This window comes from Chryseobacterium sp. BGARF1, from assembly GCF_001677955.1.
Classification (GTDB): Bacteria; Bacteroidota; Bacteroidia; order Flavobacteriales; family Weeksellaceae; genus Chryseobacterium.
This window is the reverse complement of record NZ_LELA01000022.1, coordinates 1-48,819: the sequence shown is the minus strand read 5'-3', so window position 1 is coordinate 48,819 and position 48,819 is coordinate 1. Positions and strand designations below refer to the sequence as shown.

Below are 48,819 nucleotides of genomic sequence, written 5' to 3'. Positions count from 1 at the left end.
ATAGTTGATAGTTGATAGTTGATAGTTGATAGTTGATAGTTGATAGTTGATAGTTGATAGTTGATAGTTGATAGTTGATAGTTGATAGAAATTACATTTTAATTAACTATAATGCAAATAGTTACTACAATAATTTTAAATTTTTTACACAATTTTAAAAATAATATTCTATAATAATGATTAAGAAATTAATTTTTGCCATGAGTTTTCTGATGGCAATTGCTGTTTTCGGGCAGAAAAAAGATGATACTCAATCCGTAACAGATGCGGCAGAAAAACTCAGATCAGCCATGATCAATGGTGAAAAATCAGCGCTAGAATCATTGATTGTACCGGAATTGACTTACGGACATTCGGGAGGGCATATTGATGATGCCAAAGAATTTGTAGAAAAATTAGTCAGCAAAAAATCTGATTTTTTAACCATTAATATTACTAATCAAAACGTCAGTATCGTTGGAAATACAGCAATTGTTCGACACCATTTTTATGCTACGACGGCTGATCTCGGAAAAGCTCCGGGAGATGTGACTTTGGATATTTTACTGGTTTGGACGAAAATTAAAAAAGACTGGAAATTGCTGGCGAGACAGGCTGTGAAATCGGAGAAAAAAAGTAAATAATTTAAAATTACAGTATCCGCGGACAAAAATATTATGATGCAGATAAAGCAGAAGTAGAAATTTATATTTCAGTTTTTGAATAAAAATACTAGAAGAAAGTGACATTAGAAAATCTACAAAAAGTAACATTAGAAAGTCAAGGCTTACTACACCCATCGCCATTCGGAAAAGGAAAAAAGGCGGTGCTCAATGCGTTGGAACATCTTGGCTACTTGCAAATAGACACTTTATCTATCGTTGAACGTGCGCATCATCACACGCTTTGGACAAGAATTCCAGATTATAAAACGGAACATTTAGATGAACTTGTAAAAGAACGTAAAGTTTTTGAATATTGGTTTCATGCTGCTTCATACCTTCCGATGCGCGATTTTCGTTTCTCTTTGCCACAAATGTTGGACGTAAAACAAAATGAAAAACATTATTACAATGCGGAGCCTAAAGTGATGCAATATGTGCTAGATACCATTCGTGCAGAAGGGCCGAAAAAAGCAAGAGATTTTGAAAATGAATCTAAGAAACCGGGCAGTTGGTGGAATTGGAAACCTACAAAAATTGCTTTGGAACGACTTTTTTTACAAGGAGATTTAATGATTTCGGAGCGTAAAGGAATGCAAAAAACGTACGACATTTCGGAAAGAGTTTTGCCTAAAGATATTGATTTGACTGTGCCAAGTCCTTTTGAATTTGCTGATTATTTAGTAAAAACATATCTGCGAGCTTACGGATTTACAACCGTCAAACAAATCACACATCTTAAAACAGGAGAAGCAATAAGAAAAAATGTAAATGAAGTTTTGCATTCAATGCTTGACCAAGGAACAATACAAAAAATAGAAATTCAAGGTTATCCCACTATTTTTATCCAAACTGACTTAATCGAAAAGGAGATTAAAAAAAGTGACTTAAATAGTAGAATTTTATCACCGTTTGACAATTCTATCATTCATCGTGAACGCATTAAGCATTTTTTCAACTTCGATTATCGGATAGAATGCTATACTCCAAAAGAGAAAAGACAATATGGTTATTTCTGTTTACCCATCTTATTTGGTAACCAGTTGATAGGCAGAGTAGATTGCAAAGCTCATAGAAAAGAAAAACAATTGGAAATCATTCATCTTTATATAGAAAATCAAAATTTCGATATTGAATCGTGGGCAAAAGGTTTTATAGAATCTATAAAACACTTCGCAACTTTTAACGGTTGTGAATCTATTCAACTCAACCAAGTAAGCCCATCAAACTTAATAAACAGACTAAAACAAGAAATGTAAATATTACAAAGCAGATAAATGCTTATTTCGGAACATTTCAGTAAATTTTAGTCAAATTCAATATGTAACAAAAAAAACGGACTAAAGCCTGTTCCTATTGATAAAATTATTCTATTTCATTTTTTTCTGAATTGTAAAACTTCCAGTCATAACAAATTAAAAAAAATATTATTAAAATGGGTCTCGACTTAACACTTTTTGCAATTTCAAACAAAGCTAAATTTATTCTTGAAAAAGCTAAAGTAAATGAAGATTATGCAAATGATTTTGATAAAATTCAAGACATAGACAAACTGAAATTACATCTTAGAATGATTCAGTCAAATCCAGACGGAACTCCAGAAAATGTTTTAAAAGAATTAATTGAGGACTCAAAGGTTGTTGTATCACATTATCCAGACAACAAAATCGATAAGTTTCGGTTTTATAGCCAAACTCGTGGATATGAAACCTTAAACTATCTTTTAATTAAATTTTTAAAATCGAAAAATATTAATTTTGATAATACTAAAGTATTTTTTGGAGGAACTGATATTATAAACAATTCTCAATATCTACGTTTCCAATATTTCGATAATTTTAAAACCTTAGAAATCTCTGATTTATTACAACCTATAGATTTTTCAGACATTGTAGAGTTTTACGACTATGATAAAATGAAAAATTTAGTTTATAAATTGATAAAGCCAGAAAACCTAACCGATTTAAAAGACGAGTTTGAAGAATTAAAAGCATTTTTTAACGAAGCAAAACTATTGAATGCATTTGTTGTGATTAAAATAAGCTAAAATATATTTCTATGTACTTAGCTTGATTTAAAATTTGTTCTGAATATTGGTTTTGGCTAAAGTCTCTGAATTGGTTACAAAAAAAACGGACTAAAGCCCGTTCTATTCTATTTCGTTTTTTACTGAATTGTAAAACTTCAAACATCCCACCTCCTGCTTCCAGCTTAAAAACTACTTTACTCTAAATTTCTGCAGATCTTCAGGCTTATCACAGCAAACCTGCTCCATCACTTGCCTGAACTGCATTTTAAGCATTTCAATAATATGGTCACCACCTTTATCACCTAAAGCTCCAACGGCGTACATAAAAGTTCTTCCCATAAAGGTAAATTCTGCGCCACAACTCAAAGCTCGGGCAACATCAGGACCGGTTCTTACGCCGCTGTCCATCATTATTTTGATTTGACCTTTGTATTTTTCACTGATATCTTTCACTACAGCAATCGTAGATTCTCCTGCATCAAGCTGCCTTCCTCCGTGATTTGAAATAATCATTCCGTCGAATCCTAAACGAACTGCTTCTGCAGCATCTTCGTCAGAAGCCACCCCTTTAATGACTAATTTTCCTTTCCATTTATCGCGAATAGCTTTTATTCTGTCTGAATTTAATCTACCGGAAAATGTAGAATTCATGAACTGACCAAGTTGTTTCACGCCCATATTTTTATCCATGTATTTTTCCATGGTTTTAAAACTTGGAACTCCGTGTTTAAGTATTTCCAAACACCATTCTGGTTTTGCCAAAGCCTGGGAAACGTTTCTGAAATTCAATTGAGGAGGCATTGCCAAACCATTCCTGATTTCTTTCGCTCTGTATCCAAAAGTCGGAACGTCTGCCAAAACAACCAAAACATCGTAACCTGAAGCTTCGCAACGGTCTAGAATATCGTCACGCAACCACTCTTCTCTCGGATGGTATAATTGATACCAGGCTTTTCCTTCTGTTAATTCAGAAATTCTTTCAAGACTGCTTGTCGTTACCGTACTTAATATGAAAGGAATATTATGTTTAAAGGCTGCTTTCGCTAAAATTTCCGGTGCATTGGGCCACATCAATCCTTGCAAACCAACAGGAGAAATTCCGAAAGGTGCAGAATATTTTACGCCAAACAATTCAGTTTCCATATTGGCTTCCGCATAATTATTGTTCAGATATTGCGGGCGAAGCAAAACTTCTCTCAATTCGCTTGTATTTCTGTCTCGGTTGATGTTTTCGTTACATCCGCCATCGAGATATTCGAAAGCGAAACGGGGCATTCTTTTTTTTGCTTTTTCGATTAACAATTCGAGTGATGCATATCTTGTATCAAATGGAAACGCCATAATCAGTTGTTAGTTGTTGATATTTGGTTGTTGGCTTTAGGTTTGTCATCAACTGACAACGATCAACCAACAACAAAATTTAATAATTTAAAATTAACGGTTGAAGCACTTTCATCTGATAATGCTGCTGTAAAAAAGTTTCGTCTATTTTTTTGTTTGAAATCACCATTGATGCTCCCAAAGCCGATCCCAACGGAGAGTGTGTAGACATCACATTGTAATGCTGAAAATGATGAGACATCAGTTTCATAAAAACATCATTGTCTGTAAAACCGCCGTCAATATAAATATTTTTGATCTCTGAATTTCCGATGGCATTTGTAATCGTATGAATCTGCAGATCCATCAATTCAATCATCAGTTGGTGATACGCTTCTTCAAAGGTAGCAAATGAATTTAAATCTGTTGCTGTAATCATTTTTCGTTTTAAAATGATCCCTTCAAAACGAAAATAGATGGCTTTGTGTTTCATCAAACGAAGGTATAGATCCTGATCAAATTTCACTTCTCTGTGGAAACCATATTCTTTTCCGTAATAAGCACACAGTTTTTCGACCTGGATCTTGTATTCATTTCCCATAAAGAAACGTGATGCTTTCACACGTTTTCCGTCAATCCGCATATAATTCAGGCAGTTGTTTTCGATGTCTTCATCGGTCAAGCTTTCATCGTTAAATGGATTTAAAGAAATACTCCAGGTTCCCGTAGAAAGCAATAAAAACGGTTCTTTTTTACTTAAAATATAAGGTAAAAGTGCTGATGAACTGTCGTGAATTCCGACACCGATTTTAATTTTTTTATTTCTGTAAGAAGTGTTGATACTTGCAGAAGTTGGAACGATTGGAGGCAATAAAGCATCAATTTCTTCTTCGTAAACCCAATCGTGATAATCTGCTTTGTCGTAATCCCAAAGATTCGTGTGACAACCGATTGACGTGAATTCTGAAACACAAATTCCAGTAAATAAATACGATAAATATTGTGGTAAATGTAAACTGTAACGGATTTTTTTGAATATTTCCGGGTGTTTATATTTCAACCAAAACAATTGCAATCCTGAATTCAGCATTCCCGCTTGAGGTGAAGCTGTTTCACGGGCAATTTTTAATTTTCCGCCGTGTTTTTCGTAGAATAAATCAAGAATATCCTGATCCATCGGTTTGGTATAGTTGTACAAAGGCGTAAGAACATTTCCTTTCTGATCCAAATGCACAAAACTCGCTCCGTAAGTGGAAAAATTAATGGCTTTTACTTCAAAATTTTCATCATCCAAAATAGCATTAAAGTTTTCTTTGATCCAATTTTGCAATGCCGGAAGGTCTTCTGTGGGATAACCGTCTTCGTCTGTCGTGAGCGGTAATTCTGTATATTCCCGAACGACCTCTTTGTAATTTTTATCAAATAAAAAGAATTTTTTATTGGTCTTTCCAATATCAAATACGATGGTTACCTTTTTCTTGGACATTCTTATGATGAATTATTTTTTTATTATTGTCATTGCGAGGAACGAAGCAATCTTTTCAACGCAAAGTCCGCAAAGATTTCTTTTAAAATACTTTACCTATTTTCGTTCGCAAAGGCGTTTCACTCAGCAAAGATCTCGAAGATTTTAAATCTTGTAAGAGTTTTTTAATTAAATCATTAAGGAGTGTTTAGACAGCAAGAAAATACTTAACAATCTAAACACTTTTACCTTAACGAAACTATATAAGGATACATATAATTAAACTCTCAATTGCACTTGAAAGTTGAAATTATCAATTTTAAAACAGGTTTTATAATCCTGTTGCTTTTACATTTAAACCTCTTTCGGAAATCAATTGCTCTCTTACTTTTAGGTTTCTGTAGGTTGCTATTGGGTCTAATGCGGCACCTGTCTGTAATCTCGCCGCTCTTAATAACGGACGAACATCTGTTCTGTAGGCATTCTGCAAAATATCTTGCGCCAAAACAACATCATTATTTTGTTGTGCTTCTTTCAGTGCTTTTTGATCAACTAAAAGTGCCTGTGCATAAGCAATTAAGATAGCTTCTAAAGACTGCAATAAGTCTTCCAAAGGATCTTTGATGTTATGGCTTGCATCGATCATCCAAGCCGGATAAGGATTGTTGGGATTGTTTTCCATTCCGTACACCAATTCATTGAAAATCAAGAACAAAGCATAAGGTTTAATAGAACCAACCGTTAAATCATCATCTCCATATTTGCTGTCATTAAAGTGGAAACCTCCTAATTTCCCTTTATACATCAAGGTTGCAACGATTTGCTCAATATTTGAATTCGGTAAATGATGACCAAGATCTACCAAAGTATAGGCTCCGTCTCCACAAGCATTTGCAAGCATAAACGACGTTCCCCAATCCTGAATGGTCGTTGAATAAAAATTCGGTTCATATGGTTTGTATTCGATGAACAATTTCCAGTCTTCCGGTAGATCTGAATAGATTTCTTTTAAACTTTGTTCAGTCTTAGCCAAAGCCGTCTGGAAATTCAATTGTCCCGGAAAACTTGCTCCGTCTGCCAACCAAACGGTTAAACTTTTTGAATCTAATTCTTTTCCAATTCTGATTACTTCTTTATTGTGTTCTACGGCATACGCTCTTGAATCTTCATTTACGGCATTTAAAGAACCAAATTTGTAAGATTGCTTTGCTCCCGGCTGATCTTGAAATGTGTTTGAATTCATTGCATCGAAGATTAATCCGTGAGATATTGCTTTTTCTTTGATTGCTTTCACATCAGTCGGAATATCCCAAGGAATATGAAGAGAAATAGCGCCTGCAGAATGCGTTAAAGCGTGAATTAACCCTACATCATCTAATTTCTGTTCTAAAGAAGATGGTTCGCCACCGTAAGAAAATCTTCCGAAACGGGTTCCGCCTGCACCTAAAGCCCAACTCGGAATTGCCACCTGGAATTCGGCAATTTTGTTGACAATATCTGAAACATTTGCTCCTGATCTTGCTAATTTATCTGATAAATAAGCGTAGTCTGAATTGAAATTTTCGACTTCGTTTTTATTATATTGTTCAATGATATCTTTTCCTATGATCATAGTTTATTTTTTAATTAGCCTTGTCAAGGTTTAAAACCTTGACAAGGTTGAATTGAATGCTTAAAATTACTATTAAATATTAATCCTGCCCCTGCAGGGCTCCGCTACGTTTTCGAATTTCACTCATCATAGGGCTTCACCCTATGCTATTTTATGTCACCCTTTCAGGGTTTTATCTTAATTCAAACTTTTTCTACTTGATACCCCTCATTGCAGCCCGACTTGAACGGAGCTCTTTTTGTGAGGAGGTACGACGAGCAAAAAAGCGGGAGTGGAAGGCGGATCAAGCTGCCCAAATAAATTGAAGTTAAAAACTGACAACTAAAAACCGACAACCAAAAATATTATCTCGGGAAAGCATTTGCCATTCCGCCATCTACATTGATGATATTTCCTGTGGTCTTATCTAAAATGGCTACACAAGCGAAAACTCCGTTGGCAATATCTTCCGGAAGAATAATTTCATTTAATAAGTTTCTCTTTGCGTAGAAAGCAGGCAACTCTTCAACGGTAATTCCGTTTGCTTTTGCACGACCTTCTGCCCAAGAACCTTCCCAAATCTTGCTTCCAACAATAACCCCGTCTGGATTTACAACATTTACTCTGATTTTATCAGCCGCCAATTCTGCTGCCAATAATCTCGTCATGTGTTGTTGCGCTGCTTTTGCAGTTCCGTAAGCTACATTGTTTGGTCCCGCAACTAAACCATTTTTACTTGCAATATTGACGATATCACCACCTAAATTTTGTTTTTTCAATATTTCAGCACCGCTTTTAGCTATCATAAACTGACCTTTTACCAAAACATTTTCCAGTAATTCCCAATCTTTTGTAGTCGTGTCTTCCAAAGATTTAGAAATCGCCAAACCTGCAGAATGTACAATAATATCTACTCCGCCGAATGCTAAAACGGCTTCTTTGAAAGCATTTGCAATTGCTTCTTCGCTTGTCACATCACAAGGAACGGCAACCGCTTGGTCTTTGCTGTATTTTGAAGTTACCTCTTCTACCGCCTCCTGATTAAGGTCTGTGAAAACAACCACTGCACCTTCAGCAACCATTTTATCAGCAATTGCCTGTCCGATTCCACCTCCTGCTCCGGTTACGATTGCCACTTTTCTTGAAAGAGGTTTTTCTTTAGGCATTCTTTGCAATTTAGCTTCTTCCAACAACCAATATTCGATGTCGAAAGCTTCTTGTCTTGGTAAAGAAGTATATTCTGAAATAGCTTCTGCACCACGCATTACATTGATCGCGTTTACATAAAATTCGTTGGCAACACGAGTCGTCTGCTTATCTTTTGAGAAACTGAACATCCCTACTCCCGGATAAATGATGATCACCGGATTCGGGTCACGCATTGCAGGGCTGTTTGGGTGCTTACACGTTTCGTAATATTCTTTGTATTCTTGTCTGTATTGTTCGAAAAGTGGATTTAATTTATCTAAAATAGCTTTAGAATCGCTTAAATCTTCATTTTTATCTAAAGTCAACACCAAAGGTTGAATTTTTGTTCTTAAAAAGTGATCCGGGCAAGAAGTTCCAAGCGGAGCTAATCTTTCCAAATCATTACTGTTGATGAATTCTAATACCACATCGCTGTCGGTAAAATGACCCACCATTCTGTTTTCAGAAGAAGCTAAACCTCTTAATAAAGGCATCAATTGAGCAGCTTTGTTTTTACGTTCGTCAGCTGGTAAAGATTCTACTTTTTGGCCTCCGAAAACCTGCCCGTTCTCTTCATTTTTTTTAGCGATATATTCAGAAGCGGTTTCAATTACTTCCAAGCTATTCATATAACATTCGTAAGAAGTATCGCCCCAAGTGAATAATCCGTGGCTTCCTAAAACGATTCCTCTAATCCCAGGATTGTCAGCAAGACATTTTTCAAGCTGCAAACCTAGATCGAAACCAGGTCTTTGCCAAGGAACCCATCCCATTGTGTCGCCCCAAATTTCTTTGGTAATTTTTTCGCTATCTTTTGCTGCTGCAACTGCAATTAGTGCATCCGGGTGAAGGTGATCGATGTGTTTAAATGGAAGTAAACCGTGAAGCGGGGTATCAATAGAGGGTGCTTTGCTGTCCAAATCGAAAATACAGTGATCGAATAAGCCAACCATTCTGTCTTCGTCTGCTAAACCTTCGTAAACATTTTTAAGATTTCTCAGTCTTTCGGTATATAATCCGGCAATCCCTTTTCTTGTCAACGTTCCGATGTCACCACCTGAACCTTTTACCCACATTACCTCAACCTGTTCGTTAGTAAGCGGATCTTTTTCGATGGTTTTGCAACTTGTATTACCACCACCATAGTTGGTAATTCTAAGGTCTGCTCCTAATATGTTTGAACGGTATAAAAATAAAGCAACCTGATCGTCTCCCAAAGAAGCTGCTTTGCTTTCATCCCATAAATAATCTACGTATTTGAATGTTTTTACGTTTTCCATTTGTTTTCTTTTTGTTTTCTGAATTTTAACCCAAATTTAGACTGTAGTATTTTTTACAGCATCCCGTACTATACTGCTGAATCGATTATTTAAAGATAAATTAACACTGATATTTATCACGTTTCGATTCAGCTGTACAGTCATTTCATTAAGGTTAAGAATAAATTAATATTTGATCGGTGAATAGTTTTTAAATTAATACCCAGGAAGTTGAGTAAGATTCGGATTATCGACCAGCGGATGACCAGCAGAAGCTGCCGCAAACGGAAGCAATTCTGTTTTATTAGGTACAAATCCGTAGAAAAGACCGTCTCCACCACCTTCGATCCAGTTTGGATAGGTTCCTCCATTTTCTGCTGAACCCGTTGGTTTTGTATAAATAATATTACCAACCTGAAGTTGATTGAAACCTGCTGTAAATCCTACTGCTTTTCTAGCGTTACCATTAAATGTACTTGTATAAGCCTGGAACATATTGGCAGGATACCATTTGTCGTCAGCTGTTGACGTTTGTCCGTTGGCTAATGCTATAGCCTTTAGAGTCGTTTGATACGCCGCATAACCAGCCGAACTGGTAGGAACTGCCTGAACTTGTGCAATCTGTGCAGGATTTGTTAAATCAATATAAGTAATCGCCAAGAACGGATCTCCGTAAACCTGTGCATTCTTATGATATTTGTAAAGACGGTAAACCGGTGTTGACGCAAACTGGCCAGTACGGTTTGATAGATTTTTCATTGCCGTTTTTGTTGCATCAATTTCACTAGCGATACGATTCATTCTAATTAGATCTGTACGAAGCATAAATTCATCTGAAAATTCCCATTTACGCTCCTGAACAAGCGCTGATTCAAAAGCTTGCTGACCACCTGGAATTGGTAATGACCCGATTCCAGCACGGTTTCTTACTTGTTGTAATGCTGCAATTCCTGCGGCTGTAGGTCCTGAATTTAAATAATTCTGTGTTTCTGCGTACATCAATAAAACATCAGCATATCTGATAATAGGAATATTCAAGTTACGTGAATCTGCAGCTTGTGGCTCTACACACCAAGAGATTCTGAATTTGCCCGGCATAATACAAGAATAAGTAGTTCCTACATCTACCCAAGTATCTGATGCAGCACCTCCATTTAAGAAATAAATACTGTAAGAAGTAGTCGCAACATCTCTGCGTTTATCTGTTGCATTAAAAGAAAGATAATAACTTGGAAGTATAAACTGTAAAGCTTTACGAGAACCATAAGTACCTCCTCGTGAACCCGGATGTGCATACACTCCAAATGCTGAATTGGTATTTGGACCATAGGAAGCAATATGCCAAAGCATTTCCTGATTTACCGCTGAAAAATTTCTTCTGTCGAAATTAAACCACAAAGCTTCAAAACCACTTTTTCCGCCTTGAGCCTGAACTAAACTGTTGGTACCTCCATTAATTACGGCAGCAGCAGCAGTATCTGCAATTTGATATAATTGTTGTATTCTTGTGTTATCAGGTCTACGAGACATCGTACCCGCAGCGCCTGTATTGAGATCCCAACGAAGAGAATATCCTGCTGCATACAAAGCGATTTTTGCTAAAAGTGCATTGGTTGACTGCTTGTTTAATCTTTCCGGCGTTCCGTTAGAAGCAGGCATATTATTTATAGATTCTTGTATATCTGCAATTACTTTATCATAAATCACGTCACGAGAAGCACGTTTAGGATAAAGCGTATTAGGGTCATTAGGATCTGCCTCTTCTAAAGGTATCCAAATTGCCGGTACGTCACCATAAACTCTAATCAAATTATAATAACAAAATGCACGAATAGCCTTTGCTTCTGCCAATAATGCATCACGCTTTTGGCTTGCGGGCATATCTGGTAATCTATCGATGGCGATATTGGTTCTTTCTATTACCGCATACATGGCAGAATAGATTCCTGTAACGGTATTCGGTGTTTTTGAATCGTACTGAAAATTACAGATATTGTATTTAGAATTATTGGTTGATCCGTCTTCCGCAGAATGAGTAACCGTGTCACCAGCTCCCAATTGATAAAACATTTCGGTAGGAACAAGACCTCTATATAACCCTTGAACAAAAGCATCTGCAGTTTCTATATTGGTAAATACAGATTCTGTATCTGATGAATTATAAGCAGGTTGATTTAAAAAATCGTCACTACACGAATTGATGCTTAAACCAGCGATCAAAATAGTTGGAACGATGATTAATTTCTTTAAAACACCGCGATTAGTAAATATATTTTTCATGACTGAAACATTTAAATATTAAAAAGTAAGATTGATCCCTAAAACATAACTTCTAGATCTTGGGAATGAAGAATTGTCATAACCAGGCGTAACAGCAACACCGCTTGCCGCAGAGACTTCCGGGTCAAATCCTGAATACCCCGTAATGGTTGCTAAATTATTAACAGTTGCATAGATACGTGCATTTGATAATTTAATATGGCTTAAAAATTCTTTAGAAAAAGAATAACCTAATGTTACCATAGATATTCTTAAATATGAACCGTCTTCTACATAATATGACGAAGGATAAGTGATATAGCTAGAATTGGTAGTCCCCAAACTCCAAAGACTAGAATCTTCATTAGGATTAAGCTCTTTTAATCTTACTAAACTTGTTGCAGCTTGTCCTGTATTTGGATCAATCACATGATAATAGTTGTCACCGAATTCTGAAGGTACATTCTGGAACATTGCATACGGACTCATACTGTGCTTGGTAGCATTGTAAACATCACCACCCACGCTGAATTTTAAAAATACCGCAAGATCGAACCCTTTATAAGAAAAATTATTACTGATTCCCCCAATAAAATCAGGAGTCCCATTTCCAATTTTCACCAGTTTTCTTGTAAACTGATCACCTGCCTCATTATCAGCAGCAAATTTAATATCACCCGGTTTTGGAGTTCCTGAAGCTGGTTTTACTACTCCTGGTTTTAGGGTTAATGTTCCGTTTCCAGCTTGTGTAAAGTCATCAGTGGTATAAATTCCCTGATATACATATCCATACATATCTCCTAATTCTTCTCCAACGGTAGCATAATAGGTTACCATACCTGATCTGTTACCTCCTACACTAAAGTTTCTGAAATTTCTTCCCTCGTCCAGAGACAAAACTTTAGACTTATTAAAACCTATATTGGCATCGGTAGACCATCTGAAGTTTTCAGTTTTTAAATTGATAGAGTTTAAAGTAAATTCCATACCGGTATTTTTCATAGAACCGACATTCACAAACTTACTTTTATATCCTGTAGACGCTGGAAGTACAGTTTCTAATAACATTCCGCTTACGTTGTTATTGTACCATTCAGAAGTTAATTTAATTCTGTTATTAAATAATGCAAGATCAACCCCGATATTTGTAGACCTCATTTCCTCCCATTGTACTATACGATTACCCAAAACACTGCTTGTCATTAAAGCTAAGTTACCAATAGTATTATTTGAAGGATAATCAGTTCCTACTACATTAGTTCGGAATACGTTATTTGGTATACTATTATTTCCAACTATTCCGTACTCATATCTAAACTTTAAATCATTGATATAATTTTCAATTTTAGAGTTTTTCCAGAAACCTTCTTGTGAAACTCTCCAAGCCACAGCTGCTGATGGAAATGTTCCCCATTTTTTATCTGGTCCAAATTTGGATGAACCATCTCTACGAATAGTTCCTGTTAATAAATAACGATTGTCATAATTATAGTTTACACGTGCAAAATAAGAAAGCAGAGCATTAGGATCTCTGTCCGAATCTTGACTAGCAATTGTCCCAAGTTTTATATCATCTAGCCCAAAATTCATAATAGAAGGAAACTTCACCAATCTAATACTATTGCTTTCATTCTCTTGATAGATGATTTCATTACCAATTAAACCAGTCAGTTTATGTTTTTCACCTAAAGTCGTATTATAAGTTAATGTATTCGTAATTTGGTAACGGTACGCTTCAGAATTTGCAATACTTCCGTTGATTCCTGTATTGATAGGATCTGTAAGAAATGCTCGAGAGTTTTTATCTGAAAATGAAGTAGATTTACTGTTCGTCCAATTATAAGAACCTGCCGTTCTGAATGTAAGCCCTTTAAACAAATCAAATTCAAGACCTACATTCGCTAAAAATGTTCTAGCTCGTCTATTTGAAGTGGATGCTGCTGTTTCTATGTATGGATTTTCTGTATCAAAAGAAGAATCTAAACTTGAATAATCACCAAAAGTTTGTGTATTAAATAACTGATCCTGATTAAACAATGTACCTCCCGTAATCGGCTGAAGAAGTATTTTTTTCATTCCTGAATACATTCCGCCTCCGTTTGTAGAATTGGAAGTAAACATTGAACTGAAATCTAAACGTATCCCTTTATACAATTCTGAATTGATATTGGCACGCAATGAATTTCTTGTTTCGCTATAATTTTGTAATAAGCCTTCCTGCTTATTGTAATTATAGCTGATGAATGCCTGTGTTTTATCTGTACCAGCAGAAACGTTTACGTTATGATTTTGAGTCAACCCTGTCCCACCAAGCATTTTTTCCTGCCAGTCTAATCCGTTTTCTGATCCGTATCGATTGTTAATCCTGCTAAAAGCACCTGTGTAAAATCCTGGTGAATCTATCCCTAAGCTATTATCAAAGACATTACTCCATTGGGTTGTTTTACCCTGAAGTTGTGCCATTTCGTACTGATATTTCACATATTGCTCAGGATTTGAAACCATATCCAGTTTCTTTGAAAGCATATCAAATGCCATAAAAGAGTTATACTGAATCGTGGTTCTTCCTTTTTTTCCGCTTTTTGTTTTGATAACAATAATACCGTTGGATCCACGAGCTCCATAGATTGCAATGGCAGAAGCTCCTTTTAATACATCAATACTTTCAATATCATTCGGATTGATGATATTTAAAGCATTATCTAATTGAAAACCATCTACAATATACAACGGTTCTGTACCCTGAGTAATAGAGGCCCCCCCACGAATGGTAACGTTTGCCCCTGCTCCGGGAGCGCCCCCCGCAGTTACTATATTTAGACCTGCAGCTCTCCCCTGTAACGCCTGTAAAGCATTCATTGCCGGTGTAGCTGCTAAATCTTTTGCAGACACTGAAGAGACAGATCCGGTAAGGTCAGATTTCTTTACTTTACCGTATCCAATCACTACTACCTCTTCAATTTCTTTCGTGTTAGTCTTTGCAGAATCACTTACTGCCTTTTGTCCAAACATAAAGCCCGACGCAAGCAAAAACAGCGGTGCGATGAGTGGCTTAAAATTCTTCTGTTTAATTATTAAAGACATATATATTAACTTTTATTTACATTAATTATCAGAACACCAAAGTACACAGTTACACAACTTCTGGCATCCTGCAATATCCTGCATCATAAATCTCATAATTTATCTTAATTATTTACAAATAACAATTGTAAATTTTAAAATAATTGATAATTCGATTATATGAATTCAGGAAAAATTGAAAATTATAAACTACATTATAAAATAATATCATGAGATACCCCGATAGAAAATCAAAATGATCATTCATTATTAGCATAAAAAAGACAATGAAACTATCAGTGCCTTATTGAGCTTTTAACTCTTAACTATATGAATATGATAAAAAAGACAAATTTTAATATAGCCTGGCAATACAGCCTTGATTATTGCAGGTAAAAAACCTCCTCTAGCTGTATACTTATTGGAGAATCATCAGCATTGGTCTGCATAATATCTTTCATGTACTTCCACCATTTTTGCATAATTGGATGAAGTGGAAGATCTTCATATGCTAACTCATTATTACACTTTAAAACTCCAAACAAACCATTTGTTTCTTCATCTAAAAAAATAGAATACTCTGCAACACCTGATTCCTTAAGTAAAACTTTGAGTTCCGGCCAGATCTTGTCGTGACGTTTTATATATTCTTCTTTGCAGCCTTCATTAAGAAACATTTTAAATGCAATTCTTTTCATCATTAATTATCTTAATGAATTTCCGTATCCTACAATCAAAATAGAAACAAACATTATGATCATCCCCACAACGATCGTAGAAATCGTTTTTTTGGAAACCCCTTTCCATTCTTTGATGATCACGCCCCAAAGATTAGCGATTAAGATGATAAATGCCATATGCAAGATCCATGAGCTTGGGCCATTACCCATTTTACTTTCTCCCATTCCGTAGAAGAAAAACTGTAAAAACCACATCGTTCCTGCCAATGCACAAAAGATGATATTTTTTACAACAGGTACATTTTTTTTGGTATAATCTGTATATGATCTATTTTTAAATGAAAGATATAAGCAACCAATAAGATTAGAAGCCATCCCGCCCCAAAGTACAACGACATACGTTACATTATTCTGAAACAGAAATTCTCCCTGATTCGGATTAGCTAGTTTCCAAGCTTCATTAGCCACAGATGCCATTGGCTTCCCAGCTTCAAGTCCGAAATTAAAACAAGCACTTAAAACTCCTGAAATAATAGCAACGGTTAAACCTAATCCAAATTTATATTCTGTTTTTACTTCTACACCATGCGGGTCTATAGAATCTGTTTTAAGTTCTTTATCTTTCATCACACCGGCCTTTCCACTGATGATAATTCCGACAACGCAGACTAGGAGTCCCAATAAAACAAACTGCCCCCAGCTGCTGGAAAACATTAGACCTATATTATCTTTTCCTGCTTCAGGAGAAAATTCATAATAAATAGATGGAACAAGCGAACCAATCACCATGGTAAGTCCCAACATGATGCTGCTTCCCAATGCGACCCCTAAATACCGAACTCCTAAACCGTACATAAAACCGCCTATTCCCCAAAGAGCTCCAAATAAAAATGTAAGTCCTAAAATTGATGAAGACTCATTTTTTATAATTTCCCAAAAATCAGGAATCGTTAAAAATGCGGCCAATGGCGGAACAATGATCCATGAAAAAACACCTCCGATTAACCAGAATGTTTCCCATTGCCAACCTTTTACTTTTTTGTAGGGTAAATAAAAACTTCCCGAAGAAAATCCTCCTAAGAAATGAAAAAGAACTCCTAATAATGCATTCATAATTTATCGTATTGGTTGAGTTTGAAAATTAACAAGATGTAATCGATTGCGCATCTTGTAGTGTCATGCTTAAATTTCTGAAAAAATAAGAATATTTTAAAGATTTCACATAAAACCTGTAAGTTCCTTTTTTTTCTATGAGTTACAGATAATTCAAACTAATATCAATACGGTTGATCTTTCAGAAATGAATGGTGAGCTCACAGATATTTTAGATTTTCCACCTACTATAAGAATTCAATTTTTATGTGTTATTTCACAGATACTAGCTTTATTCAACAAAAAAGGCTTAATAACAAAAATTATTAAGCCTTTACATCTATAATTAAAAGTTGATCATTTATTTCAACTTGTAAACTTCACTTCCTGCTAATAACAAACATCCCAATCCGTAATCTTCAAAATCAGGAACTTTGTCGATTGATAAAGGTTGTCCGTCTTTTGGTTCTTTTCCAGTTCCCTGTACCCAACCTAAAAATCCGTTTGGCTGAACTGAATCTTTTACAATTGCATTCCAGGCTTTTACTAAAACAGGCAGATAAGTATCTCTGTCAATCAGATTATTATTAATTCCATACGCCATTCCGTAAACAAACAAAGCGGTTCCTGTCATTTCTTTTCCTCCAAAATTAGTTGGGTCATGCAAACTCACATTCCAAAAACCATCTTCTCTCTGGATTGGGAGCAAAGCCGCCAACAAATCTTTATAATCCTGAAGATATTCGTTATAATGCGGGTCTGATTTGGGTGTATCTTCAAGAGTTTTCGCCAAAGCAGCTACTACCCAACCGTTTCCACGGCTCCAATAACAGTCTTCACCATTGGGTTCTTTGTAAGGGAGTACAAAATCTTTATCTCTCCACCAGATTTTGTCAGCCTGATTGTACAAACCATTTCCTCCATGTTTATATTTTGTATAAGCATACATTTCGTAATTTCTGTCGAAATATTTTTGCTCACCAGTAATTCTCCCCAATTTAGTAAAGATCGGCATTGACATTTGAAGCGCATCGATCCACCACCAATCATCAACCTTTTTAGTTGCGATCATACTGTCCATCGAAGCTTTTATATTTTTAATTCTCTCAGGATGTTTTTTACCATCGATTTCGTAAAGGTCAATATAAGTTTGTCCACAAGCCTGGTGGTCTGCATTTCGGGTATACGTTCCGCGCATCAGATCCCATTTGTGATCATTGGCCCACGACATTGCGTAATCGTAGTATTCTTTTTTCGGATCAACTTTATATAAGGCAATAAGCCCTTCATAATAAACAGCACGAGTCCAAAGGTTACTTGGCCATACTTTTTTACCAACGATATCTTTTCCCGTATCGGGCCATTTATTCATAAAATACTGATTGGCTCTTCTTGAAACTTCCAAAACCTCTTTTTTGTTGGGAAGCTCAACCTTTGCTGATGCATTGTTTTTCTGAACAGAGCAGGAAGTCATTCCCGCCAGAATCAGTGCAAAAAAACCTGTTGTTAATAGTTTTTTCATAAGTATATATTTATTTTTCTTTTGTTTTTATATTTTTAAATGCTCAAAAATCATTGCGACCTTGGCGTTTAAAATATTAATTATTATTTCAAATACTTTCTTAGTTCACTTTTCTTTAAATCTTTGATTCCTTTTGCCACCAATTCTGCATTGAAAATTGCTCCTGCTTCATTAGTATGTGTATGGTCTTTCGGGAAGAATGTTTTTACTTTTTCAGAGCCTATTTTCTCATATTTTTCGATGACCATTGTATTCAAATCAAGAAAATAAGCGCCTGTTTGTTTCGAAACTTCTTGTGCCCAAACTCCGTATTGGTCTTTGTTAATTTTATTTTTATCATCAAATTTAAATCTCGGAACTGGTGAAAAAATGATAGGAATTGCCCCTTTAGATTTTGCTTCGTTCGCATATTTTCTCATATAATGACCGTAGGTATAAACCGTTTCATTCACTTTTCTAATGGGATTATAAATATCTTTCGATTCATTTCCAATGCCTTTGATCGTACCTCTTGCTCTCAAAGTATCGGCCAATTCTCCACCGTCGTTATGACCGAACTGCATCAAAACATAATCGCCTTTTTTAATGGTTTTCATGATTGAATCCCATCGTCCTTCTGTGATAAAAGTTCGGCTGCTTCGTCCGCCTTTCGCATGATTTTGAATTTCGATTTTATCTGTATTAAAATATAAATTCATAAAACTTCCCCATCCCCAAAGTGAATCTGCGCCTTTTCCGGAACCGTTTTGTACCGTTGAATCACCAATAATATATAACACAGGTTTGTCTTGGATCTTTTGAAATGAAGCTGCAATAATTACAATTAAAGCAATAGCTGGAAGTAAGAATTTTATTTTCATATTATTTTATTTTTGAACACGAAGTTCACTTAGTTTTTCTATTTTAATCTTAATATTTTGTTTTACTGAGCGGTAATTTCATATTAAAGACCATCGTGAAAATCTTTGATTTTCAAAACTTATGTGTTCTTATTATAAGCCGAATCACAAACTTAAAATAACTAATGTGTTTAAAATCTTTTGTGACTTTTGCAGTTAAGATTTATTTCTTTTTAGTAAAAATATTCGGTTTCGGAATTTCTTTTACCGACTCATCCAAATAATAATCGGTATGCGGAGGTTGATTATATCCTACATTTTGCCAAACGATACTGAGGCGATATTGCGGGTTATGCATCAAAGTATACAACCTGTGCTTCGTTGGAATTGTGGTGCTGAAAATTCTCAATTCCTTGTTATCAGTTGTTCTATACATCACTTCTTCACGCCAATCTCCAAAAAGATCGGCAACCAGAGATGGATTTTTCTTTGTTCCATTATTCGATTCACACTGAAAATCTTTTGCATCTACTATCACATTCGTTTTTTCTTTCTTCCAATCCCATTTTGAAATAACAGTTCCGTCTAAAATTTCGCTTAAAAAATCACCATCCCAATAAATTCCCATATTAGCAGGAGGATTTTTCTCACTGATTTTTTTTCCTTTTGCACTGTAAACGCCTTTCAAACCGGCACCTGCTGCCCAAGATTCTGAACCGTCATGACGAGGATCAATATTTAAAGACAAACCTCTTCCCGGTCCCTGAAATTTACCTGCTTTACTATAAACTGTCGAAGGTAATTTCCATAAAACTTTTCCGGTTCTTCCGTCTCTGAAATGAGCTCCCGCATCATCAAATCTCTCCTGAATGTCGAAAATTTCCAATCCGGGATTTGATGGGTCTAAATCTCCAACGTGCAACGCATCGCCGTGACCGTAACCTGTACTGTTCAACACTTTTCCATCGTCATCAACCGTCATTGCACCAAAAATAATTTCATCTTTTCCGTCATTATCAACATCGGCAATGCTTAAATTATGATTTCCCTGTCCACGATATTTTTTATTGTCTTCTGAACTTTCGGTATCGAAAAGCCAACGAAGACTGAGTTTTTTATCTTTATAATCCCAAGCTGCAATTGCTGTTCTGGTATAATACCCTCTCGACATAATCACACTCGGAGTTTTTCCGTCCAAATAAGCAACAGCTCCCAAAAATCGGTCGAGACGATTTCCTTTAGCGTCACCCCAAGTTTCAGTCATTTCTTCGTTGGTCGGATTCAAGCTGCCTGCAAATCTTGGAACTTCATAATTTACGGTATTAATTTCTGCTCCGGTTTCTCCATTAAAAACTGTCAGAAATTCCGGCCCGGAAAGAATCATTCCGTTTTCGTTGACGTAATTTTTGGTGGAGTCACCAATGAATTTTCCTTTTCCGTCTTTGCTTCCGTCGGCTGTTTTCATTACGATTTCAGCTTTTCCGTCCTGGTCTAGATCATAAACCAAAAACTGTGTATAATGCGCTCCTTCTCTTATGTTTTTGCCTAAATTAATTTCCCACAAAAACTGTCCATCTAGTTTATAAGCCTGAATAATCGGCGGGTCTGTCTCTCCTTTCTGGCTGTTGTCGTGCGACCTTCCGGTTTGATGAAGAATGATTTCGTACTCTCCGTCACCGTCCAAATCAGCCACTGAAGCATCATTCGGAGTGTACCCTTCCGGAGTTTTTAATGGAATTGAAAAATAAGGTTTTTGATTCGCTGTATATTTTGCATAATCATAATTGACAGTCAAATCCTCACCATAAGATTGAATAAAATAGGTGTAATCTTTCCCTTTTTTTGCCGCTTTATCTAACAAGTTGGTTCCTTCAAGAAGTGGTTCTTTATTTAGTTTTTTTGTATAGGCACCTTTTGTGCGATATTCTGTACGATAAACATCAAATTTCGCATTTTGTTCCTCTGTTCCCAACAAACGCCAACTCACAAAAACGCCTGATTCTGAAGGAATCGCAACGATTCCTCTTTTCAGGTATTCCATTTGTCTTTGGGCAAAAATTGTTTGCGAAAGAAAAATGGCAGATGTAATTAATATGTATTTAATTTTCATAATGCACATTATTTTTCATTTTTTTCTATAAAAAAAGATGAAGCAACAGGTCGCTCCTACGGAGCTTGTTTGTATGTTCTTCATTTTATCTATTAACAGTAAATCCCGCTGGGATTTTAAAAAGTTCCTTTAGGAACGAACTGTTAATAGAAAATAATTATTAAATGAATTAAAGCTCTAGAAGAGCGACCTGTAAATTATATTTCAATTTTTTATCTGACAAGAATAATTACTTTACGTTTTACCAAAAGCCAAATTTTAATCTTTGCCTTCCGAAATCAACTTGCTTCCCTTTGTTATCCTTGTCAAGGTTTAAAACCTTGACAAGGATTTTTTACATTGAATCTCTCGCAGCCCGACCTGAGTGGAGCTCTTTTTGAGAGGAGGTACGACGAGCAAAAAAGCGGGAACGTAGGGCGGAAAAAGCTGCCCAAATAATTTTAACTACACAACTTCAATCGATTGCATAAATTCAATTATTTCGTAGAAACCTGCTTCAACAACCACTTTACCCATTCTTCAGTTCCCTGATAATTCGTGAAATCTGCGGGTAGTTTTTTGCCGTCGATATATTCGTTGTAGCACCACGGGTCACCCAATGCGAAAACGGTTCCTTTACCTATTTTTGCGATGGCTGCGATGTTTTTGTCTTCTGCATACAGCAATTCTTTCGCCGGACTTTTCACAGAAATTGTCGCCACTTCCTTCATATATAATTTTTGTTCGGAGAAAATTTCGTTTTCTTTCGGAACCATTACTTTTCCTTGTTCAAATTCTCTTTTCTGAACGCGGTTGTAACTGTCTTCATTGAAATGAATTCCAAATTTATTTGCCAGCTTATTGAAATTCTCAAACTCAGAATTTCCTTTATCGTTGCTCAGTAAAACCAAAACACCTCCTTTTTCTACCCATTTCACGAGGTTTTTAATGGATTTGACATCGACAAAATTCGCTTTTCCGCCGGATGCTTCTTTGTCGATATCCGCATCGACGATGATGTAGACATTGGCATTTTTTAAGTCATTTTTTGATGGAGCTGTAGTCAGCGTACCGATCTCTGCACCTTGCTTTTGGAAGATCTCTCCTAACAGAGAAAAACCTCCATTGGTGGTATCATTCCATGTGTAATGCCAAGACTCTAAGGCTTTTGTTTCTTTATTTTCTCTTTTCTCATTGTTGAAAAAGTTATCTAAAACAACTTTCGGTTTCTGTTGAGCACTGGTAAACCCAACGGTCAGCAAAGTCCCTACAACGAATGATTTTATGATAATTTTAGTCATAATTAATTTTTATTTTGAATAATAAATTGGAATTAATTGAATTTCGCCATCCAAACCAGAAGGCTGAACTTTCCAATTAGATGCATCGAAAGGCTTGTAGTTAATATTCACAAAGTTGATTTCGTGATAATTTCGCCATTCAATTTTATTTTTATCCATATAACGGATCCGGTTGGCCATCAGGTTTGAAACCTCGATCTGAATTGTGTTTTTGCCTTTTTTAAGATATTTTCCGACGTTGATCTCAAACGGGTTGCTCCAGACAATTCCTGCTTCTTTTCCATTGACGATTACTTTTGTACTTTCAAACAATTTGTCAAATTTCAGTACAAAATCGTCTGCTTTTTTCTTTAAATCGAATGTTGTTGTATAAACTCCTGTTCCCGAAAAACTTTGCGTTGAAGCGTCTTCAGTAAAATTCGTCCAAGGTTGAAGTTTCTTCAAAGTTCTTGATTTCGGAAGTTCGGGACCTCCTTCTTTGAAAGATAATTGCCAAGGTTGATTTAAAATAATAGGAGCGTCAGTTTTTTCAATATATTTCCAATTAACAATGGAATTATCTGCAGTTTCAGAAGCTTTTATAATAATTGATTCTCCAGATTTCAACTGGATTTTCACTGAATTATCATCAGTTTCAGCGATTCCAAAATCACCATTTTCAGGGTTCATCAAAGCGACTTGTTTCCCAACAAAATTCAGTGGAATATTTTGATTGATTTCCTTTGAAGTGTGATTGACAATGTAATAATATTTTCCACCGTCGAATTTTCTTCTCACGAATTTCAATCCGGTATCCGTTAGTTTTTCTCTTTCGATTTTTAAAAATTCTAACCCTTTTTCAACATTGGAAGTCAAGATAATTTTTCCTTTTCCAAATGTTGCAAATTTAAAATTTACATTTTGCTGAAAAGGAATGGATTTCCATAAAGAATTTAATTCAGTTTTTCTTTTTTCTGCTTCAAAATATCCCGGAATATTTTTCGGTTCGTTCTGAAATATAATAGATGCGCCGTTTTGAGCTAAATTTAAAATATTTTTCAATGTAGATTCAGGTAAATAATCAAGTTGTGGAATGATGAGCACTTTATACGAACCGCCTTCTTTTGAAACCTGAATATTTTGATTATACAAATTCGCTTCGCTAATCATTTTATCGGAGACCATATCTAAAGAATAGCCTGATTTGCCCAATTTATCAAGGTTTTTATAAAACGCGGTCGGTTGTAACCATTTTTCAATATTATGAATTTTAAAGGCAACATCTTTTCCTTTCGGACTCGCCCATTGGTCGTAAATTGGCCAGTAAATCAACAGTTCATTATCTGATTTTCCGCTTTGTAAAACACTTTGAGTTCTTGCCACGTAAGAATTTAATCCACTTAACTGTGGCCACAAACTGTTCTCGGGCACAAAATTAGTCGATGCATAAAACAACCACCCTGGAAACTTTACATCAGCAGGCGTGTAAGTCGTTCCGTGATAAAAAACATGATTAATTCCCGATAAAAAAACCTGCTCAACTTCAGGTTTTGCCTGTGACCAAGAGGTTTTAAAATGCTCAGTTAGCCACGTAAAAGTTTCATTCGAAATCAGTTTTTTCCCCATCACATTAGCTACCGAAGAAGAAAACTTCAACATATTGATATCAGGAACATCTGATTTTTGAATATCGGCACTATCTCTTTTTAAACCTATAATATCAAACGGCGTACTTCCAAAAGTTTCAGATTCCGGAATATCGACTGCAGCATACAAATCCAGTAAATTACCCGGCGAACCGTGTGCTTGATTGGTATTTTTTGAGTTTTTGGAATGTGCCCAATTGGTAAAATCTTTGGTAAAGCGGTTTAAAATAAGGTCGCTTAAAGTTTCTCTGTAATCAGATTTTATTCTTGTCGCAATTTCATTTTCTTCATTGTTCACCAAATATTTGATGTAAGGGCTTAAGTCGTAACCACGTCTTTTTTGAAATTCTTCTTTAAAATCTGGCGTCCAGTCTGCATTGTAAACTTCGTAACTATCATTGAAAAAAGAACGAATTCCATAATTTGAATTGCCAAAAGCCTCATCGAAAGTTTTCAGATAATCTTTTGTAGCATTGGGTGAAAAATGGTCTAAAGTGTAGCCTTCACCGCCCGGAGCGGCACGTTTTACTTTCTGTAACGTTTTACCAATAAAAACTGCGTAAACTGTCCATTTCCCTGAGGTAGGTTTCCAATTTAAAGTTCCGTCTTGAGTCACTTTATCTGTTAAAACAACAGCTTCATTTTTCTCATTGTAAGCTGTAACGATATCAAGTTTTGTAGTTTTTAAATTCTTCTGTTTTTCATCTTTTAAAACAATCTTTTCAGAAAGCTTTTCATTTGATTGAATATCGTAAGTCTGAACTATCATTTTTGTCGCCGCATCATTTTCACTGACTTGCGAACCGCCAATTGGCCAACCAGTTCCAACCGACATATCGACGCCCATTTTCAAGCTTTTAGCTTTATCTGTAGTGAACTGCAACATTTTCATCCATTCTGGAGAAAGATAATTGATGTATTTATTTTCAAAATCTTTTGCTCCGTAAATCGGGACGATTTCTACCCCTCCAAAACCTGATTTTGAAAGTGTAGTTAATTGTTTGTCTAATCCTTTTTCGTCAACTGCACTTCCCATCCACCACCAACGCGTCCAGGGTTTGGCAGTTTCGGTAACTGTTGGCCAGGGATTTTGTGCGGAGAGATTTCCGAAGGCAAAACAGATGACACTGAGCTTTATGATATTTTTAATTCTCATTATTCAACTTTTTATTTTTAGTCACAAAATATTTTTTCAACACATTAGTTATCTTCAAGTTAGTGATTCGACTATTGAGAAGAACACTTAAGTTTTTGAAAATCTTTGATTTTCTTTTTATATACATCTTTTTTATCAATCATTTTAAACTTTAAAAACTTAAGTGTTTAAAATTTCAATTTCCATCAGGCTTTAAAGATTCCATATAGACTGATTCTGGCCAGTGGAATTTTTCAACATTGTCAGGTTTATTGGGGTTAAAATTTTTCTCAATTTTCGAAATGTATTTCTTCAAAGGCAGGTTTTGGTCAATGATAGATTTTACGACACATTTTGCCAATTCATAAGCTCCATAAGGATTAAAATGCGTATCATCTGCCAAAGCGTTCGGTTGATTAGGATAAGCGTTTGCCGGATAATAGACAAATGCTTTCTTCGCCGCTTCCGGTCCCATTGCTTCGAACAATGTTTTGCTTAATGCATTCAAATCAATTAAATCAACCTTTTCTTCTTTCGCAATTTCCCGCATTGCATCGGGAAAATCGTCTAAAGTATTGACTATTTTATTATTGTCATCAAAAACTCTGCGATTCATCGAAGTTACCAAAACAGGAATTGCACCTAATTGTTTCGCTTTTAAAATCCATTCTTTTAAACGTTTTCTGTAACCAGATTTCGTACTATTACCAGCTTTTTGGTCATTGTGCCCAAACTGAATAAAAAGATAATCTCCCGGTTTTATTTTATTCCAGATTTTATCGATTCGGTGACGGTCTTCGAAGGCTTTTAAGGTTTCTCCGCTTTCTGCATAATTGGCAATCACGACTTCGTTTGGTTTGAAAAAATAAGGCAACATTTGCCCCCACGAAGCCCAAGGTTCATATTGAGCATCCACAACTGTTGAATCTCCCGTCAAAAAAATAGTTTTCGCTTTTTTATTAGGTTGAATAATTATCGAACACACTTTCGGAGCTTTATTATTAAATTCAATAGTCAACAGATTGTCCCAATGAAGGTATTTTCTTTCTCTTGGTTTTAATTTTACAATTCCGATTTTTTCTCCATTTTGATTTCGGATGATGCTGTCTTTTACATGGACGGTAATTTGTTTTTCTACAACTTCGCCTTGTTTTGTTTTCACATCATTCAACATCAATCGGCGGTTTTCTACACGAACCGTTGTTTCGGAAGTACCTTTTGAATCACCCAAATTTAATTGAATATCATAATTTCCTTCAGGAAGAACCACAGAAAAATAGAAAGGTTTTTCACTTGTAATAAAATCTCCGGTCAAAGCATTGCCGCCATTGTCAACAGATTTTAAACCGGAAATATCCATAAATCCGTAACCAATTTTCTTGTCAAATTTTGAAGCCGGAGTGATTGGAATAAATCCGTTCTCCACTCTGTTTCCACCAAAATCAAACTTGAAAGTGGTTTGTTGCCCAAAATATAATGAACAGACTAAAACTATTAAAAAAGAGAATCCGTTTTTCATTATTAATCTGTTAAAATATTTTCTTTTGGCATTGTAAACTGTTTATTTTCATCGCCCAAATCCGGCAATCCAAAATAGAAATATAGAGTTCTTTTGAATGTTCCTTTCAAATGATTTGGTTCACTTTCGGGTCCTAAAGTTTCGGTTTTATCGTTAATATTAAACGCCAAAACAGTTCCCAAAGGAGGGATTGCATCTAAAAATGAGATATTTCCTGTCGGTAATTTCGGATAACCTTCCGCTCCGTAGATTCCGTAAAAATCAAAAAGTCTGACGAACATTTTTTCTTCCTTTGTTCCAACTGTTATTTTCCCTTCTGCAGTATCTAATTGCAACCAAGAAACCTCATCAAAATAGCCCTTAAACTCAGGGTAAATCCACGGAGATTGTCCGGTTCTTGTTGAGTTTTTTAAACTCTGCCAAACATTAAAAGTTTGTCCCTGAGTTCTGTTTTTCCAAACATGATAAGGTCCTTTTCCGAGCCATTTTGCATTGATGACATAATTTTCAGGATAATCGAAACTTACCCCTGAAAATTGATAATCTCCAGACAAAGAATATTCGTAATTCAATTCTAAAATTCCGTTTGGATTGAGTTTCCAAATGATTTTATTTCTGTTTTTATAATTGACTTCAATCAGTTGATTTTGTCCTTCTGCAAAAGATTTAATGGATGATAATTCCATAGTTCCGTTCACGAAAACAGGTCCGTTTTTGAAGGTCATTTTTTTGCCTTTTTTATCGACAATGACTGATTTCAAAAGTCCATCTTTTTTTCCGATGGCAAATTCCTTTTCGTCTGATTTTAAAATAAATAATGAATCATTTTCAATGACCGAAATCGGAAATTCTTTAAGTAAAGATTTTGAAAATTGTTTTGAAATTCCATCATTAGAGGCAATTTTCCAAGTCCAGGTATAAATTTCTTTTCCAAATTTGTCTATTGCAGTTAATAATAAACCTTCACTTTCTTTCCAGTTTGAAGGAAGATTTAAATTGATATTTCCTTTTTCTGTTGGTTTAATATTCGGAGATTCCGCTTTTCCTGTTTTAATTACGTCAGAACCAGATTCTGAGGAAAAGGGTGTTTTAAACTTAACTATTTTCCACTCAAACTTACATTCATTTAAATTCGTAAAATGATAACGGTTTTCGATAGGAATAATTCCATTAAAATCATTTGGAAGCGTTTTCAAATCAATCTTTACCGGACTGTAAATCTCCCTAATTGCATAAAAACTTCCCTCTTTTTCACGATGGGGTCCCATAACTCCGTCTGGAGCGTTGATAGCGTTCACGTCAATCTGATTGTTAAAATCTGTTCTCACCAAACCTTCATCTGCAAACGCCCAGAGAAAACCACCTGCTCCTTTTTTAGAATTCCAATGCAGTTCCCAATAATCGGCTAAAGAAGTTCCGCCACCACCGTCATCTTGAGCGTGCAAAAACTCGGTGGGCATATAAATATTTTCGCCTTCAAGAATTTTTTGTGTGCTGTAATAATCTTCGTAATGGTTGCAGTCGATTCCATTGAAAGCATTTCCTGGCTTGTGATGCGCGTGAATTACGGGACGGTTTGATAAATCATATTTTGCAAATTCTGCATCCAAGTCAAAATTATGCCCGCCCTCGTTTCCGTTACTCCAGAAAATAATGGATGGATGATTTGCATCTCTCACAACCATTTCTTTCACCAACTTTTCACCAACTTCTGTGCTGTATTTTTTTTGCCAACCTGCCAATTCATCCAAGACATATAAACCGAGAGAATCGCAAATTTTTAAAAACGATTTATTCGGTGGATAATGTGAACAGCGAACAGCGTTCATATTCATTTCTTTGATGAGCTGAACATCCATCAAATCGATATTTTCATTGACTGCTCTACCTGTTTCAGGCCACCAAACGTGACGATTGATCCCTTTCATTTTTATCTTTGTACCGTTGATATAAATGCCGTCGCCTTTCTTGATTTCTATCGTACGAAAACCGAATTTTTCTTCGGACTGAAAGATTGTTTTTCTGTTTTTATTTAAAGTGAATTTTGCTTTGTACAAATTCGGTGTTTCCGCCGTCCACAATTTTAGATTTTTAACGGAAAATTGAATTTGCTTTAAAGTATCATCTTTTTTAATCTGAATCTGAGATTCGCCAACCAAATTATTTTTAATATCAAATATTTCAACTTGTAAATTGTTCGCAGAATTAATTCCTTTTAAATGAATATTTGAACGAAAAGTTCCGTCTGCTTTTGCATCAATCGCTGTCCAGGAAATATGTTCTTTTGAAGTTGCTTCTAAATAAACAGGTCTGAAAATCCCTCCCAAAATCCAATAATCAGCGAGACGTTCTGCATTGTTGACCGATTTATCAGCGGATATTTTGGAAACTTTTACTTCAAGAATATTTTCTTTTCCAAAAATTAATTTGTCTGAAATATCATATTTAAATTCATAAAATGCGCCTTGATGAATAGCTCCGGCTGATCTTCCGTTGATCTTCACTTCGGTATCGGTCATCGAACCTTCGAAAACAATGTTGATGGTTTTTCCTTTCCAGGAATTTGGAACTAAAAATTGGTGTTTGTACAAACCTACTTCATCATTGAATTTAAAATTTTTGCCGTAGGTCACATAATCGCGTCCGTAATTATATGAACCAAAACCCTGCTGTTCCCATTGAGAAGGAACCTGAATTTTATCCCAATTTCCAGATTTTCGTCCACCGTTTATCCAAAAATCCCATTCTTTGGTATGTTCAGAATCTTTCCCGCTCAGGAATTGAATTTCCTTAGATTGAGAATGCAATAATTGAGAGCATAAACATAAAAGAACGAATATTTTGGAAAAACAACTCATTTTGCAGCAATATCGGAATCGTCTTTTTTGTCATAAGATTGAGTGAGAGAAGCAACTTGCTCCACCTTAATATTTTTTTGCTTTAAGTTTTGAATATTTTTCAGGTTTTCCATTTCAGGCTTTAATGCTCTGATTTTGAAATTTTCAAAAGTGAAATCTTTCAAATCAAACAAATCTGATTTTTCAATGGAGAACGCTGTTTCGCAACTTAAATCGATATTTTTGATGGTAATATTATTAGCCAATCCTTTTCTCGGTCTTTCTTCGCCTTTTAAATCAAAAAACTGGTTCCAGCCTTTTACATAAATAAAAGTTTTTACATTTCCTTTGATGTTGTCAACCGTCAGATATTCGTAATGTTGAGGCGTGTCGGGACGCATTTTTAGGTGTAGTAACCTTGAAGCATCTTTCACTGTAGAATTGCGAAGAACCACGTTGTAATTGTGAATTGATTCGCTACCGCAAGTCAAAACAGAATGGCAGAATCCAAAAGTATTGTCTTCAATTAAAATATTTCTGTTTTCTCCATTATTAGGGTCTTTATCGGCTTTTGGACCTTTTCCACCTTTTAAAGCAATTGCATCATCGTTAACCGACATATAGCAATTTTTAATCAGGAAATTCGTGCACGCATCAATATCAACCGCATCTGTGCTTGGTGCTTTTACAGGTTCTTTCGGAGCAAGAATCGTTAGATTTAATAATTTAACGAAATGTGATTTATAATAATGGGTGCTCCAAAACGGTGAGTTTTTAATTGTAATTCCTTCAACCTGAACGTTTTTAGAATTTGAAACATAGATAATTCTTGGTCTCATTTCATCCATATTAGTGCATTTAGGATTCCATTCGCGTCTTTTCCAGAAAGATTTCCAGAATCGAAGTCCGTTTCCATCCAATGTTCCTTTTCCTGAAATGGTAAAACCATCCAATCCGTCTGCGTTGATTAAAGCTGGAAAATATTTTACGGTTTGTCCTTCCATTCTTGTTGTCACCACCGGAAAATCGTTGATATCATCGCTTCCCTTTAATTTTGCTCCGTTTTCCAAATGTAAATGGGTTCCTTGTTTAAAAAAGACTGAACTGATAAGAAACGTTCCTTTTGGTACAATAACTACACCTCCATTTTTTGAAGCTTCATCAATGATATTTTGAATTTGTTTTGTCTGAAGAATCGTACTGTCATTCTTTACGCCAAAATCTGTGATAATGTATTTCTTTCCTAATTTGTTGATGTCGGTAGGTTTGTTTTCTTTAAACCATTTCGGAATTGCTGTTCCGTCGGGGAATTTGTCCTGACTTTTTAATCCTGTTGAACATAAAGCGAGAATCAAGAGAGACCCAATCAATTTGGATGTATTTGGAAATTTCATAATGTATTTATATTGCTGTATGATTTGATCCTTGTGAATAGTTGTTTAAAAAACACAAAAATCAGTAAAATAATTTTCAAATTGATTATCTGTAAATTATCACAATACTTTATTTAACGCAAAGTTCGCAAAGATTTTTTTACTACTAACTGCTTTTAAAGTTCGCAAAGGCGTTTCACTCAGCAAAGAGTCCAAAGGCATTTGAATAATGATATATTACAAACAATTAGAAAGAAAATTATTCTTTCATTTCATTTTCATAAAAATATACATTCCGAGACTTTACAGCATCCTGCTCTTTCATGTTGGAAGTTTAAAGATGCTTTTGACTTTAACAAGCTTTCAAATTAGATGAGTTTTCAGTAAGTTTACTTCTTTTATTAAATGAAGTTGAAAATAAATAATCATGAAAATAATTTCAGTAAGACAAAATCCTGAATATAAAGAAAAAGCAATTGAATATTTCCAGAAAAGCTGGTCTGAAATTTCGCCAATCATTTATCAAGATTGTATATCGAATAGTATTGATGCAGAGCAATCTCTACCTCAGTGGTATTTATTGGAAAAAGATGAAGAAATTATCGGTTGCGCCGGATTAATTACCAATGATTTTATCAGCAGAATGGATCTGTATCCGTGGGTTTGTGCTCTATTTATTAACGAAGATCACAGAGGAAATCATTACAGTGAACTTTTAATTAATAAAGCTAAAGAAGATGCCAAAGATTTTGGATTTAAATATCTGAATTTATGTACTGATCACATTGGATTTTACGAAAAATATGGTTTCAAATATATCGGACAAGGATATCATCCGTGGGATGAAGAATCCAGAATTTATCAATTTGAAGTTTAATTATTTTATGATTATTGAATACCGAAACCTTTTACCAGACGAAAGTAAAGCGTACCGAAGAATCCGTTTGGAAAGTTTAAAAGAATTTCCGGAAGCTTTTTCTGCAACCTATCAGGAAACTTTGAATGTAGAAAAACTTACTTTAGAAAACGATATTGAAAATCAGGCAGCCAATAAGTTTGTACATGGTGTTTTTGCACATCATGAACTGATTGGAATATGCACTTTTGTAAAAAGCGATGAAAACACCGGAAACATTTATCAAATGTATGTTCAAAAAGGATCTCAGGGAAAAAACATCGGGTTGAATTTAGTTCATTCAGCTATAAAAGAAGCTATAAAACGATATGGTAATCTGGAAATTTGTCTTGAAGTATCTGTTTACAATTTACAAGCTAAAAATTTTTATTTAAAAGCCGGTTTTGAGCAAATTCAGCAAGTTGAAAACTCAAGTGATATTTTAATGAAATACAAAGGTTTGTAAATTAATAATTCTTAAAATTATTCTGCCAAATTTTTCAAACTTCTATTTAAACTTCTCACAGAAATCCCCAAATACGCTGCTAAATCTTCTTTAGAAAGCTGAATATCCTGTTTTGACTGAAGCTCAAAAAGTTTCCGCAAACTATGTTCAACCGTATATAATTGCTGGAAAGAGGCTCGCTTTGAAGTATTCACAATTCGCTCTGCAAAAGCATCCACAAGCAAGGCATTGAGTTCTAAATTATTTTTTAAAAGTTCGCGAAAATATGGAACCGACAATGCATATGCCGAAACATCGGTCATCGCCTCGATATTGCATAAACAGGGAATATTTCTAATGCATTCTATCTCACCAAGAATTTCGCCTTTCCCTAAAAACTCAAGAATAAATTCTTTATCATTCTCTTCACTAAAATAACACTTTACGATCCCCTCTTTCATCAGCATCACTTTGGTCGATTTGTCGTTCTGCATCAAAAGTCTTTCTCCTTTTGCAAACTGTTTCAAGATCACGTCTTCTTTTCGCTCTTGTTTCTCGTAAAGTTTTGTGATAAAATCTAAAAATGTCTGGTTTGTGCGTAACATATTCTTATTCGGGACAAATGTCCTTTCGGGATTTTTTATATAGGTTGAAATTTGCGGCAGAAAAATACACAATACTGCTGAGAAATAAAATTAGTGATTCTACTCGATTTTTAATATAAAATTTAATAAAATATGAAACAGCTTATTAAGCAAGAGGACTGGAAAAGAAAGGAACATTTTCTATTTTTTTCAAAATTTGAAGAACCTTTTTTCGGAGTAACCATTACGATCGACTGTACTTTAGCCTATCAACAAGCGAAAGCAAAAGGAAACTCTTTTTTCCTTTATTATCTGTACAGGTCTTTAAAAGCAGCCAATGCCATAGAAAACTTCCGTTATAGAATTATTGATAAAGAAGTGTATCTGTTTGATCAGATCAATGCTTCTGCAACCATCAACAGACCCGATGAAACCTTTGGTTTCTCTTATATGGATTATGATAAAAATGAAGAATTATTTTACCAAAATGCAAAAGAAGAAATTGTAAGAGTACAGCAATCTAAAGGCCTAATTCCTGCAGGTTCGGGAGAAAATGTCATCCATTTTTCTGCTGTTCCGTGGTTTGATTTCACGTCACTTTCCCATGCAAGAAGTTTTACATTCCCTGACAGTTGTCCCAAAATTTCATTTGGTAAAGTAACTGAAAATAATGGTAAAAAATTGATGTCTGTCTCTATTCATGCCCATCACGGATTGATGGATGGTTTTCATATTGGATCATTTGCTGAAAAATTTCAGGAATTAATGAATGAAATATAATTTCAATAATTATAACAAAAAACACCGTCTGCGAAATTTTAAGACGGTGTTTTTTAGACTTAATTCAGACAATTATTATATTTACAGGATAAACTTGCCAAGGTTAGTTTATTTAAGAAAAACTTATCCATGAAAAAACAAACCTTAAAAGCTTATTTCAGAACTATTAATTGGTTGGGTAACGATATTGTAGACTGGAATTCTGGCGGAATGTGCTATTCTTTGGATGGAACTAAAAAGCAAGATCAAAAATATTATTACGGATTCAATTGCGATTCATCTATTACTTCTGATTGTGGTACTTATGCTTTTATTTACAAAAGATTAGGAACAAAAGGACTTCTTTTAAAAAATGGAGAGGTATTAAGAGAAATCAATCGTAGCTATTATCAATCTGAAGTCTATGAATATCCTGCCGCATTTATTAATTACAAAGGAAAAACATACTTGATACATTGCCCTAATTCTTATTGTCAATTAGATTTTGAAGATGTTGAGACGGGAGAAATTATGACAGATAAAGTTGAAAGAAACCCACGGGATATTTTCCATTCTAGATTAGAAGTAAGTCCTAATCATCAATTTCTTTTGAGTAAAGGATGGATTTGGCATCCGGTGGATGTCATTGAAGTCTACGACATAGAACAATGCTTCATTGATCCTACTTATTTAGACATTGAAAAGAGTATTTCAAATCTATCTGTTGAGATTTGCTCAGCAGCATTTATAGATAATGATAAAATTTTACTTTGCGCATCTGCGGAAGAACCATTTGATGATGAAAATATGGTTCCTCCCAATCATCTTGCTATTTGGAATTTTAAGACAAATCAAATAGAAAAAGTAATAAAACCAAGTATTGAAACAAGAAATGTTTTTGCTATTAACGAAAACCTTTGTTGGGATTTATATCAATATCCAAAAATTATTGATTTAAATAATGGAAATATCATCGGAGAATTTCCTGAGATTAATTCGGGGCTGCAATCTTCTTCAATTATCCGTAAAGAAAATTTAACGAAAATCGCTTTCAATAGACACAGCAAACAAATTGCAATTGCATTGGATGGTACAATTGAAGTCTTGTCTGTTTAAATTTAATCATTTTTTATATTCCTCATCGCTCACCGGAAGTAACCAAACTACCGAACCCTTATCATTATTACTAATTGCCAAATGAGAAAAATCGCTGTCAGCACTTGCTCCATGCCAATGTTCTACATTGGGTAGACATTTTATAACATCGCCTTTTCGCACAATTTTCTTTGATTGCCCTTTTTCCTGATAATATCCGGTTCCATCAGTAACCAGAAGAATCTGACCTGCAGGATGTAAATGCCAATTGGTTCTTGCTCCCGCTTCGAAAGTGATATTTCCTACAGTTATAGGAATTTCCGCCTCATTTGCAATCAATATATTGAGATAAACCGTTCCTGTGAAATTTTCGCTGTTTAACTTTTCACCTTTCTCAAAAAGAGTTTTAAATTCAGATTCACTTGTATTTTGAGTTTGGGATTTAAAATTATAAGTTGAAAGCATCAATATACAACTGCTTACAAACGTAATAAACTGTAAATATCTCATTTATAAATTTTTTGAATAAAATTCAAGTAATTTTTCAACTGCCTCATTTACATATTCCGGTTTCCAGTAAGTTTGAATATGAGTAGCACCATCGATAATCAATAGTTCTTTGCTTTTTGCATTGGTAGCTTTTGGGAAAGCTTCATCGGTCATATATTTCGTATCGGCTTTGCTTCCTACGATCATCAAAAGGGGTTGATCGATCAAATCCATATTTGCAGCTGCATCCCAAGTCATTAAGTCTAATAAATTGCTTGTAGGATAAAGAAAAGTTGAATTGGGGTGTGCATTGGTACGATAGTAATAAATATAACCTTCACGATAAAGGTCTGTTAAAGTTTTTTCAATCTCTTCATCTGTAATTTTTGCTACTCCTGAATAGATGATCTTACCGCCTGCAGCTTCTTGCGCTCTTGCATCAGAGACTTGTTTTAAACGTTCCTGTATTGTATTTAATCCCGAATTCTGAAAACCATTGCGTCTTACTTCGCCAGAATTAAACATACTTAAAGTAGCAACGGCTTTTACTCTCTTATCAGATTGCGAAGCTTTTAAAGTATAACCACCACCGCCACAAATTCCAAGCGCACCGATCCGGTTTTCATCAACACCTTTATATTGGCTGATAAAATCTACCATCCCATGAATATCTTCAGTTCGGTATGTAGGATTATCGGTATGTCTGGGCTCTCCTCCACTTGCTCCTTGATAAGCTGCATCAGCTGTAATTGTTATGTAGCCTATCTCTGCTAAACGCTGTGCATACAAACCTGCAGTCTGCTCTTTCACACCGCCATTGGGATGCGCGATTACTATTGCCGGATATTTTTTTGACTCATCATAATTTGCGGGAGTATAAACATTGGCAGCAATGTCAATTCCTTTTAATTTATAATTTACATGATGGATGTTTACTTTTCCTGATACGTTTTCTGTAATTGCCCCGTCATAAACCAAACCGAATGGGTTATTACGAGTGACTATTTCGATTTTTTTTATTTTCACTTTTTTTGTCTGGTCAATATTTTTCGTTTGTGCATTGATACCGAAGTTTATTATAGCTGTCGTCAATATCGTTATTGAAATTATTATTTTTTTCATTTTTTAATTTTTACAATTTATTTGGATATTCGATCTTTCAAGACCTCTTTTAAAACCATCGAAGCAGCTGTTGATTTTTCTTTAGTGATCGTGGGAGTGATCATTGTGATGAATTCATTCAACTGTTCAGGTGACCAACCCACATTTAATGAAATTCCTAAATGTGATCGAAGCATCGGGTCTGCATCGCCAATGGCAGTGATCACTGAAATGGTGACCAATTCTCTTTGGGCGTAAGTCAACACATCTCTTTCAAATATGTCTGCAAACAAATGTTCTTTTAAAAATGTGTCGACGGCAGGCGCAAAAGCAGAATATCCGGAAAGTTTATCGGCTTGTGGTGTTCCGGAAAGTTTTCCCAATATGTCTTTGCCTCTCTCATATTTACTTTTCTTATTTACAATTGGCGAAACCTCAGCTCCCAAATTATCTTTGATCCCTTTTGTTTTTCGCTCTTCAACGACTTCCATAAAGGTCTGCAAACCTCGAATACTTCTGGGAAATCCACAATATGCATAAGAATGAACGAGCATTTCTTTAATTTCATTCATAGTCAATCCAGCATCAAGACCTGAATTTAAGGCATCTTTCAGTTCAGTTAGTTTCCCTTGTGCTGTAAAAGATGAAATCGTAATTATATTTCTGTCTTTTGAACTTAATTGTGAATTAGATGTTGCCATTTGCTGGGCTTTTAAAGTATTGAGAAACATTGATGTTCCTATCAGTAATACGGTTAGAATTAATTTTAAACTTTTCATGTTTATTATTTCCCAACGTTTTTCTGTAAATGTTGAGGATAACGTTCCCCTACAATTTTGATTTTTTCGGCAGCTGCTTCAATATTATTTAAATCATCTGAAGTTAATTCTACTGATGCTCCGCCAAGATTTTCTGTTAAACGGTGCAGTTTTGTCGTTCCAGGAATTGGAGCGACCCAAGGTTTTTGTGCTAATAACCAAGATAAAGCGATCTGTGCAGGAGTAGCCTCTTTTTCTGCGGCAATTGATCTCAATAGATCTACTAATGCCTGATTGGCTTTACGGTTTTCTTCTGAAAATCGTGGTACAATATTTCTGAAATCATCTTTTTCAAACTGAGTGGTTTCATTGATCGCTCCCGTTAAAAAACCTTTACCGAGTGGACTGAAAGGCACAAAACCAATTCCCAGTTCTTCCAGAGTTGGTATAATTTCATTTTCAGCATCACGATAAAATAATGAATATTCACTTTGTAAAGCAGTTACAGGTTGAACGGCATTTGCCTTACGGATCGTTTGTGCCCCTGCTTCAGACAACCCAAAATGTTTTACTTTCCCTTCTTCTATTAGCTCTTTCACTGTTCCTGCAACATTTTCAATCGGAACATTTGGGTCAACTCTGTGCTGATAAAATAAATCGATGACGTCGGTTTTCAATCTTTTTAACGATGCTTCAGCAACTGCTCTTATAGTTTCCGGTCGGCTATCCATTCCTAGATCTGTTTTAGCGTTTTTAAAACCAAATTTAGTAGCAATTACTACGTCTTTTCTAAATGGTTCAAGTGCTTCACCTAGCAAATCTTCATTGGTATAAGGTCCATAAACTTCTGCAGTGTCAAAAAAAGTGACTCCTTGTTCATAAGCAGCTCTAATTAGTTGTATGGCATCCTGTTTTTCGGTAGGTTTTCCATATCCAAAACTCAATCCCATACATCCTAAACCTAATGCAGATACTTCCAATTTATTTTTTCCTAATATTCTTTTTTCCATTTTCTTACTTTTTTAATTATTCTTTTTTAAAGGCGCTTCCACATTTGAAAACTGTAAAACATTTGCCGGTAATCTTTCGCCTAATATTTTAACGGCATCAACTTCTGTATTGAATTGTTTTAATTCATTGGCTGTAAATTTCACCTGCTCAGCTTTTAGATTTTCCAGCATATGTGCCATTTGTGTTGTTCCCGGAATGGGTACGATCCAAGGTTTTTGAGCCAATAGCCAAGCCAGGGAAATTTGTCCGGGAGTTGCATTTTTCTTTGTTGCCCATTTTTGAAGTACTTCTATCAAAGCCAGATTATTAGGAAGGTTTTCTTTTGAAAAACGACTTTCACGACCTCGTATATCTCCGGGAGCAAAACCCGTATTGGCATCAATCGCACCTGTTAAAAATCCTACCCCGAGAGGACTCCACGGAACAAAACCAATTCCCAGTTCTTCACAAAGCGGGAGAATAGTTTCTTCAGGCCCTCTCCATAATAACGAATATTCATTTTGAATCGCTGTAACAGGATGAATTGCATGTGCTCGTCTTACCGTTTCAACACCTGGTTCTGAAAGTCCATAATTCAATACTTTCCCTTCTTTCATTAAATCTTTTATAGTTCCTACAACATCTTCAATGGGCACTTCAGGATCAACCCGATGCTGATAAAGCAAATCGATACGGTCTGTACGCAAACGTTTCAGCATTCCTTCCACCACCATTTTTATATGCTCCGGTTTGCTGTTCAGACCCGGTAAACGCTGACCGGTCTTTTGATCAATATTCCATCCGAATTTTGTTTCAATTACAATTTTATCACGAAAAGAAGATACCGCTTCACCTAAAATTTTCTCCACTTCAAAAGGGCCGTAAGCTTCTGCTGCATCAAATAAAGTTACGTCATTATCAAATGCTTTTCGGATGATATTATGCATTTCTGAGCGGTTCGGGATTGTAGTTTGATACGTTCGGCTCATATTCTGAACACCCAATCCAATCGCAGAAACTTCCAGCAATTTCCCTAACTTTCTGCGACTGCTAAGAACATCCTTGAAGCTTTCGTTTTGAAAATTGTTTAGCTGTTGACTTGCTGCTTTAGCTAAGGAATCAAAAGGTAATAATGCAGTACCTGCAGCAGCTAATCCAACAGCTTTTAAAATATCTCTGCGATTCATTTTTAATATTATTTGGTGAAATAATGTTTTAAACGTCTAATTTTCTTTCGCTTAGCCATTTGACCATATTCGGATCTCGATGGTCAAAAAATAAACTTGCATTGGTATCTAACGTTTGAATAGTCAGAACATCTTCTTTTGTTAATTCAAAATCAAAAATGTTGAAATTTTCAGCCATTCTTTCTTTCCGAACCGATTTCGGAATAGCAATAACGTTTCTCTGAACCAACCACCGCAGAATTACCTGAGCTACAGTTTTGTTGTATTTATGAGCAATTGTGCTCAATAATTCATTCTGGAAAATATTGTTCTTACCTTCAGCAAAAGGTCCCCAAGATTGAATTTGCACTTTATTTTCATCTAAAAACTTTTGAGTCTCTATTTGCTGGTGAAATGGATGTGTTTCTATTTGATTGATAGCTGGAACAAATCCACTATTAGCGATTAAATCAGCAATTCTGTCGGGATGAAAGTTGGCAACCCCAATTGCTCTTATTTTTCCCTGAAAATAGAGCTCCTGCATCGCTCTCCAAGAACCGAATACATCTCCATAAGGCTGATGAATAAGATATAAATCTAAATAATCCAGCTGAAGATTTTTCAAAGACTTATTAAACGCTTTCAATGTATTTTCGTAACCGGCATCCTGAACCCAAAGTTTGGTTGTGATAAAAAGATCTTCTCTGGGAATACCACTATTTTTTATCGCTTTACCTACGGCTTTTTCGTTAAGATAAGAAGCGGCCGTATCAATTAATCTGTATCCTGTTTCGATGGCATCCAAAACTGCCTGTTCGCATTCTTTAGGATCGGGAATTTGAAAGACCCCAAAGCCCAAAACAGGCATCTGCAATCCGTTGTTTAATGTTATATTATACATGTTTTTAATTGTATTTGAACGTTTGTTATGCAAAGTTCCCAATTGATAACGGGCTTGTTGGTATACAGATCACTGCATTTATAACCAATATTACCGATAATATTGTAATGGCTTTAATTTGAATATTTTAATATGTAATTTCGCTTTATCAAAAAGATAAAATCATGAGTAAAGTAGTTAATTTTGAAACGGTCGACGATTATAATCAGTTTAATAATCACGAGACCTTGCATCCTTTGGTAAGCATTATTGATTTTTCTAAAGCTCACCCAAGAACCGGCTCTAAAATGAACTTTAACTTGTACTGTATTTTTTTGAAGGATGTAAAATGTGGTGATTTAAAATATGGCCGCGCAACTTACGATTATCAACAAGGTACTTTGGTTTTCGTTTCTCCGGGACAGATCCTGGATGTAGAGAATAAAACAGATCTATACCAACCGACAGGACACGGAATTGCTTTTCATCCGGATCTAATTAAAGGAACTTCTTTGGCAAAAGCAATTTCAGAATATCATTTTTTCAGCTATAATACTAACGAGGCGCTTCATCTTTCAGCTAAAGAACGTCAATTGATTCTTGATCTTTTTGCTATTATTGATAATGAATTGAAACAATCTGTAGATAAACACAGTAAAAAACTTATCACATCTAACATCGAATTGTTCTTTAATTATTGTGAACGCTTTTACGACCGCCAGTTTATCACCCGTGAAAACGTAAATAAAGGGCTTTTAGAAAAGTTTGAACATTTATTGAATACTTACTTTTCATCTGATAAACCTTATTCTGTAGGATTACCTTCTGTTGCTTATTGCGCCGACCAATTGCATTTATCTGCCAATTATTTCGGCGATCTAATAAAAAAAGAAACCGGTAAAACCGCTCAGGAATATATTCAGAATAAAATAATCGATGTAGCGAAAGAAAGGGTTTTTAATATTGACCAATCGATAAGTCAGATCGCTTACGAATTGGGATTCAAATATCCGCAGCATTTTATTAGACTTTTTAAACAGAGAACAGGTGTAACGCCTAATGAATTTAGAAATTTAAATTAAGTCTGTACTTTATTTCATAAAAATCATAGCTCAGAATTATTTTAAGACAAATTGAGCAAATTTTAAGCATCATTTATAGAAAAAGCAACACCCATAAATTTGGATGTTGCTTTTTTTAGTCACAGAATTATAGTTTTAAAATCAATGGGCATGATCGCCAGAATTTGATAATTTGGCATTCACAAAAAAGGCACCTTTTGTAACCACAGATGCATCTGCAGAAATTTCGTTAACGGTAGTAATTGCCGTATATCCCATATCGGAAGAACCTTTTACAACTTCTATTTTTTCGAAATTGACTGTTTTAGATTCTTTTTGGTTTGCTTTCTCTTCGTGTGCGTGTTCACCTTTTTCTTCAGCGTGTTCTTCAGGTTTTTTATTTGTTTTAATAAAAATATAATATTTGCTGTCTGCTTCTACAATGGCTTCATTAGGAACTGCCGGTGTCGTACTTTTATCAAGACTTACAATTCCGGTGATATTCATTCCGTCGATTAATCCGGCTTTATTTCCTGTGACAGAACAGTGTACAGAAATTGTTTTGCTTTCGTTTTCAAAAGACGAACCGATGCTGAATATTTTTGCATCGTACTCTGTTTCCGGGTTGTTCGTCAGTTTAAAATGAACGATTTGCCCGACTTTCATTTTTGGTAAATCTTTTTCAAAAACCTGTAAATCGAGATGCAGAGAACCGTTATCAATCACATCAGCAACCGGCGATGAGATATCAACATAACTTCCTATCTGCGCAGAAATATTACTTACTGTTCCGCTAATTGGCGATGTGATGACCAAACCTGAACGTAAATTACCATTATTCACATTTGCAGGGTTGATTCCCATAATCTGAAGCTGTCTTTGTAAAGATGATTTTTGAGTTCTTAAAGTTTTAAGTTCGGCATCAGAACTTTGAAGGTTTTTTTTTGCACCAGCATCATTATCGAACAATTCTTTTTGTCTTCTGTATTCCTGCTCGGCAAAGGCAATTCTGCTTTTCACCGTAAGATATTGCTCTTGTAACTGAATATATTCAGGATTGCTTATCGATGCGATGACCTGTCCTTTTTTTACAAAGTCCCCAATCTGAACATTCAAAGTCTTAATAATTCCGCCATACATTGAAGTGATAGTCGCTTTATTATTGTTTGGAACCCGTAATGTTCCATTCGCTTTAATCGTGGAAGTCAGTTCTTTTAATTCAATTTTCCCTAAAGTAACACCCACGCTTTTTATTTGCTCATCAGTAAGACTTGCAATTGTTTGAGGAGCTTCTTCGCCGTGTTCTTCGGTTTGTTCTGTCTTAATTTCACCTTCAGGTTCTGCAGTTGTTTCTTTTTTCCCGCAACTTACGAGGAAAATAAAAGTAAGGGTGATATAGATGATATTTTGTTTCATTTTATTTGTTGATTAAAGAATTAATGATGATTACAGACTGATTGACCTGTTGTATAGACTCCAGATATTTCAGCTGAATATTGGTGGCGGTTTGCAAAGCAAATAAATATTCAACGTAAGATATTTCTCCGGTTTTATAACCCAGTTGCCCTGCTTTAACTATTTTTTCAGCATTGGGTAAAGCTTGGTCAACGTAATATTGATATTGCTGAATGTCTTGCTGATATTGGTTTAATGCATTTTCCAACTGAGCGGTCAATTGTTTTTGTTGCTGTTTGGCATTCGATTCTGCCATTTGTTTTTGATATTCCAAAGACTGAATTCGTGCTTTGGTTGCTCCAAAAGTCAACGGAATCGCAACTCCAATGCTTGCAACACTGAAGCGGTTTCCTGCATCATAATATTTTTCCTGACCATTCAACGTATGAAAACCTATAATCGACTGATTGGTATAGCCTAAAGTAAATTCCGGCAAACCTTGCGACTTTTCAACATTTTTATTCTTATCGGCAATTTCCATTTCCTGATAAAAAGCTTTTACCGTTGGATGATTGGCAATAGCTGTGCTGTCCAAAACATATTCTGCTTTCAAAGGCTCATAATTTTTATTGAAAAGAATCTCAATATCATCATCCGTATTCAGAAGGGTTTTCAGGTTTTTGTAGGCATTATTAAGATAGATTTTATTCTGATTTAATAATAAATTGATTTCCCCTTTCTGTGTTTCCGCGGTGCTTATTTCTATTTTTTTGATGTCTCCTGCATTAAATCTTACGGTTGCAATCCTTATAAAATCCTTATAAAGACTATCCAGTTTCAACAGTTTGTTTTGATTATAATGCAGATATTCAATTTGATAGAAATAAGTTCTTACCTGTTTTGCAAGCTCATTAACCGTAATTTCTTTGTTAATTTGTTTTCCTTTTATTTCCTGTGCAATGAGTTCTTTTCTCGCTTTAAACAATGTGGGAAACGGAATACTTTGCGAAATGGAAAACGACTGGTCAAATTTCGGACTGTTGTATTGTCCCAATTGTGCATTAAAACTCAATTTGGGAAGTTCATTTGCCGTTGGTTTCAGGCTTTCAGAAACTTTAACATCCAAGTCTTTAGATTTTATTGAATAGTTATTATTCAAAGCTATTTCTGTTGCCTCTTCTACCGAAAGAGTCTTTATTGTTTGAGCCGTCAATGTTTGTCCAAATAATAAAAAAACTAAAATAATAACCGTCGTTAAAGGCTTCGTTTTGATATTCTTTATTTTGAGTTTTGTGCTGAAAATAATGTAAAGCATTGGTAAAACAAATAAAGTAAGGAAAGTTGCCGTTATCAATCCGCCAATCACAACGGTTGCCAAAGGTTTCTGAACTTCTGCGCCTGCTCCCGTGGAAATCGCCATCGGAAGAAATCCTAAAGACGCAACCGCTGCTGTCATCAAAACCGGACGAAGCCTTGTTTTAGTTCCTTCAAAAACACGTTTCAGAATATCAGTTTCGCCATCTTTTTCCAATTGATTAAATGTTCCAATCAAAACAATTCCATTTAAAACTGCAACTCCAAACAATGCTATAAAACCAATACCGGCACTGATACTAAAGGGCATATCCCGAATAATTAATGCGAAAACTCCACCAATTGCACTCATTGGAATCGCTGTAAAAATCAGGGCGGCTTGTTTTAAAGATTTAAATGTAAAATAAAGCAGCATAAAAATTAATAAAAGAGAAACCGGAACAGCAATCATCAGTCTTTTACTTGCTGCCTGTAAATTTTCAAATTGCCCGCCATAAGTGAAGTAATACCCCGAAGGAAGTTTTACTTTATCATCCAGTTTTGCCTGAATATCTTTCACCACACTTTCAACATCTCGGTCTTTCACATTAAAACCGATTACGATTCTGCGTTTTCCTTCTTCACGACTTATCTGTGCCGGACCGAGCTTGTAACTGATATTTGCGACCTGCGAAAGCGGAATCTGATTTCCGGAATTGGTAGAAATCATCAGATTATTCACATCGTCAATATTGGTTCTATGAAGGCTGTCTAAACGTACAACCAAATCAAAACGTCTCTCATTCTCAAAAACCAGACCTGCGCTTTTTCCTGCAAAAGCGGTACTTAACGTGTTATTCACGTCTTCAATATTCAACCCATAATTTGCCATTCTTGTTCTGTCGTATTCTACATTGATTTGTGGAAGTCCGCTAACTCGTTCAATTTGAGGTTGAGTTACCCCATCCACCGATTGAATTACATTATTGACCTTATTCGCATAAATTGCAAGAGAATCCAGGTTTTCACCAAAAATTTTCACCGCAACATCCTGACGAATTCCGGTCATCAATTCATTGAAACGCATCTGTATTGGCTGATTTTTTTCAAAGAAAACACCGGGAATATTTTCGAGCTTTTCAGAGATTTCATCTGCCAATTCATTGTAAGATTTTTTTGTTTTCCATTCTTTTTGTGGTTTCAAAACAATAATCATATCCGTTGCTTCCGGTGGCATCGGGTCGGTCGGAACTTCGGCGGAACCTGTTTTTCCTACAACCATTTTTACTTCATCAAACTGTTTTATAATTCTTGATGCCTGCATCGATGTTTCTACACTTTGGGTAAGCGAACTTCCTTGTGGCAAAATACAGTGAAATGCAAAATCTCCTTCCTGCAATTGTGGGATAAACTCGCCTCCCATTCTGCTGAATATAAAAATACTGACTGCAAATAATGCAACGGTAGCCGAAACTAAAATATATTTTAAACGAAGTGCTTTCTCTAATAAAGGCTGGTAAATATTCTGCAACCTGCGCATCATTTTATCTGAAAAATTTTCTTTTGTGGAAGGCTTTTTAGATAAAAATAAGGCGCTCATCATCGGAATATAAGTCAATGATAAAATCAAGGCTCCTAAAATTGCAAAACCTACTGTTTTTGCCATCGGTGTAAACATTTTACCTTCTACTCCAACCAAAGTCAGGATAGGAATATAAACGATGAGAATAATAATCTCCCCAAAAGCTGCGCTGTTTCTTATTTTTGAAGCAGAAAGAAAAACTTCTTCATCCATTTCTGCCTGAGTCAGTTTTTGAGTCGATTTTCTGAGTCCTAAATGATGAAGGGTAGCTTCTACAATGATGACTGCACCGTCTACAATCAGCCCAAAGTCGATTGCACCAAGACTCATCAGATTAGCGCTTACGCCAAAAACATTCATCATTCCCAATGCAAAAAGCAATGCCAATGGAATTGCAGAAGCAACGATTAATCCGGCTCTGAAATTCCCTAAAAATAGCACTAGAACAAAAATGACAATCAATGCACCTTCTATCAGGTTTTTTTCAACGGTATTGATAGCTCTTCCCACCAAATCTGTTCTGTCTAAAAACGGTTCGATAACAACATCTTTGGGTAAAGATTTTTGAATCGTCGGGATTTTTTCTTTCACCAAATTTACCACTTCATTACTGTTGGCTCCTTTCAGCATCATTACAATACCGCCTACTGCGTCAACTTTTCCGTCGAACGTCATTGCTCCATAACGTACTGCGCTTCCCAATCTTACATCGGCAACATCTTTTATAAAAATCGGAACACTACCTGTATTATTCTTTACGGCAATGTTTTTTATATCTTCCAGAGAAGCGACAACACCAATCCCACGGATGAAATAGGCATTCGGTTTTTTATCGATATAAGCTCCTCCTGTATTCTGATTGTTTTTTTCTAATGATGTGAAAATATCAGTCACACTTACACCCATTGCTTTCAGTCGGTTAGGATCAATAGCGACTTCATATTGCTTCAGCTCACCGCCAAAACTATTAACTTCTGCAATTCCTGGTGTGCCATTTAGCTGTCTTCTCACAATCCAGTCCTGCATTGTTCGCAGTTCTTGAGAAGAATATTTGTTTTCACTTCCTTTTTTCGGATGCAGAATATATTGATAAACCTCGCCTAAACCGGTACTTACAGGAGCCAATTCAGGAGTTCCGATGCCTTTTGGGATTTCCTCTGCAGCTTCTTTTAGTTTTTCACTGATAAGTTGACGCGCAAAATATACATCAACATCTTCTTTGAAAACAACGGTTATAACCGATAATCCAAATCTGGAAATACTTCTTGTTTCCTCGATATCCGGAATATTGGCAATGCTTTGCTCAATCGGAAAAGTAACCAGCTGCTCTACTTCCTGACCTGCAAGTGTAGGACAAACCGTGATTATTTGCACCTGATTATTGGTAATATCGGGTACAGCATCAATCGGTAATCTGGTTGCACTCCAAACGCCCCAAATTATCAGCAACAAAGTCATTATCCCAACGACAATCTTGTTTTTGATGCTAAATTTTATGATTTTATCTAACATTGAATTTTATTTAATTTTTATTGACCTGCAATCTCATTCTGCATCAGATAACTGATGCATTCCTGAAATACAAAAATGACTAAGAATACCCTGCAATCATATTGCAAAGTTTTGATGAAAGAATGCTTTCATCTAATCGTTAAAAATTAAATTTTGGGAGGTTGCCAAATATGGTCGTAAACCTGATAGGCAATATTGTTTCTATGAAAAAGAATTTTCTTTGAAAAATAGGCTTTTACCTGTAAAGGAATTTCTGAAAACGGTTCCATTTTAAATACCGTAACGGTCATTTGACAGCAATTACAAGTACAGAATGGCGAACAATCGTCATCTGCATTATTAGAATGAAAATCGTCTGTATTGAGTGAAACCTGAGAATAGTTAGTCTTTATAGTATCTGCTTTTACATCACTACACGGCATTATAAGCAGTGCAATGAAATAAAATATAGATATGAACCGTAAAAACTTCACTTAACAAAAATATAAAAATAGTTGATATAAACTAAACTTTTATTAGAGTTTGGCGATTTTCAGGCGATTAACCATGTAATATCTAATTGATTTTCTCATGTGATAAAAGAATATTTTCAATCAATCTTAAATCCTGGGTGATAATTTCAGTGGGGCTAGATAAAAAGGTTTTATTCAATATCCAATTAAACAAAAAACAACGCAATGAAAATCATTTACGTTGTTTTTATAGAAATATTTTGACTTTTAATATTCAGTTTTATTTACATTTTATTGAAGATTTAAACTAAAAAATGCTTTTTCCATTTAGCAACCGTATTTCTGCTCAATCCATAATGTTTTGCCAGCTCAGAATTGTTCAGATTATGCTTTTTCTGATAGTCAAGAATTTTAAAAATTGTTGACTTATCATAAGACCGATGTCTTCCATCATTAAGAAATTCTTCACTTTGCTTCTTTCCAAATAAGATAATTTCAAGATTGATAACATCTAATTGCGAAAAGTTCTCTTTCTGTAAAAATGGTAAGCAGTCTTTTTCCTTTTCAGGAAATTTCATTTTAAGGAGATCCCTGTAGATTCTTTGGTAATCAGGTTTATTCATGGTAATGTTTTGTTTTTTTATAGTTTTTAGTATTTTTCAATCCATTTCAAGAGTGTCGTTTTAGGAATTTTATACTCCTCTATGATTTGAGCTTTCGTTTTTTTTCCTGTTTTGATAAGTTCTAGAATAAATTTGATGATCTCTTTGGTATAAAGATTTTTCCTAAAAGTTGGAAGAGAAATTTTATTTTCTTGACTATTTGTAGCACTCGAATTTTTTGCAGAAAATAAAATCAAATGTTGCGAATAAATTCTAAAAAAATCGTATTCTAGCAGTTTACACCATTTTAGAAGAATGGTAGTCGGAAGACTTACCGCTTCATACATATCTTGTATTTCATTTTCCGTGCAATTCATAAAATTACAAATGCGGTCACTTTCAATATTGTTTACCTCTACCTCTTTTCGAATTAAAGATCCAATGTGTATGTTTTTGTAATCTAATTTCATTTTAAAATTATTATTATCATAAATCATTATCAACAACGGCGTAATGATTCATAATTTTTAAGTTTCTTTTAAAAATTATTTATTTAAAAATTTTCTTTTTCAAACAGATTTTAGATTTTTGCAAATCGTATAAGACGAAAATACATTTAGAAAAGAAAATTAGTAAGAATAGAAGCATTAATTCATATTAATCGAAACCAAAATAATTAAATAAAACGTTAATTTTAAAAAAGTAACCCCCTGTAAACAAATAGAATATAAAACAAAAAGCGTTAACTTTATAAAAAGTCATTTTTAATGTTTTTTTACCTCATGATTAATAGAAAATTATACTAATATTGTCACCATAAAAGATATTTGCGATAAATGATTAAATTTTATGTATATCCGTTTTTCATCATACCGCTGTAATGTTAGCAATAATGAGCCTATCGAATAGTTTATCTGCAAAATATCTTCGATT

At 35.0% G+C, this 48,819-nt stretch carries 36 protein-coding genes; 8 read left to right on the top strand and 28 right to left on the bottom strand.

What is annotated here, in order from left to right; genetic code table 11:
• Positions 1-176: 176 nt before the first annotated feature.
• The 3 genes from AB671_RS04195 to AB671_RS04185 all read left to right on the top strand — a co-directional run bounded on the left by AB671_RS04195 (position 177) and on the right by AB671_RS04185 (position 2,688).
• Positions 177-623, top strand: a complete 447-nt coding sequence (locus AB671_RS04195; protein WP_066679728.1) for a nuclear transport factor 2 family protein — start codon at positions 177-179, stop codon at positions 621-623.
• Positions 624-721: 98 nt separating this feature from the next.
• Positions 722-1,900 (top strand): winged helix-turn-helix domain-containing protein, encoded by a 1,179-nt coding sequence (locus AB671_RS04190; protein WP_066679727.1) that lies wholly within the window; start codon positions 722-724, stop codon positions 1,898-1,900.
• 176 nt (positions 1,901-2,076) lie between these two features.
• Positions 2,077-2,688 (top strand): DUF1877 family protein, encoded by a 612-nt coding sequence (locus AB671_RS04185; RefSeq protein WP_066679726.1) that lies wholly within the window; start codon positions 2,077-2,079, stop codon positions 2,686-2,688.
• A 171-nt stretch (positions 2,689-2,859) separates the two neighbouring features.
• Here the strand turns inward: AB671_RS04185 and AB671_RS04180 are convergent, their stop codons facing one another.
• The 16 genes from AB671_RS04180 to AB671_RS04105 all read right to left on the bottom strand — a co-directional run bounded on the left by AB671_RS04180 (position 2,860) and on the right by AB671_RS04105 (position 30,848).
• Positions 2,860-4,011, bottom strand: coding sequence for an alpha-hydroxy acid oxidase (locus AB671_RS04180; protein ID WP_066679725.1), 1,152 nt, complete (start codon positions 4,009-4,011; stop codon positions 2,860-2,862).
• Between the two features lie 79 nt (positions 4,012-4,090).
• Positions 4,091-5,476 (bottom strand): FGGY-family carbohydrate kinase, encoded by a 1,386-nt coding sequence (locus AB671_RS04175; RefSeq protein ID WP_066679724.1) that lies wholly within the window; start codon positions 5,474-5,476, stop codon positions 4,091-4,093.
• A 310-nt stretch (positions 5,477-5,786) separates the two neighbouring features.
• Positions 5,787-7,067 carry a sugar isomerase gene (locus AB671_RS04170; RefSeq protein ID WP_066679723.1) on the bottom strand — a complete coding sequence of 427 codons (1,281 nt, stop codon included), beginning with the start codon at positions 7,065-7,067 and terminating at the stop codon, positions 5,787-5,789.
• 344 nt (positions 7,068-7,411) lie between these two features.
• Entirely contained in the window at positions 7,412-9,514 is a 2,103-nt protein-coding gene (locus tag AB671_RS04165; protein ID WP_066679722.1) for a bifunctional aldolase/short-chain dehydrogenase, read from the bottom strand.
• Between the two features lie 195 nt (positions 9,515-9,709).
• On the bottom strand, positions 9,710-11,773 hold the full coding sequence (locus AB671_RS04160) for a RagB/SusD family nutrient uptake outer membrane protein (protein ID WP_066679721.1): 2,064 nt from the start codon (positions 11,771-11,773) through the stop codon (positions 9,710-9,712).
• A gap of 18 nt (positions 11,774-11,791) precedes the next feature.
• The gene (locus AB671_RS04155; protein WP_066679720.1) at positions 11,792-14,836 is read right to left on the bottom strand and encodes a SusC/RagA family TonB-linked outer membrane protein; all 3,045 of its coding nucleotides are present in this window, start codon (positions 14,834-14,836) and stop codon (positions 11,792-11,794) included.
• 362 nt (positions 14,837-15,198) lie between these two features.
• Positions 15,199-15,516 (bottom strand): L-rhamnose mutarotase, encoded by a 318-nt coding sequence (rhaM, locus tag AB671_RS04150; protein WP_317040106.1) that lies wholly within the window; start codon positions 15,514-15,516, stop codon positions 15,199-15,201.
• A 3-nt stretch (positions 15,517-15,519) separates the two neighbouring features.
• Positions 15,520-16,608, bottom strand: a complete 1,089-nt coding sequence (gene rhaT / locus AB671_RS04145) for an L-rhamnose/proton symporter RhaT (protein WP_066679719.1) — start codon at positions 16,606-16,608, stop codon at positions 15,520-15,522.
• Positions 16,609-16,948: 340 nt separating this feature from the next.
• Positions 16,949-18,109, bottom strand: coding sequence for a glycoside hydrolase family 88 protein (locus AB671_RS04140; RefSeq protein ID WP_066679718.1), 1,161 nt, complete (start codon positions 18,107-18,109; stop codon positions 16,949-16,951).
• A gap of 83 nt (positions 18,110-18,192) precedes the next feature.
• Positions 18,193-18,969: a rhamnogalacturonan acetylesterase gene (locus tag AB671_RS04135; protein WP_066679717.1), complete on the bottom strand. Its 777-nt coding sequence runs from the start codon at positions 18,967-18,969 to the stop codon at positions 18,193-18,195.
• 202 nt (positions 18,970-19,171) lie between these two features.
• Positions 19,172-21,058, bottom strand: coding sequence for a rhamnogalacturonan lyase (locus AB671_RS04130; protein ID WP_066679716.1), 1,887 nt, complete (start codon positions 21,056-21,058; stop codon positions 19,172-19,174).
• A gap of 476 nt (positions 21,059-21,534) precedes the next feature.
• Positions 21,535-22,338 (bottom strand): DUF4350 domain-containing protein, encoded by an 804-nt coding sequence (locus AB671_RS04125; RefSeq protein WP_066679715.1) that lies wholly within the window; start codon positions 22,336-22,338, stop codon positions 21,535-21,537.
• A gap of 9 nt (positions 22,339-22,347) precedes the next feature.
• Positions 22,348-25,119: a glycosyl hydrolase gene (locus AB671_RS04120; protein ID WP_066679714.1), complete on the bottom strand. Its 2,772-nt coding sequence runs from the start codon at positions 25,117-25,119 to the stop codon at positions 22,348-22,350.
• Positions 25,120-25,294: 175 nt separating this feature from the next.
• Complete coding sequence (locus AB671_RS04115; protein ID WP_066679713.1) at positions 25,295-26,617, bottom strand: rhamnogalacturonan acetylesterase; 1,323 nt, start codon at positions 26,615-26,617, stop codon at positions 25,295-25,297.
• Positions 26,618-26,619: 2 nt separating this feature from the next.
• Positions 26,620-29,424 (bottom strand): glycoside hydrolase family 2 protein, encoded by a 2,805-nt coding sequence (locus AB671_RS04110; RefSeq protein WP_228391032.1) that lies wholly within the window; start codon positions 29,422-29,424, stop codon positions 26,620-26,622.
• Positions 29,425-29,471: 47 nt separating this feature from the next.
• Positions 29,472-30,848, bottom strand: a complete 1,377-nt coding sequence (locus AB671_RS04105; protein ID WP_066679711.1) for a glycoside hydrolase family 28 protein — start codon at positions 30,846-30,848, stop codon at positions 29,472-29,474.
• A 406-nt stretch (positions 30,849-31,254) separates the two neighbouring features.
• Between AB671_RS04105 and AB671_RS04100 the strand changes: the two genes are divergently transcribed.
• On the top strand, positions 31,255-31,704 hold the full coding sequence (locus AB671_RS04100) for a GNAT family N-acetyltransferase (protein ID WP_066679710.1): 450 nt from the start codon (positions 31,255-31,257) through the stop codon (positions 31,702-31,704).
• On the top strand, positions 31,631-32,188 hold the full coding sequence (locus AB671_RS04095; protein WP_228390962.1) for a GNAT family N-acetyltransferase: 558 nt from the start codon (positions 31,631-31,633) through the stop codon (positions 32,186-32,188). The genes AB671_RS04100 and AB671_RS04095 overlap by 74 nt, the downstream gene beginning before the upstream one ends.
• 17 nt (positions 32,189-32,205) lie before the next feature.
• Here AB671_RS04095 and AB671_RS04090 read toward each other — a convergent pair whose 3' ends face one another.
• A complete protein-coding gene (locus AB671_RS04090) occupies positions 32,206-32,772 on the bottom strand; it encodes a Crp/Fnr family transcriptional regulator (protein ID WP_066679709.1) in 567 nt (188 codons plus the stop codon).
• A gap of 132 nt (positions 32,773-32,904) precedes the next feature.
• On the opposite strand from AB671_RS04090, the gene AB671_RS04085 reads away from it, so the two are divergent.
• Entirely contained in the window at positions 32,905-33,531 is a 627-nt protein-coding gene (locus tag AB671_RS04085) for a chloramphenicol acetyltransferase (RefSeq protein ID WP_066679708.1), read from the top strand.
• Positions 33,532-33,660: 129 nt separating this feature from the next.
• Complete coding sequence (locus AB671_RS04080) at positions 33,661-34,626, top strand: hypothetical protein (protein WP_066679707.1); 966 nt, start codon at positions 33,661-33,663, stop codon at positions 34,624-34,626.
• A gap of 6 nt (positions 34,627-34,632) precedes the next feature.
• Here AB671_RS04080 and AB671_RS04075 read toward each other — a convergent pair whose 3' ends face one another.
• Genes AB671_RS04075 through AB671_RS04050 form a run of 6 tightly spaced genes read right to left on the bottom strand, consistent with a single transcriptional unit; the run spans position 34,633 to position 40,010 of the window.
• Positions 34,633-35,115, bottom strand: a complete 483-nt coding sequence (locus AB671_RS04075) for a cupin domain-containing protein (RefSeq protein ID WP_066679706.1) — start codon at positions 35,113-35,115, stop codon at positions 34,633-34,635.
• A complete protein-coding gene (locus AB671_RS04070) occupies positions 35,116-36,216 on the bottom strand; it encodes an alpha/beta hydrolase (protein WP_066679705.1) in 1,101 nt (366 codons plus the stop codon). It lies immediately after the preceding gene.
• 17 nt (positions 36,217-36,233) lie between these two features.
• Positions 36,234-36,974 (bottom strand): carboxymuconolactone decarboxylase family protein, encoded by a 741-nt coding sequence (locus AB671_RS04065; protein WP_066679704.1) that lies wholly within the window; start codon positions 36,972-36,974, stop codon positions 36,234-36,236.
• 5 nt (positions 36,975-36,979) lie between these two features.
• Positions 36,980-37,963 (bottom strand): aldo/keto reductase, encoded by a 984-nt coding sequence (locus AB671_RS04060; protein ID WP_066679703.1) that lies wholly within the window; start codon positions 37,961-37,963, stop codon positions 36,980-36,982.
• Between the two features lie 12 nt (positions 37,964-37,975).
• A complete protein-coding gene (locus AB671_RS04055) occupies positions 37,976-39,130 on the bottom strand; it encodes an aldo/keto reductase (RefSeq protein ID WP_066679702.1) in 1,155 nt (384 codons plus the stop codon).
• 28 nt (positions 39,131-39,158) lie between these two features.
• Positions 39,159-40,010: an aldo/keto reductase gene (locus AB671_RS04050; protein WP_066679701.1), complete on the bottom strand. Its 852-nt coding sequence runs from the start codon at positions 40,008-40,010 to the stop codon at positions 39,159-39,161.
• A gap of 164 nt (positions 40,011-40,174) precedes the next feature.
• Here AB671_RS04050 and AB671_RS04045 point away from each other — a divergent pair, with 164 nt between their 5' ends.
• Positions 40,175-41,071 carry a helix-turn-helix domain-containing protein gene (locus tag AB671_RS04045; RefSeq protein ID WP_066679700.1) on the top strand — a complete coding sequence of 299 codons (897 nt, stop codon included), beginning with the start codon at positions 40,175-40,177 and terminating at the stop codon, positions 41,069-41,071.
• A gap of 141 nt (positions 41,072-41,212) precedes the next feature.
• On the opposite strand, the gene AB671_RS04040 is transcribed toward AB671_RS04045, so the two are convergent.
• The 5 genes from AB671_RS04040 to AB671_RS04020 all read right to left on the bottom strand — a co-directional run bounded on the left by AB671_RS04040 (position 41,213) and on the right by AB671_RS04020 (position 48,356).
• Positions 41,213-42,466, bottom strand: coding sequence for an efflux RND transporter periplasmic adaptor subunit (locus tag AB671_RS04040; protein WP_066679699.1), 1,254 nt, complete (start codon positions 42,464-42,466; stop codon positions 41,213-41,215).
• 1 nt (position 42,467) lies between these two features.
• Positions 42,468-46,832 (bottom strand): CusA/CzcA family heavy metal efflux RND transporter, encoded by a 4,365-nt coding sequence (locus tag AB671_RS04035; RefSeq protein ID WP_082987225.1) that lies wholly within the window; start codon positions 46,830-46,832, stop codon positions 42,468-42,470.
• Between the two features lie 146 nt (positions 46,833-46,978).
• Positions 46,979-47,305 (bottom strand): DUF6660 family protein, encoded by a 327-nt coding sequence (locus AB671_RS04030; RefSeq protein WP_317040105.1) that lies wholly within the window; start codon positions 47,303-47,305, stop codon positions 46,979-46,981.
• A gap of 281 nt (positions 47,306-47,586) precedes the next feature.
• On the bottom strand, positions 47,587-47,907 hold the full coding sequence (locus tag AB671_RS04025; RefSeq protein ID WP_066679697.1) for a helix-turn-helix domain-containing protein: 321 nt from the start codon (positions 47,905-47,907) through the stop codon (positions 47,587-47,589).
• Between the two features lie 26 nt (positions 47,908-47,933).
• Entirely contained in the window at positions 47,934-48,356 is a 423-nt protein-coding gene (locus AB671_RS04020; protein ID WP_066679729.1) for a transposase, read from the bottom strand.
• Between the last annotated feature and the right edge of the window lie 463 nt (positions 48,357-48,819).

Excerpts from the sequence above, each read along its gene's own strand:
- AB671_RS04195 (WP_066679728.1), top strand. The coding sequence starts at position 177 with ATGATTAAGAAATTAATTTTTGCCATGAGTTTTCTGATGGCAATTGCT.
- AB671_RS04185 (WP_066679726.1), top strand. The coding sequence starts at position 2,077 with ATGGGTCTCGACTTAACACTTTTTGCAATTTCAAACAAAGCTAAATTT.
- AB671_RS04180 (WP_066679725.1), bottom strand. The coding sequence starts at position 4,011 with ATGGCGTTTCCATTTGATACAAGATATGCATCACTCGAATTGTTAATC.
- AB671_RS04175 (WP_066679724.1), bottom strand. The coding sequence starts at position 5,476 with ATGTCCAAGAAAAAGGTAACCATCGTATTTGATATTGGAAAGACCAAT.
- AB671_RS04170 (WP_066679723.1), bottom strand. The coding sequence starts at position 7,067 with ATGATCATAGGAAAAGATATCATTGAACAATATAATAAAAACGAAGTC.
- AB671_RS04165 (WP_066679722.1), bottom strand. The coding sequence starts at position 9,514 with ATGGAAAACGTAAAAACATTCAAATACGTAGATTATTTATGGGATGAA.
- AB671_RS04160 (WP_066679721.1), bottom strand. The coding sequence starts at position 11,773 with ATGAAAAATATATTTACTAATCGCGGTGTTTTAAAGAAATTAATCATC.
- AB671_RS04155 (WP_066679720.1), bottom strand. The coding sequence starts at position 14,836 with ATGTCTTTAATAATTAAACAGAAGAATTTTAAGCCACTCATCGCACCG.
- rhaM (WP_317040106.1), bottom strand. The coding sequence starts at position 15,516 with ATGATGAAAAGAATTGCATTTAAAATGTTTCTTAATGAAGGCTGCAAA.
- rhaT (WP_066679719.1), bottom strand. The coding sequence starts at position 16,608 with ATGAATGCATTATTAGGAGTTCTTTTTCATTTCTTAGGAGGATTTTCT.
- AB671_RS04140 (WP_066679718.1), bottom strand. The coding sequence starts at position 18,109 with ATGAAAAAACTATTAACAACAGGTTTTTTTGCACTGATTCTGGCGGGA.
- AB671_RS04135 (WP_066679717.1), bottom strand. The coding sequence starts at position 18,969 with ATGAAAATAAAATTCTTACTTCCAGCTATTGCTTTAATTGTAATTATT.
- AB671_RS04130 (WP_066679716.1), bottom strand. The coding sequence starts at position 21,058 with ATGAAAATTAAATACATATTAATTACATCTGCCATTTTTCTTTCGCAA.
- AB671_RS04125 (WP_066679715.1), bottom strand. The coding sequence starts at position 22,338 with ATGACTAAAATTATCATAAAATCATTCGTTGTAGGGACTTTGCTGACC.
- AB671_RS04120 (WP_066679714.1), bottom strand. The coding sequence starts at position 25,119 with ATGAGAATTAAAAATATCATAAAGCTCAGTGTCATCTGTTTTGCCTTC.
- AB671_RS04115 (WP_066679713.1), bottom strand. The coding sequence starts at position 26,617 with ATGAAAAACGGATTCTCTTTTTTAATAGTTTTAGTCTGTTCATTATAT.
- AB671_RS04105 (WP_066679711.1), bottom strand. The coding sequence starts at position 30,848 with ATGAAATTTCCAAATACATCCAAATTGATTGGGTCTCTCTTGATTCTC.
- AB671_RS04100 (WP_066679710.1), top strand. The coding sequence starts at position 31,255 with ATGAAAATAATTTCAGTAAGACAAAATCCTGAATATAAAGAAAAAGCA.
- AB671_RS04095 (WP_228390962.1), top strand. The coding sequence starts at position 31,631 with ATGGTTTCAAATATATCGGACAAGGATATCATCCGTGGGATGAAGAAT.
- AB671_RS04090 (WP_066679709.1), bottom strand. The coding sequence starts at position 32,772 with ATGTTACGCACAAACCAGACATTTTTAGATTTTATCACAAAACTTTAC.
- AB671_RS04085 (WP_066679708.1), top strand. The coding sequence starts at position 32,905 with ATGAAACAGCTTATTAAGCAAGAGGACTGGAAAAGAAAGGAACATTTT.
- AB671_RS04080 (WP_066679707.1), top strand. The coding sequence starts at position 33,661 with ATGAAAAAACAAACCTTAAAAGCTTATTTCAGAACTATTAATTGGTTG.
- AB671_RS04075 (WP_066679706.1), bottom strand. The coding sequence starts at position 35,115 with ATGAGATATTTACAGTTTATTACGTTTGTAAGCAGTTGTATATTGATG.
- AB671_RS04070 (WP_066679705.1), bottom strand. The coding sequence starts at position 36,216 with ATGAAAAAAATAATAATTTCAATAACGATATTGACGACAGCTATAATA.
- AB671_RS04065 (WP_066679704.1), bottom strand. The coding sequence starts at position 36,974 with ATGAAAAGTTTAAAATTAATTCTAACCGTATTACTGATAGGAACATCA.
- AB671_RS04060 (WP_066679703.1), bottom strand. The coding sequence starts at position 37,963 with ATGGAAAAAAGAATATTAGGAAAAAATAAATTGGAAGTATCTGCATTA.
- AB671_RS04055 (WP_066679702.1), bottom strand. The coding sequence starts at position 39,130 with ATGAATCGCAGAGATATTTTAAAAGCTGTTGGATTAGCTGCTGCAGGT.
- AB671_RS04050 (WP_066679701.1), bottom strand. The coding sequence starts at position 40,010 with ATGTATAATATAACATTAAACAACGGATTGCAGATGCCTGTTTTGGGC.
- AB671_RS04045 (WP_066679700.1), top strand. The coding sequence starts at position 40,175 with ATGAGTAAAGTAGTTAATTTTGAAACGGTCGACGATTATAATCAGTTT.
- AB671_RS04040 (WP_066679699.1), bottom strand. The coding sequence starts at position 42,466 with ATGAAACAAAATATCATCTATATCACCCTTACTTTTATTTTCCTCGTA.
- AB671_RS04035 (WP_082987225.1), bottom strand. The coding sequence starts at position 46,832 with ATGTTAGATAAAATCATAAAATTTAGCATCAAAAACAAGATTGTCGTT.
- AB671_RS04025 (WP_066679697.1), bottom strand. The coding sequence starts at position 47,907 with ATGAATAAACCTGATTACCAAAGAATCTACAGGGATCTCCTTAAAATG.
- AB671_RS04020 (WP_066679729.1), bottom strand. The coding sequence starts at position 48,356 with ATGAAATTAGATTACAAAAACATACACATTGGATCTTTAATTCGAAAA.